The organism is Corynebacterium sp. HMSC061H03 (assembly GCF_001838215.1).
GTDB classification, from domain to species: domain Bacteria; phylum Actinomycetota; class Actinomycetes; order Mycobacteriales; family Mycobacteriaceae; genus Corynebacterium; species Corynebacterium jeikeium_D.
On the sequence record NZ_KV836086.1, the window covers coordinates 24,099 to 81,769 of the forward strand.

The following is a 57,671-nucleotide window of genomic DNA, read 5'->3' on the forward strand; positions in this document are numbered from 1 at the left end:
GCAGTGCGACGCGATCCACGCCGATCGAAACAGCGCGTTTTTCAACTGTTTATTGCCGGCCCTGGTGGGAAACTCGCCGCGGACCGACGTACCCGACTGCCGGGTGGTCGGCGTAAGCGGCTAAGTGTGCGGCGTCGGCGAAGTCCTGGCAATCGCCGATGGACAACACGATGTTAGAGGCGGTCTTGATGCCTACGCCGGGCATCGACATCAAGACCTGGGCAAGAGGGAACGATTCGAGCATCTCCTCGACTTGTCCGGCAATCGTGTCGCGCTGTGCTTGAAGCGCTTTGATGTTCGCCGCCAGCTGGGGAATGACCAATTCTGCTGCCGCAGTGCCGGGTACCGTGACAGTTCGCTCGGCAAGGGCGGCGAAAATTGCGTCAACCAGGGCAGCAGGGTCCTTCTTGGCGCGGTTGCGCATCCACTTCAGGCCCCGGCCTCGACCTGCGGCGGCCAGTTTTGTCGGACCTTCGTAGTGGATGAGCGAGTCCAGCACCAGCGTGCGGGAGAGAATCTCGCCTGCAAAGACGCGCTCGAGTACGGGGCGAATCTCTGTGAGCACGCTGGGAAGGCGGTTTTTCGTTCGGGGGGGGGCGGGGGTAATTTCAGTAAATTGAGCCTGGCGTAATCCGATAAGCATTGCCTAACCTAATACTGTTTCAGGTGGTGTTCCCGATCGGGAATCGGCAACGGAAGCGAGGCGGCGACGATGAACGGAAAACGTGGATCGACCGGAGAACCCCTCTCCGGAGGGGGAGCCGGGGACGCGGTGGCGTCGCAGACGGATGACGGGCGGTTGGTGCACGTCGCACCGGTCGCAGCTGGTGGCCGACCATCCATCCGCGACATGCTCGTCGCCGCCGCGATCGGCGTCGCGGGGTCTCTCATCATCGTGCCCCTGACCTACCTGCAGGTGTTCGCCGGCATCGCCCACGTTTATCTCGTCGCGGCGACGCTCGGGTTGTGGTTCCTGCAGTGCGTTGTTCCCCTCATCGTCGTCCGCAAGCCTGGCGCGAGCCTTATCGCGTGCCTTGCCATGGGCGTCGTGTCCGCGGCGACCACCCCGTTCGGCGTCGCCGCAATCGGGGCGCTGACTATGGAAGGATTGCTCATCGAGCTTCCGTTCATGGTCACCCTGTACCGGCGGTGGACGCGTCCCCAGTTCGTGGCGTCGGCGATGTTGTTCTCCGCGCTGATGGGAACGATGGCCCCGCGCGCAGTCGGCGTCGACTCGCCGACCACGCCCATGACCCTGATTAGCTTCGCCGTAGCCTTGGCATCGAGCCTGGTGTTTTTGGTCCTGGGCTTTGCCGTCGCAAAGGGGCTTCGCAGCCGCGGAGTCACCCGGTGACCGGCGGAGCACCCGCGTGCGCCGGTGCGACACGCGGGACGGCCCCGGCCCGGTTACGGGTTAGTGGCGCGGGCGTCCGGCACGCCGATGGGCGATGGGCACCCGACATGGTGGATCTCTCCTTCGATTTCGGCACGATTAACGCCATCACGGGACCCGTGGGATGCGGAAAGACGAGCCTGGCCCACCTCATCGCTGGACTGATCCCCTCGCACATCCCCATCGACCATGCCGGATTCGTGCACATCGTCGATGCCGACGGCACCGAACGCCCCGTGGACGGGGACCGGGTCACCTTCGTCGGGCAAGACCCGTCGACGCAGGTGCTCACGCTCCGAGTCGTCGATGACGTGTCGATGGCCCTCGAGTTTTCCCTCGTGGAAGCCGGCATCGTCGCCAAGCAATCAGCCGAGGCCCTATCGGAGCTCGGGCTGTCAGAGCTCGCGGAGAAGGATCCGTGGGCTTTGTCGGGTGGGCAACGCCAGCGGATGGCCATCGCCGGTGCTGTGGCCAGGGCGCCGGAGGTCATGATCTTCGACGAGCCCGCGGCCCACGTTGACGAGGACGGTCGTCGGTCGCTGTTCGCCGCCATCCGTGATTTGCGGGCCCCGGGGCGCGTTATCCTGCTCATCGAGCACGACCTCCGCCCGTTCGACGGGTGGGTCGACACGGTGACAATCCTCGATGCGGACGGGAGCGTCGCCGCGCACGGAGCACCGGAGGGCATCGCGGTGAAGGGCATTGCGACGTCGGCCGCGCCCGCCGGAGCGCCGGACGCCAGTACGCCGGGCACGGGGGCACCGGACCGTCCCGATTTGGAATCGGAGGCGGATGCCGTTCCACTGCTGGCCTTGACCGGAACCCACGTGGCCCGAGGCGGGGAGAGGATTCTGGACGGGGCCGATCTGACACTGGAACGGGGCGAGATTCATGCCCTAGTCGGCGCCAACGGAGCCGGTAAGTCCACCTTGCTGGCGGTGCTGTCAGGCCAGATGAAGGCGGGAGCGAGCTTCCGGATCGACGGCGCGTCTGCCCGGCGCGTCCCCGACGCCTTCGCGTCGTGGGCGTTCCAGAACCCCGAGCACCAGTTCACCCGCGCGACCGTCGCCGCGGAAATCGACTCCGCGCTGGCCGGCACGGACCCGCACGGACCACTCGGCGCCGATGAGCTGCGGAAACTGCGGGAAGCCCTGTGCCCCAGGGCACTTGACCCCGTCTCGCCGTTCGTCCTGTCGGGCGGACAGAAAAGACGGTTGGGCATCTTCCTGGCGGTGGCGGCCAATCGCCGTTTGCTGCTTCTCGACGAGCCGTTGGCGCACCTGGATTCGCCGAGCTCGCGCATCGTACTGGATGCGCTAGCGGAATACGCCGGGGCCGGCGGAACCGTTGTGTTCACGTGCCACGACCGCCGTGTCGCGCGAACGTGGGCAGATAGGGCGAGCATCGTCGCCGAAGGGAAGGTCGCCTGGTCCGGTCCCGCAGCCGACCTGCCGGCTTCCCCGGAGTCATCCCGGCGGGATCGCCCACTGCCCGCGGCCGGCGCACGGACGTCCTTGGACGAAAGCCCCGGGACCAGTGAATCCGCCGCTCGAAGGCGCGCGGGGTTGAACGCCATCACGATTGTCGCGGCGGTGATGTTCGTCCTCGTCGCCGCGCTGCTCTCCGGCGGAGACGCCGTTCTCGCCCTGACGGTGGTCGCGTTCCTCGCACTCGCTGCGATCGCGGAACGCGACGTTCGGGCGACGGCGGGGAAGGTCCTTCTTGTCCTGTTAATCGGGGTGTTCTTCGGCCTGCTCGGGTGGCGCTCCGAGTTCTACGGAGGTGGGGATGCGTCGGAAGCCGTCCGCCACGGCATCCATCACGGACTGCTGTTGATGGCCGTGTTCGCGGGGACGGTCCTGGTCTCCGCGTGCATGCGCGTCGAGGAGCTTTTCGACGCCATGGTGCAACGCCTCCGGGTGCCCTACACATGGTGCACCATAGCGATTTCCGGGGTGAGCATCGCAGCGTTCCTGCGCAGTGAAATCCCCCAGCTGACATGGGCGATTAGATTGCGCTCGATGCGACCGGAGCAGTCTTTCCGCTCCGGTTTCATTCGCGCGACGACGCCCGCGCGCATCGCTTTCCCGTTGTTCGTCAGCGCCGTGCGCTGCGCCGAAAAGCTGTCCCTGACCCTGGCGATGCGCAACTTCGGCCTCTATCCGCGGCGTACCTTCCGCACCGATCACCCCTGGCGAGTGCGTGACGGGTTCGCGGCCGCAGCGTCCGCCGCGGTCTTCGTCGCCGCCCTGGTGTCTGCAGTGACTTGACGGGCGCCTGGAACCGGCGGGTGAGCATTTCCGGGCTTGTGCGGAGACGCGCCCCACCCAGTTGCTTCACCCTTTCAACCCTTCAGACACATCCTCCGGGTCACGCCATGCGGGCCCGGTCCGCCCGGCACCGGCATGGCGCCGACAACCGAAAGAGGTACCAATGAACACGATCCGGACCATCAGCGACGTGCTTCGGGACAAGGCCGATGAGACGAAAAAGGGGATCACCTTCGTCGAGAATCGGCGGGACGTCTTCGTCCCGTATGGCCGGGTCCATGCGGAGGCGGTGGCGGCTGCGACTCGGTTGGCCGAAGCCGGCATCGGCCCCGGCGATCGCGTGATCTTCCAGGTTTCGGAGAACCGCGGGCTCATCCGGGCGTTCTGGGGCTGCGTCTACGCCGGCGCGGTTCCGGCGCTTGCGCCGCCGGTGTCGGGCCCGGTTGACGTCGACAGGGTGCGGACGCTCTCGGACATGATGCCCGGGGCCCCGATCCTGGTCGACGAACGCAGTTACACGCTGCTCACCGGCGCAAACGGTGCCGTGGTCGTGGGCGAGGATCGGCTGCTCGACGTGTCCATCGTCAATGACGCTGCCGCGGAACCGGATGCGGCGATGCCGGGTGATGCTGAATCGGACTTCTCTCAGGCGGGTGACGTGGATTCCGGGGATGGCGCCGGGGCGGTCCCCGCGTTCCCGGTGCGAGGTGGGACGGCAGGCGAAGCCCTCATCCAGTTTTCGTCCGGCTCCACGGGATCGCCAAAGGGCGTCATCGTAACCAACGAGTCCGTGCTGAACGGTCTGCGCGCGACGATCCCACGCCACGCGCACCGGTACGAGAACAAGATGCTCACGTGGCTGCCTTTGACCCACAACCTTTCGCTGATCGGCTTCCACGTCTACGCCCTTTTTCGTGGGTACGACCAGGTGTTGCTGCCGGTTTCCGAGGTGGTCGCCGATCCCCCGAGGTGGTTCGAGGCCGTGACCAGGCACCGGCCGACGGTGACAGTGTGCCCGAACTTCGCGTTCAAGCATTTCCTGCGCCATCTCGAGCGCCGGCCCCTCGGGGATGACCACGGTTACGACTTCTCCAACGTCCAGAAGCTGATGAGCGGTTCTGAGCCCATCGACGCTCCATTGGCCCGGAAGTTCCTCGCGGCGATGTCCGCCATGGGTCTCCGGGAGGATGCCCTGACCTCCGCCTACGGAATGTCCGAAGCTTGCCTGCTGGTCACGACCCGGGACATCTACTCGGGTCTGTCCACGGTGCGACTTGACCGGACGGGCATCGCCACGGGGCAGCGTTTCGAGGACATCGAGAGCGAGTCCGGAGCTGAGTTCGTCGCCTTGGGCAAGGCCGTCCCGGGGATTTCCTTGACCATCCGCGATGACGGGGGCGGGGTCCTCGGCGACGGCACCGTCGGTGAAATCCACATCGCCGGCGCTCCGATGACCCGCGCCGCGATCACAGCAGAGGGGATCGTGGAGCACGAGCTCACCGATGATGGGGCGTTCGCAACGGGGGACATGGGCATTCTCCGCGACGGCGAGTTGTTCGTCCTCGGCCGGAAGAAGGACATCATCTTCGTCAACGGCCGGAATTACTATTCGGCTGATTTGGAAGCCGTGCTGGAGAATGTGCTTGACCGCGATGTTGCCGTTCTCGGCCGGAGCAACCCAGCCACGGGCGAAGAGGAGATCGCCGTGTTCTTGGCCAGGCGGACCCCGACCGATCGTAAGGCCGACGATGCGACCGGTGCCGGGCAATCGGACGGGGATGAACCTCCGATCGATGAACAGGCGGTGGCCCGGTCCGCGACGACCGAGCTGATGCGCGTCGCCGGGGTGCCCGTCTCCAGGGTTCTGTGGGTCGACGAGCTGCCCGTCGCGTCGAACGGCAAGAAGCTCCGCCGCAAGCTCGAGGCTCTGCTCTGAGGCGATGACGATGACCAATGAAACGATCGCGCCGGCCGTCGCATCTACCGCCGTGGGAAGAGCCCGCACCGGGGCCCGAGTCGCCCCCGAACGGCTGTCGGAGTCCATCGCCGACGCCATCGGCGTGCACCTGGATTCGGCGGACGTGAAACTCCGCGACCACATCCCGAACTCCCTGACTTTCCTCCAGATGCTGCTGGCGCTGGAGGACGAGTACGGGGTCACCATCGATTACGCGGCGATGGACCCCGGGGTCACGGTCGCTGATTTGGCGGCCGTCATCGACGCCGCCCGGGGTGGCGCTGATGCCGGATCTGCCGCAGGCGCCGCTGCCGGGGCCGATCCCGCTGTAGCGACGGGTGAGTCGGATGACGGCTGTGCCGGCAAAAATGGGGCTGGTTCCGCGGATGCGGTCCCGCTCAATCCAATCCAGACCGCCTACCTGCTCGGCGCGGACGAGGACATCGAGCTTGGCGGCCAAGCGACGTACATCTACGCGGAATCCCGGCACGACTATTCGTTGCCGCAGGTGGAGGAGGCCGTGCGGGCGGTCTTCGGGCGTCACGACGTGCTGTTCCATCGGCTCGACGTCGATGCCGGGGTCTTGAGCCCGACCGGCGCGTGCCTCGCCACCGTCGAGGTAGTCGGGTCCGGCGACGATATCGACGCGGCGGTGGGGGAGATCCGTCGGGACATGCGAACCGCGGCGCGATCGTCGAACGAGGACGGTCCCATGGTCGCCGCGAGGCTGCTCGCAGATGCGGGCGGGTGCAGGATGTTCATCTACTTCAACATGATCGTCATGGATGCGGGTTCGGTGTACCTATTCTTCGACGAGCTCGAATCCCTGCTGGCCGGGGAGCCGCCGGCTCCGGCTTCCAGATATGGGGATGCCCTGGCGGCAATCTCTGCGCGCCGGCGCGACGAGAAACGGGCCGAGGACCTCGCCTACTGGGAGAAGAAGGCCGCAGATCTGCCGCGGCGTCCGGAGTTCCCGGCGGCCGTGGGGGGTGGCGACGATTGGTCGACCCGGCGCTTGGGCACGGTGCTTGACGCGGAGGTCACCGCCAAGCTCAGCGAACGTGCCCACCGCATTGGAGTTACCCTGTCGTCGCTGGTGATGGCCGTCAACGCCGCCGTCGTCTGCAGGTGGCTGCCCGAATCCGCGTTGACGGTCAACGTGACTGTCAGCGAACGCAGCGGCCTCGCCGCGGGCACGAGGGTGATGGGAGATTTCACTTCATCGATGCTTGTCGGCGTCGACGCCGGGAGAGCCGCGACCATCGACGGGTTGGCGGAGGCGATCGACCTGGACATCCGCGAAGGGCTGTCCCACCGCTGCGTTTCCGGTGTGGAGGTGCTACAGCGATTCCTCCGGGACGCGGCCAATCAGTCCCAGGCCACCGCTCCGGTGGTGTTCACCAGCTACCTCGGCGGCGAGCGGGGAAGCGGGCGCAGCCCGGTCATCGAATGCATCTACACGCAAACCGCGCAGGTGTGCCTCGACATCCAGGTGATGCCGGCATCGGGCGGGATGGCGTTGTCGTGGGACGTGGTCGACGATTACTTCCCTGCGGTAGATGCGATGTTCGGAGCCGTTGCGGAGGCCCTGGACGTGGTGGCGGACGGGGGAGAGGCTCTGCCCATCCGTCATGCGGAGACGGAGGGGGCCGTCGCCCGCTACAACGACGCTGCGGGCCCGATCCACGATGACACCCTGGTTTCGCTTGTCGAAGCCGCATGCGCGGCGACTCCGGATGCGCCGGCCGTGCGCCTCGCCGCCCGGGGCATCTCGTACACCTACGCCGAGGTCTGGGCCAGGGCCGGACGCATCGCCCGCCAACTCTCGGATTCCGGCGTCGGGGCGGGGGATGCGGTGATCGTGCGCTACACCAAGCATCCCGACGACATCGTCAACATGGTCGGCGCATTGCGTGCGGGAGCCGCATTCGTGCCTGTCGACGCGGGCATGCCGGCCCAGCGACAAGAATACGTAGTGGAAGCCTCAGGTGCGGCGGGCCCGATTCTGGACACCGGCGTGATCGATGAACTGGACCAAAGCGGAGTAGAGGGCGTCGGCAAGCCCGCAGCCGCGGAAGTCTGCGACCGCGCGGGCAGCGCGGGTGCGCACTCTTCGCCCGGCACTGCCCCTGACGACCTTGCCTACGTCATCTTCACCTCGGGGACCACGGGCCGGCCAAAGGGTGTGCGGATCAGTCATCGCAACTGTATCAACACCATCCTCGACGTGAACCGGCGGTATGGGGTCACCTCCGCTGATTGCATTATCGGATTGTCGTCGCTGGGATTCGACCTGTCGGTCTACGACGTGTTCGGTGCGTTCGCGGCAGGAGCGACGGTGACGATGGTCGGAGACGAACGCAACGCCGATGAAATCCTCGACGTCTTGCGGGAAGAGCGGGTCACGCTGTGGAACTCCGCGCCCGCCCTGTTGGAGCTCGCCCTGGTCCGGGCGACGGACGACGACGTGTTCCCGGATGTGCGCACCGTATTGCTCAGCGGCGATCGCATCGCAGCGGGGCTTCCGGCGCGCGCCATGGACATGTTCCCGAACGCGTCGATCAATAGCCTGGGCGGTGCGACCGAAGGAAGCATTTGGTCCATCCAGTACCCGCTGCAACGCGACAGCCTGGAAAACCGCATTCCCTACGGGTACCCGCTGGCGAACCAGGGCATCCACGTGCTCGCTCCCGACGGGGTGCATTGCCCCGTCGGGGTGCCGGGGGAAATCCACATCAGCGGCCTCGGCGTCGCGCAGGGGTATGCGGCCGATCCGGAGCGGACCGCTGCCGCCTTCGGGTATGTCCCAGGCATCGGTCGCTGCTACCGGACCGGAGACGTGGGCATGTTCAACGCGGAGGGTTTTGTGGAATTTCTCGGCCGCCGCGATCGTCAGGTGAAAATCGCGGGCTTCCGCGTCGAACTCGGAGAAATCGAATCGGTCCTCGAGCGGTCCGGCCTGGTGACCGCGTCGATGGCGGCGGTCGTCGAATCGGGCGATCGGGGACTACTGGCGTGCCTCTACGTTCCGGTGGACGATATGACCGGCTCGCGGGATGCCGTCCGGGCCGAGCTTGCCCGATGCTTGCCAGCGTACATGGTACCGACGGTCCTGCTGCCGGTGGCGCACCTGCCCGTTACCGTCAACGGGAAACTGGACCAGGAGGAAATTCGTAGGCACGTCGGCGCCGCGGGCGGCGGGGCAACGGCCGATGGCGAGGTCGCCGGGGCGGGGGCCGGAGCCGTGGGCTCGGCTGGTTCCGTCGCCGACCCCGGGGCGATCGAGTTGGTGTCCGGAGTCTTCGACGAGATTCTCGGGGAAGCCCCGTCGACGGGTGCCGCGGATTCGGCGTGCGGCGCGGGAGAGTCCTTCTTCCGCCGCGGCGGCGATTCCCTGCAATTCCAGGTTATGATTCGCGCAATCCGGCAGAAGACGGGAGTCCGGCTCCGTTTCCGCGACGTCATCGTCGACCCGACCATCGCGCACATCGCCGGCCTTGTATCGGAGGCCATGCGGGAATCCGGGGCCGAGTCTGAAGCCGTCGCCGAGGCAGTGCCTTCCCCCGATTGTGCCGTCGGTGCCGGTTCAGCCGCAGGAGGCGCCCGAGAATGCTCCGCGAGTGCCCACGGAAAGGATCCGGTGGAACAATTCGGGGATGACCCCCACGCGCCGTTCCCCTTGACTGACATGCAGAAGGCCTACTACGTTGGCCGGAACTCTGGGTTCGAGCTGGGCGGCGTCACCGAGCACTACTACATCGAATCCGTCACCGAACCCGGCACCGACATCGATCGCCTGGAAGACGCCCTCGACAAGCTAATCCGCAGGCATCCGATGCTGCGCGTCGTGTTCACCGCACAAGCCACGCAGCGGATCCTGCCGGAGGTTCCGCGCTACCGTATTGATGTCGCCGACTACCGGACCGCCGATGAGGCGACCGTGGTCGAGGCGGTGCGGCGCAAGCGCGATGAGCTGAGCCACCAGGTATTCGATCTGGGCAGCTGGCCCTTGTTCCATCTGTCGGCGTTCGCGCTCCCGGACGGGCGGCACCGCCTGTTCTTCAGCGTGGACATGATCATCGGAGACGGGGCGAGCCAGCGGATTTTCATCGACGACCTGGACAAGCTGTACCGAGGAACGGAGCTTCCGCCCGTCACTGGCGACTACCGCACGTACGTCTTGGAGATGAAGCGTCGGGAAGCTTCGGCGGTCGGGCGGGGCGAAGAGACGTTGACTCGGACGGTGGTCGAGGAATTCCCGCCCGGCAACACCCTTCCATCAAGCGGTGCGGCCGCGGACGTGGATGTGCCGCGGATGCGTCGCCTGTCGTACACGTTCACCGCTGAGGAAACCGCACTGTTGCGGGAAAGGGCCAGCGCCGCCGACGGCAGCGTGTCCGCACTGCTTCTCGCCTGCTATGCGACGAGCCTGTCGCTGTGGTCGAGGGGGGATTCGGTCGGTATCAACATCACCACGTACAACCGTGATTCCGAAATCGCCGACGTCGCCGGCGTCTTCGGTGATTTCACCGGCGTCATTCTGATGCCTGTAAAAGCGGCCGCCGACCATGATCTCCGTTGGTGGACGGCGGAACTGCGCAACCGGCTGCTCGGGCACATGGCGGCCGGGTACTCCGGGGTGTCGTTGCTCGGCACCATCGCGCGCCACCGGGGTCTGCCCGTCGGACAGGCCATAGCGCCGTTCGTGTACACCTCGTTGCTGTTCGGCGAGGGGGCCGCGGCAGGCGATGGCTCGGGCAAGGATGCCCACGTCCTGGGAGACGTCGATTACGCCATCTCCCAGACTCCGCAGGTGCTGTTGGACAACCAGGTGATGGAGGTCGACGGGCGTATCAACGTCGCCTGGGATTTCGTCGAGCAGATCCTGAAACCGGAACTGGTGGAGGACATCTTCGACCATTACATCAGGTCGGTGTCGGGTTTCGCCGGGGGCTGCTCCGAAGCGGCGCCGCTGAGCGTCGGCCAGGTTCGGCACCTGCGCCTGGCGGTCGGGGGCACTTCTTCCGGCGGTGGGGTGATTGACGACGGCGTCGCGGGCGTGTTATCGGCAGAGCGCGACAGGGCGGGCGCGATCTCGAGGATCGCATCCGGGGACCTGATGGGCCGAGTTCGCGGATACCTGACGGTCATCACTGGGATAGTCCGGGCCGACCTCGGCGGCGCCGAAGCCGGCGCGGACGACGACCTGTTCCTCCTCGGCTACGACTCCCTGGGATTCGTGAAACTGATGCAGCGGATCCAGGACATCACCGGGGCGTCGGTGCCGCTCGCGGAAGCGCTGGCCAAGCCGACGCCACGTGGCGTGGCAGAGCTCGTCGGCCAGTCGACGACCACGCCGACCGACCGGCGGGACGCGGATGATCCCGGCGCGTCGGCCGCGGACCGTTCGCTGGTCCTATTGCGCAGCGGTGATGAGGCGCGCCCGATCTTCCTCGTCCACGGCGGATTCGGCACCGTCGACATCTACCGAGACCTGGCACTCGCGATCCCCGGTGGCGGGCAGGTGTGGGGCGTCGGCTTCGCGGAGTTCGAGAGACCATTCCCCCACGCTATCGGCATCGGCGATATCGCGGCCCACTATTCGGGCCGGGTCCGCGAGGTGCTCGTCGACGGTGCCGCCCCTGCGATCGTTGGATGGAGCCTCGGCGGCACCATCGCGGCCGAGATGGCGCTCCGTTTGGCCGATCTCGATCCTGCGCTGGTGTTTCTCGACAGCCTGGCTCCGGGGATCGCGGTCGACGTCGGGGATTTCGACGCGGAATCCGAAAAGGGGCTGCTGTCCCGGGTGATGCCCTCGATCGCCGATCTCCCGCACGGAACGCCGGTTGCCCGCCTCTGGGCGGAGTTCGGCGGGGTCGACGAGACCGATGAGGAACGAGGGGCCCGCCTGCGTGCCCTGGCCGCAGCGGTCGCACCGACGCTCCTGGAGGACCTTGGGCTTTCCGGCGACCGGGTGACAGCGACGGAGTTCAACTCGCTGCGCTCGCTCATCGATGCCCGCACCCGGTACCGGCCCGAGGGGCGGGTGAGGGAGGCGCTGTTCGTTTTCCCCGATGACGGCGAGGCTCACAACCACGACCAGTGGCGGGACCACCTCGTCGATGACCTCTGCGTCGCCGGCGTCGCGGGAAACCACTATTCGTTCGTCCTCGGAGAGGATGCCGCGCTGACTGGGGCTCTCATCGGGGAGTACATCGAACACCGGCGCCGGGCGCCGGAAACGGACGACAGGGCAGTGGACCCGTCGTCCGATGGAATCGACCGGTCGCGGGACCGGGGAAACGAGATGGAAAGTGACTGATCGACGAAACGGCGGGGAAGCACGGGACCGCGACGCGGGCGAACCTGTGAAAGTGCTGGTGGCCGGAGGTACCGGCGTCACCGGACGGCTCGTCCGGGGGATGCTCGGCGCCGTCGACGGGATCGAGCTGGCCTACACTTCCCGAAAGAAACCGGACGATGGCCCGGGGCGGCACTTCCCGCTGAGGATCGCCGCCGGCCACAACGAGATCTGCAGGGTATTCCGCAAACACGATTGGGTGGTCAACTGCACCGGCCCGTTCGAGGTGCACGCAGACTCACTCGCCCGTGCGTGCATTGACTCAGGCACCGGATACATCGACGTCAACGATTCGATCGACGCCCGCCGCGCAATCATGGCCCTCGACGGGGATGCCCGGCGGGAGGGGGTTCCCGTGCTCACCGGGTTCGGCCTGTGCCCGGGCTTGTCGACGGCACTGTTGATTCTCGGGGCCCGCGCTGCGGGGGTCGAAGAGGTCCGCGATGTGCGGGTCGATCTGAGAATCGGCGCCGACCAGGAATCCGGGGCCGCGTCGGTCGAGTCGATGTTCCGGACCATTCGCGGCGGATACCGCGCGATGCTCGGCGGCGCCATTGTCGAAGTGCGGCGCAACCCGGTGTCGTCGCAAAGCGGAATCGGCTACGAATGCCCGGACGTCGACGTCGTACGCGAGGTGTGCCCCTCGATCCGTGGATATTCCTACCACGTCGCCTTCGATGCCCTCCCCGATGCGTTGGTGGAGAAGATCTGCACGTCGAGACTGTACGCGATGCCCGTTGTCTCCGGTCTGCTCGCCCGTCTCGGGGCGGCCGTGACATCGCGGAAGGCGCGGGCGAAGGGCACTCCGCAACCCGCCGAGCTGGTCGTCGCACTGTCGTCCGTCGGCGCGGGCGATGCGGGGCCGTCGGCCGAGACGACCGTCGTCCGGGCGACCGGCCCGGGTTCCTACAAAATGACCGCGGCGATTGCTGCCGCCACCGTTGTGGCGGTGGCGGGGAAGCCGGTCACGCCGGGGTGCCGGGATCTCGTCGGCCACCCCCGGCTCCTCGAACCGGTCCTCGCCTTCGCCCGCGATGCGGGCATCCATATCGAGGTGCCGCATGACAACCCGACCACGGGGCCGCTGCCGACAGCGGCCCACTGCGATTCCAAAGAAAAGGGGAAACGATGACGGATCAAGCTGAACGAGGTGCGGCGATCGTCGTCCGCAACCTCACGAAGAGCTACCCGATTGCGGGCAAAGCGGGCACCGCGCCCGAAGGCGGGGCAGGTGCCCCGCCGGACGGCGGGCGCAAGGGAAAGCGCGGTGCCCGGATGCGCAAGCATGTGCTCGACGGCGTGAGTTTCACCGTGCCCGCCGGGGCGATTGTGTCGTTCCTCGGCCACAACGGCGCAGGCAAGACCACTCTCATCCGAATCCTGTCGACGCTCATCACCGCAGACTCCGGCGAGGTGAGCATCTTCTCGCGCGATGTGAAAGAGGATCCGGTGGGCGTGCGCGCCGACATTGCCACCACCGGCCAATTCGCGGCGATTGACGAGAACCTCACCGGCCGGGAGAATCTGGAGTTCTTCGGGCGGCTGCGCGGACTCGACCGCGCCGACGCGGCCGCCCGCGCGACGGAACTACTCGCGCAATTCTCGCTCGCAGACAGTGCCTCGACGTTGGTGTCGGCCTATTCGGGTGGCATGCGGCGGCGCCTCGACATCGCCGCGTCGCTGTGCGTCGTGCCCAGGCTGCTGTTCCTCGACGAACCCACGACGGGGTTGGACCCGGTCAGCCGCGAAGAGCTGTGGGGCTTCATCCGGCAGCTGCGGGACGACGGAATGACCCTGGTGCTGACCACCCAGTACCTGGAAGAGGCGGAGGCGCTGGCAGACCACGTCCATCTGCTCAAGGACCGCCGCATCGTCGCCAGCGGAACGCCGGAGGAATTGCGCCGCGACTTCGGGTCGCACGTGCTCCGCGTGTCCTTCGCCACCGCCGCCGGGGCGGAGGCATTCGCCCGCTGCCTCGGGGGAACGTGCCTGGACCGCGCCCGCGTCGCGGGGAAGTCGGTGTCCCTCGACGTCGACCCCGGGCCACGGATCCTCGAGGCGGTGGCGCGGGCGATGGAGGCCTCGGAAGCGTTGCCGGATTCGCTGAGCGTGTCGCCGCCCACCCTCAACGAGGTGTTCATATCGATGAACGCAGGGGGTGCGGCGCGATGAGTGCGACGTCGGTCGCGGCGTTTCTCCGTCGGGATCTGCTGCTGTTGCGACGCAACACCGCGTCGCTGATCTCCATGTTCGTAGTTCCGCCCCTCTTCCTGCTGTGCCTGTACGCGGTGTTTGGGTACTCGGCGGGGCAATCCGGCTTCGGGTACCTGCGTTTCGTGCTCGGCGGCTGCCTGTTCCAGGCGGCGATGTTCACCGCCGCGGCGTCGGCGATGGCGGTGGGACAGGACGTCGAATCCGGGCTTGTTGACCGCGTGCGCGTGTTGCCCGGGGCCACAGGCGGCTATGTCGCCGGCAGGCTCGCCACCGATTTGCTGCGGATGTCCGCGTCGATCGCGGCGCTGCTGGTCGTCGCGTGGGCCTGTGGACTCGACATGGCTGTCGGTGACGTCGCGTGGACTGTCCTGTGGTCGCTGCTCGCCGCGGCGGTCCTGTCCCTGGTCACGGACGGGGTGATCCTGATGGTGCCCGCCCCGGTGTCGACGGCCTCATCGATCCAGGCGCTGGAAATGCTGCTGCTTATGTTCTCCACCGCGTTCATTCCGGCGACCGCTTTGGACGGCTCCCTGCGCGACGTCGTACGTCACATGCCGTTTTCGCCGATGATCGAGGTGATCAGGGCGGCGTCCCCGGACGCCTTCCCGGATAGCGCCGGGGAAGAGGCAGCCCTGTGGCTCGGCGTCGCGGTGGTCGCCGGAATCGTCCTGTTCATCCGCCGGTTCACCTCGAGGAGCGAATCATGATCGACGCCGTCTCCGTGCATCTGCGGCGCATCGTCCACATTTGGCTGCGGCGCTCCGACTTCTGGTTCATGACGTTCATTGCTCCGCTCGTGTACCTGTTCATCGTCAACCGCATGTTCGGTGGCCTGGTCAGGCAGCTCACCGGAGAGTTCGAACTCCGGAACGCGGTCATCCTGGTCGTGACGGCGTGGGCGTTCATCCTGGCCATCACGGGATCGTCCACCGTGTTCGTTGAACGCAGCAATGGCTTCCACGAGCGGTTAATCACCATGCCGTCACCGTACGCGGCCGTGCCGGCCGCACGGATTATTGCCGAGTTCATCCGGATCATGGCGATGACGGTCGTCGTCGCGGCGGTGGCCGCCTTGCTGTCCGACGGCCTCCCGGAGGTGTCCTGGTGGTGGAGGATCGCGGTGACCGGCGCGATGGTTGCCGCGGCGGCCGCATGCACCGGCACGTACATCGCGTTCTCCATCACCAGCCCCCAGGGTTCCGTGGCTCTCATCCCGTTAATCATCGTTGCGATGTTCGTCAACACGGTGCTCATGCCCGCCGACCACTTCCGTCCTCTCCTGCGCGGAATCGCCGGGCACACCCCCGTATCCGCGGCCGGCGAGGCCGTCAACGGCACCGGGGCTGCGGGTCTGGTGGTCTGCGCGGCCTGGTTCTTAGGCATCGCCGTGCTCGCGGCGTGGGGCATCGCCGTGAAAATCAGGCCGGGGGAGTCTGCATGACGGGCACGTCCACGGGGGCGGCGCCGCCGATGACGGCCCGCGAACCCGAGCACCTAACCCGAAACCGCCGCGTGGACGCGGCCCACACACCCGGAGACAGAACCAGATGAAGTCGATTGCCCAGATCGTCCAGAACAACCGCAGACTCCTCGCGGCCTACGAGGACAAGGTCCAGCCGAGGTTCCTCAGCCGCTATGCGCGTGAACCGATGGACGCCGCCGCCGTGTATCGGAAGCTCCGTGCGCTGGATCCCGGGCCGGATGCGCCAGCCCGGGTTCTCGACCTCGGTTGCGGAACCGGGTGGCTCGCTCGCATGCTTGCCGCCGAGCCTCGCTATCGCAGGGCGAACATCGTCGGCTACGACCTGTCGCCCAATGCGATCCGCATCGCCCGCGAACGCGCCGCCGTCGAAGGGCTCGGGGCCCGGACGGAATTCCACGTCGCCGACGTCCTCGCGCCGCTCGCGGGAGAGACCGGCGGGGCCGATGAAATCTGGGTGTGCGGCGCGCTCCACCAAATGAAGGATGCGGGTGCCGCGCTCGGCAGGGTCGCCGGGCTGCTCGCCGACGACGGCATCGCTTACGTGCAGACGTTAGCCGAGGATCCCGACGTGTACGAGCGGGTCGACATGGCCATCATGGCGAAGATGGGCCACCGGGTGTTCCGGGACAGCGAGCTCGAGGACCTCGCCGAAGCCAACGGGCTGAAGCTGGGCGGAGCCTCACGCGCCGGCATGGTGTACTTCTGCACTCTCACGAAGAAAAGCACGATCGGGGAGGCGGGCAAGTGAGCGCCGTGGACGGGACCGTAAGCCCGTGGTCGCTGCTCGCCCCGATCCGGACCCGGATGCGTGCGGTGGTCGCGTTATCCGTCCTGTCGTCGGTGGCTACCGTCGCTTCGCTGGTCGGCATCATCGACATCGCGATGACGTACCCGGAGGCCCCGGAGCATCGGACGTGGTTGGCCGTGGCTGTCATCGTCGTCGCCGCAACGGTGCGCATGGCCGCGGACGGCGCCGCCGGCATGCTCTCGCACCGGGCGGATAACGACCTGCAGCTCCACCTCCGGCGCCAGCTGGTCGCCCAAATCCGGAAGTTGCCGCTGGGCTGGCTGGACGCCCGGCGCTCGTCGGGAATCATCGGGTCGGTTGAGAAGGACGTCGCGGCTGTCCACCAGCTCATGGGCCACACCGTCGGTGAGACCGTGGTGGCGGTGCTGGTTCCCCTGCTTTCCCTCATCGCGCTCGTCGCGGTGGATTGGCGGATCGCGGCGGTGGCGGTCGTCCCGGTGCTGGTCACCTTCGCCCTGATGGGTGTGATGATTTCGCGCGGAGCCGGTCTTCAGCGCGACTACGAGCGAGCCTCCGAAGGAGTGACGGCCGCGGTCATCGAGTTGGTGCGAGGTATCTCAGTGATGAAGTCCTTCGGACGCGCCAACCAGGGCGCGGGTCGCTACGATGCCGCGGCGCTGTCGTTCGTCCGTGCGTGGTCTGCCTGGTCCCGGCAGTCGAACATCTATCTCGGGGTCATCGACGTGGTGACGTCCCCGATCACAGTCCTCGCAGTGGTGTGCGGGGCCGGCCTCGCTCTGAGGGACGCCGCGGGCGGCCTACCGGAGGGGCTCGTCGCCGGGCTGGTTCTCGGCCTTGGACTCTCCGCGGCGATCGTGCGGGTGGCCATGAACTCCGAACCCATCATCGCGGGGATCGCTGCCCTGAAGTCCATCGCGGATGTGCTGGGCACGCCGCCGATCGTCGAGCCCGCCGATCCGGTGCCCGCGCGCGGAGGCGCGCTCGAGGCCCGGAACCTGGTCTTCTCCTACGGCGATGGGCCGCGGGTCCTCGACGGGATGTCCGCGACGTTTGAACCGGGGACCCTCACTGCGCTGGTGGGGTCCTCCGGTTCCGGAAAGTCCACCGTCGCCCGGCTGTTGGCGCGTTTCTACGACCCCGTTGAAGGCTCGGTGCTGCTGGGCGGCGCCGATCTTCGCGACATCGCCGTGCGTGACGTGCACCGCTCGGTGTCGGTGGTGTTCCAAGATCCGCAGTTGCTCACGCTGCCGTTGCGGGAGAACATCCGGCTGGCCAGGAGAGACGCCACCGACGGCGAAATCATGGCGGCCGCGAAGCTCGCGAACCTCGATGCGGTCATCGCGGCGCTGCCGAAGGGCCTGGATTCGGTGGTCAACGTCGACGTGACCTTTTCCGGTGGTGAGGCGCAGCGCGTGGCCATCGCGAGGTCGATCGTCACGGACGCGCCGGTGCTCATCTTCGACGAGGCAACCGCTTACGCGGATCCGGCTTCCGAGGCCCTCATCCAGTCCGCAATCGAGCGTTTGGCCCGTTCACGGACGGTGATTGTGATCGCGCACAGGTTGAGCACGATCCGCAACGCCGACCGCATCCTCGTTCTCGACGGGGGAGCGGTCGCGGAGGCGGGTACCCACGACGAGTTGCTTGCGCGCGGTGGCCGCTACCGGGATTTGTGGCGCGCGTTCGCGCTCGACGACGAACCATCCGCCCCGCGGGGCACTGAATTAGACGATGAAAAGGCGGGGAACCGATGATTCGGGACTTGTGGTCGATGACGGATCGGCGCTCGAGAATGACGCTGGCGTGGCTCATTGCGTTGGCCGCGCTTGCCGCGCTGGCTCACGGAGCGGCGTTCGTCGCGCTGCTGCCGCTGCTGTCGGCTCTGGCCGAGGGAGATGATGCGACGGCGTGGCGTTTCACCGGCGTCATCGCCGGCCTCGCGGCCGCCCATGCGGTGCTGTCTCTCGCCGCGGGGACGGTCGGCAGGGCGAATTCCGCAGCGGTGCTGTCGTCCCTGCTGCGTTCCCTGGGCGAACGCGTGCTGACGTTGCCACTCGGGTACGTCACCAAGTCCACGGCCGGCCGCTTTTCGGAGATGGCATCGTCGGGTATCGCGTTCGCGGCGTCCGTGCCGCACGTGATCCTGCGGCCTGTCATCGCCGCGGCGGTTGCGCCGACCGTCATCGCCTTCGGAATTCTGGCGGTGGATTGGCGCGTCGGTTTGGTTCTCGTCGCGTCGGCGCCGGTGATCTTCTTCGCCTACCGGGCCATTGGTCGGGTCGGCGGGGAGTCGGACGAAGCGCATGCTGACGCCGTCGCTGCCGTCTCCGGCAGGCTGATCGAGTTCACCCGCTGCCAGCAGGCGATTCGCGCCGCGGGCGACGGTTCGGCGGCGGACGCGATGGTGGATGAGGCAATCCGGGCCCAACACGATGCGTTCGCGAAGGCGACGTCGACGCAGGGGGCGGCCATCGGACGGCTGGGTTCGGTCGTCCATGCGGTGTTCACGGCGGCGGTGATAGTCGCCGTGGCAGTCGCCGCGACGGGCGGGATGGCGCCGGCGCATTTGGCGCCGATGCTCATCGTGGTCGTCCAGTTCACCGGACCGATCACCACGGCGGGAGCGTTGTCCGGCGGTTTCGGTGCGGGCCGCAACACGTTGGCTGCGTTGCGTGACCTGCGGGCAATCCCCGCCCTTCCCGAACCTGCCGCACCGGAGCTGCCCGACGGGCATGACGTGGAGTTCCGCGACGTGAGCTTCGGGTACGGGGATAAGAAGGTTCTCGACGGCGTCAGCTTCCGTGCACCTCAGGGAGCGCTGGTTGCCGTAGTGGGACCGTCGGGGGCGGGCAAGACGACGGTCATGCGGCTGCTGTCGCGTTTTCATGATCCGGACTCGGGGGAGGTCCTCATCGGCGGGGTGCCCTTGCCTCGGATCGGCACCGACGGCGTGAACTCGCTGGTGACCCCGGTGTTCCAGGAGACCTTCCTTTTCGACGCGTCCGTGCGGGACAACGTGGTCTTCGCCGATCCCGGATTCGGTTCCGAGCCCGGTGACGGGGACCGCTTGCGCGAGGCCGCCCGGCGTTCCGGGGTGGACCGCATCGTGGAGCTGCTGCCTTCCGGGTGGGATACCCCGGTGGGGGAGGAGGGGACGCTGCTGTCGGGAGGCGAGCGGCAGCGCCTCGCCATCGCCCGGGCGCTTCTGAAGGATTCCCCGGTGGTGCTTCTCGACGAGCCGACGTCCTCGCTGGATGCGGCCACGGAGCGGGCGATCGTCGGCACGATGGAGGCGTTGCGCGGCGATCGCACCGTGATTGTCGTCGCCCATCGCCTGCACACCGTTCGCGATGCCGACCTCATCGTCGTGCTTTCGGAGGACGGGACGGTCGCAGAACGGGGCACGCACGATGAATTGCTGGCGAAGGGCGGCCGCTACGCCGAGTCGTGGGCGTGCCGGACGGGGAGCTCCTCGGGCGCCTGATCCTCATCACCTGGTCGATGCCCTCACGGGCGCCCTGCCGCAGCTTCCCGAATCCTACCGCCAGGCGCTCGGTGTACAGAGCGAAAACGCCGACGAAAACGCCGAGCAGCACGAACACCGACGAGCTGTAAAGACTGAAGCTCCCGGGAACGAGAAAATAGCCCCCTTCCCGCTGCTGCTACCGCCCGTGAATCTGGTTCTGCGCAATCTCCAGCCCGTGGCTGGCGATTAGCTCCACCGCCTCCGCAGCAGTGGGCAGAGTGAAAGCGAGCTCCTCGCGTTCCTTAGCATTGAAGTTACGCAGCACGTAGTCCGCCGGATCTTGGCGGCCCGGAGGACGGCCAATGCCAATACGTACCCGCATGTAGTCCTTCGTGCCCAACGACTTCGTGGTCGAGCGCAGGCCATTGTGGCCATTCTCGCCCCCGCCGCGCTTGAGGCGCACCACGCCCGGGTCCAGGTCCAGCTCATCGTGGACTACCACGACGTCGGTAGGTGCGACGTTGAAGAACTTTGTCAGCGCCGCGACCGGTCCACCCGACAGGTTCATGTACGTCCGGGGCTTAGCCAGAATCACCTGCCGCTCGCCACCGTCGGAAGTCTTGAACCGAGTCTGGACTATCTCAGCATTCGACTTCTTGTGCACGCTAAACGACGACGGCATCGGAGAAGTGCGGCTGGCTAGTTCATCTAGCACCAGATGCCCGACGTTATGGCGGGTGAGTTCATATTTGGGCCCAGGGTTGCCGAGCCCCACGACAAGCAAAGGTGTGGTGGAGGCGTTCATGAGTTCAATCTTGGCACACAGCGCGCGGACTTCTGACTTCGGGGAGTTTCAGAAAAAAGAAAGGGACGGACAAAAGTCCGTCCCTTTCTTACGCAGCTGTGTTAGCTAAGCATGCGAGAGGTTAACTACTCAGCAGCCTCTTCCTCAGCTGGCTCATCCGGGGTCTCAGCCTCGCCCATGCCCTCGATATCGGCATCGACGTCACCAGCCGGCTCTTCCTCCGGCTCGACAATGTTGAAGATGAGCAGGTCAGCGTCGTCGGTGAGGACCAGGCCCTCCGGCAGGGTAACGTCGCCGGCGTGAACCATGGTGCCGACCTCTGCACCCTCGACGGAGACCTCGATCTCTTCCGGAATAGCCAGAACCGGTGCGTTGACCAGAATGGTCTCGGCATCCTGCATGAGCAGGGCGCCCGGAGCGAGCTCGCCAGTCGGAACGACCGGAACCTCAACCTCAACCTTCTCGTCACGGTGAATGGCGAGCAGGTCAGCGTGGTCGATGTCGAGGGTCAGCGGGTTCTGGTCAACAGCCTTGACCATGGACAGCTGGGACTCGCCCTCGATGTTGACGTCCAGAACAGCGTTGACACCGTGGTTACGGATGACAGCGTGGAAATCCAGAGTGTCAACGAGGATGTGCTTCGGGGCATCCAGGTCAGCGCCGTAGATGACAACCGGGATGTCGCCAGCAACGCGGGCACGGCGAGCGGCACCCTTGCCGAACTCGGTGCGGTTACGGGCATCAATCTTGATGATGTTGGGCTTTGCCATGAAAATGGACTCCTAAACGATTCGATATTGAGTCGTCGAGTCGAGCACGTGCCGCATCCATGCCACCGTGGGCGCAAAAGTTGGGCTGCGAGCGTCGCGTCGATAACGGCAACCACCTACTGTGGCCGCCCTCGCCGAGACTTACCGGAGAAATTGTAGTGGACTAACAGGTCAAACAGCAAACCCCGCCACCACCAGCAAAACTAGGTTGCTGGTCGCGGCGGGGTGCCCGTCGGCAAGCGGAAAGAACTTATGCCTGACCCTCGAAGAGGGTGGTGACGGAACCGTTTTCGAAGATCTCGTGGATCGTCTTAGCCAGCAGTGGTGCGATTGGCAGGACGGTCAGGTTGTCCCAGCCCTCGGTGGACTGCGGCAAGGTATCGGTGGTGATGACCTCGCGGGCACCGCACTTCGACAGGCGCTCGCGAGCTGGGTCGGAGAAGACGCCGTGCGTGGTAGCGATGATGACATCCTCAGCGCCAGCCTCACGCAGCACCTTGACAGCGCCGGCGATGGTGCCGCCGGTGTCAATCATGTCGTCGATGAGCAGACAGGTCTTACCGGAGACCTCGCCGACCACGCGGTTGGCGACAACCTGGTTTGCGACATCGACGGAACGGGTCTTGTGAATGAAGGCCAGCGGGGCGTCGCCCAGGGTGTTGGCCCACTTCTCGGAAACCTTCACACGGCCGGCGTCAGGGGAGACCACGACCAGGTTGTCCAGGGAGTAGTTCTTCTTGATGTACTCCGACAGAATCGGCATGGCGTGCATGTGATCGACCGGGCCGTCGAAGAAGCCCTGAATCTGGTCGGTGTGGAGGTCCACGGAGACGATGCGGTCAGCGCCGGCGGTCTTGAGCAGGTCAGCGACCAGGCGAGCGGAAATCGGCTCACGGCCACGGTGCTTCTTGTCCTGGCGGGCGTATGGGAAGAACGGCAGGATAGCGGTGATGCGCTTGGCCGAACCGCGCTTGAGCGCGTCAATCATAATCAGCTGCTCGATGAGCCACTTGTTCAGCGGTGCCGGGTGCGCCTGCAGTACGAAGGCATCGGAACCGCGGACGGATTCCTCGTAGCGCACGAAGATTTCACCGTTGGCAAAATCACGAGCGGTCATCGGAGTCAGCTCTGTGCCGAGCTCCTTGGCAACTGCCTCGCCCAATTCCGGGTGTGCCCTTCCGGAGAAGAGCATGAGGTTCTTTTGGTTATCGATCCACTGGCCGGTCATCTGCCGTCTAGCCTTCCTGGTCTTCCTTGTTGTTGTCAGCGTTGTCAGCTACCTGCGCCGCCTGCGCTGCCTCAGCAGCAGCGGTACCTGGACGCTTCCGCTCGACCCATCCCTCGATGTTGCGCTGACGGCCACCACTGACCGCCAATGCTCCCGGAGGAACGTCGTCCTTAATAACAGTACCTGCACCTGAGTACGCACCATCACCCACGGTCACCGGAGCGATGAACATGGTGTCGGAGCCGGTGCGAACATGCGAGCCGATAACAGTGCGGTGCTTGTTGACGCCGTCGTAGTTCACGAACACGCTGGAGGCACCAATGTTGGAGTGCTCGCCAATCTCCGCATCGCCGACGTAGGTCAGGTGCGGAACCTTCGAACCGTTTCCGATCTGCGCGTTCTTCGCCTCTACGAAGCCGCCGAGCTTCGCGCCGACACCGAGTTTGGTGTTCGGGCGAATGTAGGTGAACGGTCCGACCGCCGCATCCTCGCCGATCTCCGAATCGGAACCGTGTGTACGTACGACGCTGGCGCGCTTGCCGACGACCATGTTGGTCAGTGTCGTGTCCGGTCCCACGGTGGCCCCGTCGCCAATCACGGTCTTGCCGTGCAGCTGCGTGCCCGGCAGAATCGTGACGTCGCGGCCGATTTCCACCTCAACGTCAATCCACGTGGTGTCCGGATCGACGATAGTGGCGCCCCCGCGCATAGCTGCCTCGCAGGTGCGACGGTTGAGCTCACGGCCAAGGGTAGCCAGCTGGACGCGGTCATTGACACCGGCGACGACGGTGGCATCGGCGAGGCGGTGACCGCGCACTGAGCGGTCGGCCTCACGGGCGATGCCAATGACATCGGTGAGGTAGAGTTCGCCCTGGGCATTGTTGGTGTCCAGCTGCTTGAGAGCGTTTGCCAGGGTCTCGGCATCGAATGCGTAGACACCGGAGTTGACCTCGGTGATCTCGCGTTCCTCGTCGGAGGCATCCTTTTCCTCCACGATGCGCAGAACTTCGCCGTCGGCGTTGCGAACGATGCGGCCGTAGCCGTGCGGGTTGTCAGCAGTGGAGGTCAGCACAGTCACGGCAGCGCGTGGCTTGCGGTTGTGCTCTTCGAGCAGTGCCTGGAGCGCTTCGGAATCCAGCAGCGGAACATCGGAAGTGGTTACCAGGATGGTGCCATCGAAGTTCTGCAGCTCGGGGTGCTCCAGCGCGCACTGAACAGCGTGGCCGGTACCGTTTTGCTCGTCCTGGTGGGCAATGACGACACCGTTGGAGTGCTCGGTATCCGAAGCCCAAGTCCCGATGGCGTCGATTACCTTTTCGCGCTGGTGGCCAACGACAACAGCAATCTCATCCGGATTAATGCCCTTGGCGGCATAGAGCGCGTGCTCCAACATGGTACGACCGCCGATAGCGTGCAGCATTTTCGGCGTATCGGATTTCATTCGGGTGCCTTGACCCGCGGCGAGAATGACCACAGCGGTGGCCGAACCGTTTGACATGAAACTTGCTACTCCTCGGTCAGGGTGCATCACGGTCACGGCGGGGCGAAAAGTCACTTCTTAATTAAGGGGCCGGCCCCCCGCTTGCTCTCCCACCAGGACTCGAACCTAGAATGCCGGTACCAAAAACCGGAGTGTTGCCATTACACCATGGGAGAATGGGGCAAACGCGAAAAATTGCATGGCTGATTCGACGCTGATTCGACTCAGCCAACTCGCTTGCGCCTGCGATATACGATAGCAAGACTTTAGCCACTAATCTAAAAGCATGGCCTCTAATTCTCCGAGACGACGTATGACCGGTCCACAGCGCAAAGCTCAGCTGACAGAAGTCAGCCGTGGAATCTTTGCCGCCAAGGGGCTTGATGCCGCCTCAATGGAGGAGATCGCTGCCGCAGCCGGGGTGTCAAAGCCGGTTGTCTACGAGCATTTTGGTACCAAAGAGCGGCTCTACCAGGCAGTCGTCGACCAGGAGATGAAGACCCTGGAGGCCACGATTAGGGAAGCGTTGTCCCTGGGGCGCTCGCGTTACCGCATCGAACAGGCGGTGTTGGCACTGCTGACTTATGTCGAGGAAAACCCGGAGGGATTCTCCATTATTTCTCGCGACCCCGGTGTGGCGGGTGGCTATGAGACGCTGCTGAATAATGCCACTGAGTCGGTTACGCCTATCCTCGCCGAGGCTTTCAAACGCGCTGGCTTCGACCCGGCCATGTCGGTGCTCTACGGAAACTGCATGGTCGGTATGGTTTCGCAGACCGCTCGCTGGTGGATGGAGAAGCGCAGTCCGGATAAGGAGACGGTGGCGGCGCACATCGTGAACCTGTGTTGGAACGGGCTGGCCGGCATGGAGGGTTCTCCGACTCTGCATGGTTCCGCTGATGTGCCAGCGGCCGCTGAGGGCGCGAAGTTTGGAGCAGGTGCTGCAGCGGACCCGATGCAGGTGGCGGAGAACGGCTAACCAGCACGCAGGGTGGATCCGGGGTGCATGGTTATATTGGGGCTATGCCAACTTCTGCGTCCTCCTCGGCGAAAGCCACACCCAGCATTCTGCCGAACCCGCTGTCGGGGCTGGAAAGCCTCGTTGTCACGGATCCTCAATTTGTCGGCGTGCTCGGGCGCATCGGCGAAGACGAGCTGGCGCTCACGGGTGCGGACGCGGTGCGTTCGCACCTTATTTACGCCATGTCTACGAAGGTGCCGGTGCTGGTCGTCACGGCTACCGGCCGCGAGGCGGAGGACCTGACCGCCGAGGTCAAGTCGATGATCGGCGACCGTGTAGCTATGTTCCCCTCGTGGGAGACGCTCCCGCATGAGAAGCTTTCGCCAGCGGTGGATACCGTGGCGCAGCGTCGTAAGGCGCTTTACGACGTTCGCCGGGGCAAAGTCGACGTTCTGATTGCGGCGGTGCGCTCGTTGGTGCAGCCGATTGTGGACGACCTCGAGGCTGAAACCAGCGCCCCCATTCACGTCCAACTGGACCGGGACTGCGAGAACCTGGTTGAGCGGCTGGTGCATCACGGCTATTCGCATGTGGACATGGTCGGCAGGCGTGGCCAGTTTGCCGTGCGTGGCGGCATCGTCGATGTTTTCCCTGCGACCGAAGAGCTGCCGGTACGTATCGAGCTCTGGGGTGACGAGGTCACCGACCTGCGCGCCTTTTCCGTCGCTGACCAGCGCACGATCTCTGAGGTAGAGGTCGACCAGCTGGATATCTTCCCGTGTCGTGCACTGCTTATCGACGACGATGTGAAGGCCGCCGCGGAGAAACTCGCCACCACGCGCTCTGGCCAGGTCCAAGAAATGCTCACCCGCATCGGCGATGGCCAGTGGGTGGAGGGCATGGAATCGCTGATTCCACTGATTAGTCAGCATCCTATGAAGATGCTCACCGAGGTCATGCCGGAGAAAACTCATGTGCTCATGTGCGGGCCGGAGCGCATTCGCTCTCGCGCACAGGACCTTATCAGTGCAGGCGAGGAGTTTATGGCCGCAGCGTGGGAAACTGCTGCGATGGGTGGCTCGGCGCCAATCGCCACGGATGGGCTGGAGCCCAGCGCGTACCGCAGCTTGGCCTCTATCCCGATGCCCACTTCGTGGCATATTTCCCCGCCCGGCATGCTGGAGGCGGGAGTCACCGAAGATGATGTGCTGCCACTGACCTTCGAGCCTGGGCCCGCGCCACGCGGCGACTTAAAGGAAATTGGTCACCTGATGAAGCAGCTGCGCGATGCCACGGTCGCGGGGGAGCGAGTGGCGTACGTGGCGGCGACGCCCGCGGGGGCGCGTCGGCAAGCGGAAAAGTTTAGGGAAGCCGGAATTGCGACGCGCATGGCGGCAGGCCCGGAGTATCCCGAGTCCGGAAGAATTACCGTCTACCAGGGTGTTTTGCACGGTGGTCTGGTATTCCCGCGTATTCCCGGTGGCGCGCTGACTCTGATTACCGAGCAGGACATCACAGGTAACCGCATCGCGGAAGGCGCGCTTGGTGGGCGCCGCAAGCCGGCGAAGCGCCGTGGTCGGGTGGATCCGCTGGCGCTGAAGGCCGGTGACTATGTCGTGCACGACACGCATGGCATTGGTCGGTTTGTGAAGCTCACTGAGCGCACCATCGGCACGGGCGAGGATCAGGCTCGCCGCGAGTACGTGGTGCTCGAGTACGCACCGAGCAAGCGCGGAGGGCCCTCTGATCAGCTCTACGTGCCGATGGAGAGCCTGGATTTGCTGTCGCGCTATGTCGGCGGCGAAAAGCCCGCGCTGTCGAAGATGGGCGGCTCGGACTGGAAGTCCACCAAGCGCAAGGCCCGTGGTGCTGTCCGCGAGATTGCGGAAGAGCTGGTCAAGCTCTACGCCGAGCGCCAAGCCGCGCCGGGCCACGCGTTCGCGCCGGATACGCCATGGCAGCAGGAGATGGAGGATAACTTCCCCTTCACCGAGACTGAGGACCAGCTGCAGGCCATCGACGAAATCAAGTCTGACATGGAAAAGCCGGTGCCGATGGATCGCGTGCTCATCGGCGATGTCGGCTACGGCAAGACCGAGGTGGCACTGCGTGCTGCCTTCAAGGCTGTTCAAGATGGCCGTCAGGTAGCAGTGTTGGTGCCAACTACGCTTCTGGCGCAGCAGCATTTGACCACTTTCACTCAGCGTATGGAGGGCTTCCCGGTCACCATCCGTGGGCTGTCCCGCTTCACCTCGCCGAAGGACTCCAAGGAGGTCCTCGAAGGGTTGAAGAACGGGACGGTCGACATTGTTATCGGCACGCATCGTCTCCTGCAGACCGGCGTGCAGTGGAAAGAACTCGGCCTGGTCATCGTTGACGAGGAGCAGCGTTTCGGCGTCGAACACAAGGAACACATCAAGGCGCTACGGCACCACGTCGACGTACTCACCATGTCCGCAACGCCAATTCCGCGCACGCTCGAAATGTCGATTGCTGGCATCCGCGAGATGAGCCAGATTCTCACCCCGCCGCAGGACCGTCACCCGGTGCTGACATACGTCGGCGCGCAGTCCGACAAGCAGGTCGCCGCTGCTATCAGGCGAGAGCTGCTTCGCGACGGCCAGGTGTTCTACCTGCATAATAAGGTGGAAACCATTGACAAAGTCGCCCAGACTATCCGCAATTTGGTGCCCGAGGCCCGCGTGGTAGTGGCCCACGGTCAGATGGGGGAGGAGCAGCTGGAGCGCACGGTCGATGGCTTCTGGCAGCGCGAGTACGACGTGCTGGTGTGTACCACCATCGTGGAGACCGGCCTGGATATTGCCAACGCCAATACGTTGATTGTGGAAAACGCGCACCATATGGGCCTTTCCCAGCTGCACCAGCTGCGTGGTCGTGTGGGCCGTTCCCGTGAGCGCGCCTATGCCTACTTCCTCTACCCGGAAAATCAGACGCTGACGGAGACTTCCTACGACCGTCTGTCCACGATCGCGCAGAACAATGACTTGGGTGCCGGTATGGCTGTGGCCATGAAGGACCTGGAAATGCGCGGTGCCGGAAATATCCTCGGTGCGGAGCAGTCCGGTCACATTGCCGGTGTCGGCTTCGATATGTACGTCCGACTGGTTGGCGAGGCCGTGGCCGCGCTGAAGGCAGTGGCCGATGGTGAAACTCCGGATGCTTCCGATAACGAACCGAAGGAAGTGCGGATCGATTTGCCGGTCGATGCGAATATTCCGGCCGAATATGTGTCGTCGGAACGCCTACGTCTAGAGGCGTACCGCAAATTTGCTGCCGCCAGTGCGCTGGACGATATCGACGTAGTGCTCGAAGAGCTTGTTGACCGTTACGGAACCCCACCCATTGAGGTGGAGAGACTGGCGGTTATTTCACGACTTCGAATTATTTGCCGGGAATTCGGCGTGCATGAAGTTCAAGCCATGGGTGCGCACATTAGAATAACCCCTATGGAGCTTGCTGACTCCAAGCAGGTGCGTCTCAAGCGCCTGTATCCACAGGCGACCTATCGTGCGGCAACGCGCACGGTTTCCGTCGGAATGCCGAAGGAAGGGCGAGGGTTGCGGGCAAAACCTGTCCGCGATATTGCATTGGTGCAGTGGGTAGCAGACTTCTTGACATCGATGGCGGGAATTCCACGTATGGATATCTCGCACATGGGAAAGGACTAGAAACCGTATGACTATCATCAAGCTCGATAGCCGCTTTCCAACAGCGATTCCGCTGGAAGCCGCTAGCCTGCTGACCGGTGAAGTCAGCTACACCGAAGAAGTCCCGATCCGTGTGCGCTGGGCAATCGCCGACGCCGGTGGGCACTCGGTGTCCCAGGCGGAGATTCTGGTCACCACCGATATGGAAAACGACGAGGTACTCGATCGCCTCGATGCGGGCGAGAAGGTCTACTCGGTCGAGCTGGATGATGCGCAGGACCCAGCAGCTCCGGCAGCTCAGGTTGCGGCGGCTCCCCAGCAGGACTCGGTGAAAGAACCTGAGTCAGAACCGGTTGCAGAGCCAGGGGCAGAGCCTGTTGCAGAACCGCTGACTCCGCAGGAACAGCTTGCCGCAGCTCGTCTGCCCCACGTCGTCGAGGCCGTGGACATCATGGCGGCAGCACGGCGCACGGGGCAGTGGGAAGCTCGCCAGACGCACAAGAGCCTGCTGCCGTATCTCATTGAAGAGACCTACGAGCTTGTCGACGCAGTCAACGAGGGCGGTGACATTCGTAGCGAGCTGTCAGATCTGCTGCTGCAGATCCTCTTCCACGCTGAAATCGCGGAGGACTTCGACTTCGACGATGTGGCGACCGACTTTATTTTGAAGATGCGCGCTCGTCAGCCGTACCTCTTCGACGGCACTGTGGCCGAGGGAGAGATGGTGTCGGAGGAAGAACAGGAGCGACTGTGGGCTTACGGCCGCGGACGTCCGCGCTCGAACCCGGCCACACAGCTGCCAGCTCTGACTTTGGCTGAGGAAGCCATCCGCCGCGCACGTGCGCTGGGACTGTCCGATGCCGACATTCCAGTGGAGATTCTGGTCCCGACCCCGGGACTGGAGACTGAGTCCGGTGCTGAAGAGCGGACCCGACAGGCTTCACGCGCATTCCTGGCTGAGCTGGCCCAGATGGAGAATCAGCAGGCCGGTAGTGCTGAGCAGTGGGCAGCGGGCAGCGAAGATAACGAAGGGGCTGAGGACCTCGGCCCGTCGGAAAGCGACAGCTAGTTTCCAACAAAAGTGATTTCTGTCCTCGAGTTTGAGTGATTTTTACGGTTCACCCCGTAGAGTAATTCCCCATGCCTTCTAATTCTCCCTTTGATGAATACGCGCACCCCGCACCCCGCGGGGCGAAGTCGCGTGGCCGCAGTAGGGGGAAAAAGAAGTCCTCGCGAGGCTGTGGCTGCCTCGGTCTAACCTCCCTGGCGGTGCTGATTATCATTGGCACGGTTGGGGCGTTGGCGATGTTCACTGGACCCGTTATCCCGTCGTTGACCAAGAAGCCGATTCCGGACAATGTGCCGCCTGCCGCGGCTGAGCCACCGCCGATGATTGATGTCAACGCGCCCGGGCGCACCTCTGAACAGCTCCGACAGTGGGCGCAGCAGATTTCCCCGAAGACGGGGATTTCTGAGGACGCCCTCCGCGCCTACGGCAACGCATATGTGATTGCGGCCGAACAGTTCCCGAACTGCCACCTGGAGTGGAACACGCTTGCAGGACTGGGCAAGGTGGAGACTAATCATGGCACGTACTCGGGCAATTGGCTCAAGCCGGCGCATATCGGTGCCGATGGGGTAGTGCGTCCGACGATTATCGGCCCGCCGCTGGACGGCACGAATGGCTTCGCCGAGGTTCTCGATACTGACAATGGCGAACTCGACGGTGACACAGAGTATGACCGCGCTGTGGGGCCGATGCAGTTTATTCCCGAGACATGGCATCGCTTTGCGATGGATGCTTCGGGTGATGGTGTCGCCGACCCCAACAACATCGACGACGCGACTGCGACAACCGCACGGATGCTCTGCAGTGGGGAACGCGACCTCGCCACCCCGGAAGGGTGGGCATCTGCAATTCGCTCATATAACCAATCTGAGCAGTATCTTCGCGATGTTCGGGACGCTGCGGCGAACTATGCGCTGAATCAGCCCGCATAGGGTGAAAAGGATTTAAGGCGAAGGTTGGCAAACCGTGCCACAATTGGAGTCATGTGCCGGAACGGTTCCGGCGGAAAGGTGACCTATGGCTGCAATCATCGAGTTGAACGCACGCGAAATTCTGGACTCCCGTGGTAACCCGACCGTTGAGGTTGAGGTGCTGTTGGAAGACGGCGCTGTGGGCCGCGCTGCGGTTCCGTCCGGTGCCTCTACCGGTGTACACGAGGCTCACGAGCTCCGCGATGGTGAGGATCGTTACCTGGGCAAGGGTGTCCAGAAGGCTGTCCGCGCGGTGCTCGAGGAGATTGAGGACGCAATTATTGGCCTCGAGGCTGAGGATCAGCGTCTGGTTGACAAGACCATGATTGAGCTGGACGGCACCGACAACAAGTCTCGCCTGGGTGCCAACGCCATTCTCGGTGTGTCCATGGCCGTTGCCAAGGCCGCTGCTGAGTCCGCTGGCCTGGACCTGTTCCGCTATGTCGGTGGCCCGAACGGCCACGTTCTACCGGTCCCGATGATGAATATCCTCAACGGTGGTGCACATGCGGACTCCGGCGTTGACGTCCAGGAGTTCATGATTGCTCCGATTGGCGCCCCGACCTTCAAGGAGGCACTGCGTGTCGGCGCTGAGGTCTACCACGCACTGAAGAAGGTCATCAAGGACAAGGGTCTGTCCACTGGTCTCGGCGATGAGGGCGGCTTCGCTCCGTCGGTTGACTCCACCAAGGCTGCTCTTGACCTGATTGTTGAGGCAATTGAGGCCGCTGGCTACAAGCTGGGCGACGACGTCGCTCTGGCTCTCGACGTGGCTTCTTCCGAGTTCTTCAAGGACGGCAAGTACCACTTCGAGGGCGGCGAGCACACCGCTGAGGAGATGGCCGATGTCTACGCTGACCTGGTTGAGAACTACGCCATCGTCTCCATCGAGGATCCACTGCAGGAAGATGACTGGGAGGGCTACACCAAGCTGACCGCTCAGCTTGGTGACAAGGTCCAGATTGTCGGCGATGACTTCTTCGTTACCAACCCGAAGCGTCTGGCTGAGGGCATTGAGAAGAAGGCCGCTAACGCTCTGCTGGTCAAGGTCAACCAGATCGGTTCCCTGTCTGAGACCTTCGAGGCCGTCGCAATGGCCCACAACGCCGGTTACAAGACCATGATGTCGCACCGCTCCGGTGAGACTGAGGACACCACCATCGCTGACCTGGCCGTCGGTCTCAACTGTGGCCAGATCAAGACCGGTGCTCCGGCTCGCTCCGAGCGCGTTGCTAAGTACAACCAGCTGCTGCGCATCGAAGAGTACCTCGGCGACGCTGCAGTCTACGCTGGCCGCAGCGCTTTCCCGCGTCTTAAGTAAGCAGTTGATACGCTGCGAAAGCTGCGTATAGCATTGCCCGCCCGCACCACGCACGTGGTTGTGGGCGGGTTTTTGTTATTTCATCGGCTGGCGGTCGGGTAGAGTGTGGGGCATGAGTGCATCGGACCGATCTCGCCGCGGAACACAGTCGCGCCCTGCAGGGGCGGGGCAGCGTTCGGCAGCGGCAATCGCATCGGGAATGCGCTCGCTGAGCACGGCACAGAAGATCGGGATTGGTCTGCTGGTACTTTTCTTAGTATCTGTTCTCGCAATCCCGCTGCGGACTTTTGCACAACAGCAGGCGGATGTAGCCGCAACGCAGGACAATATTGTTCGCATGGAACAGCGAATTGAGCAGCTAGAGGATGAAAAGGAGCTTTACTCCAACCCTGCCTATATCAAGGAGCAGGCACGTCTGCGCCTGGGGCTGGTAGAGCCGGGGGAGACCCCATTCCGTATCCTCGATCCGGCAGTGGGCGAACAGCCTGTGACACAGCCGGAGGAAATTCCGCAGCACCAGGCCAAGAAGTGGTACGAGACCCTGTGGGATTCCATTTCCATCCCGCCCGAGCCTGAAGAGACTCGCCCTAATCCGGGGCGCGATCAGGCAACGAGGCCCGAGAGCTTGCCGACGGTACCGGAGTCCTAAATCTCCGTAGGGCTCTCGGTGGGGTTGAATGCGCGGCGGAGTGTGCCGTCGTAAAGCGAAACAACGCGCTTGTAAGGCGACTGTGAGATTATGTGTCAGTAAAACGGAAGCAAAAGGAGTGTGACCGATGTCTGTGGATACCGCAGATTTGGAAGTGATAGCGGAGCAGCTCGGACGTGAACCACGGGGTGTAGTGGACATCTCTTACCGCAGCCCCGACGGCACTCCTGGTGTGGTCAAGACGAAGCCTCGTTTGGACGATGGCACTCCGTTTCCCACGCTCTTTTACCTGACTGATCCGCGACTCACCGCGGAGGCCTCCCGGTTGGAGACGACCGGCGTGATGAAGGAAATGACCGCGCGTCTGGAAAGTGACGAAGAGCTTGCCGCCGATTACCAGCGTGCACACGAGGCGTTTCTGGCGGAGCGCAATGAGATGGAAGACCTGGGCACGGACTTCTCCGGTGGTGGCATGCCGACGCGCGTGAAGTGCCTACACGTTCTTATTGCCTACGCGTTGGCAAAGGGGCCGGATCACTTCCGACTGGGTACGGAGTCGGTGGCGCTGGCGGCGGAGAATGAGAAGCTGCGCGGCACCGCGATTCCCGCGGACTGGCCGACGATTTCCGAGCTCGGTATTGCGTATCCGGGGGTGGAGGGATAAATGACGACTCTCGCTGCCGTCGACTGCGGCACTAACTCGCTTCGACTGCTTATCAGCCGGGTCGAGGTCGTCGATGGAGTTCTCGAAATCACAGAACTGCACCGACTGATGGAAATCGTCCGCCTTGGCCAGGGCGTGGATGCCACTGGCATGCTGGCCCCGGAGGCACTGGAGCGCGTGCGGGAGGCTCTGACGAAGTATGCAGAGCTTATGCAAGTCGAAAAAGTGCAAGCAGTCCGAATGGTGGCGACATCGGCGACGCGCGACGCAAGCAACCGCGACGATTTCTTCGCCATGACCCGCGAGATTCTCGCTCCGTGGGGTGCAGAGGCCGAGGTTATTTCCGGCGACGAGGAAGCCGCGCTGTCCTTCCGCGGGGCAGTCGATGACTTGGAGCCCGAGCTGGGTCCGTATTGCGTCATCGACGTCGGCGGCGGCTCCACCGAGGTTATTGTCGGTGACCACGATGGTACGGTAGCCGGCTCTGATTCCGTGGCTATGGGCAGTGTGCGCTTGACCGAACGGTTCCTGCAGGCCTCGCCGCCGACGGCGGAGCAGGTCCAGGAGGCGCGTTCGTATGTTGCGGAACTGGCCGACGAGATTGTTGCGAAGGTGCCTGTCGACAAGGCTCGCACCATCGTCGGCTGCGCCGGGACCTTCACCACCCTGTCGGCGCTGGCACAGGGCCTAGAAATCTACGACCCGGAGGCAATCCACCTGTCGCAGCTGCGCTTTGCGGCGTTGCGTGCGTTGACAGCATCCGTCGTCGAGACCGATGCGGAATCCCTTGCTGCGAATCCGGTCATGCACCCGAAGCGCGCGGATGTCTTCGCCGGTGGTTCCATCATTGTTGACGGTCTGATAGACATGTTTGAGGCGTTGCCGCTTTCCGAGGCAGCCAAGGAAGAGCAGCGCTTTTTCTACATCAGCGAGAAGGATATCCTCGACGGAATTGTGGCGAGTTTGGTAGACACCCATATCGCCCATTAATCTTTCTTAGGGGCCCCTATAGCCCAATTGGCAGAGGCAGAGGACTTAAAATCCTTTCAGTGTGGGTTCGAGTCCCACTGGGGGCACCAAAAGACCAGGTAGAAGCGTTTTTCTACCTGGCCTTTTGCTATTTGTGCGCGCTGCACACGTATTACGGCAGGACGTTGAACTTCTTGCCGAGAACAAGTGCCGTGTTGAACACCTTCGAGTACAGCTCACGCGGCATCTGTGGCATCGACACCGGGGAAAGACGCTGCACGGTCACCGTCTGCGCATCGGTGTACTTCAGCAAGCCGCCCGCTGCTTGACGACGGCCCACACCCGAATCCTTGAAACCACCCATCGGGGCATCGACAGACGCGAAGGCCGCAGCAAAACCATCGTTGACATTGACGGTGCCGGCCTCAAGCTGTGGAGCCAGCTCCTTTGCGCGACGCGGGGAGGTCCACAGCGAAGCGTTGAGGCCATAACGGGAGTCGTTGGACTTGGCGATAGCCTCATGGACATCCGAGACACGCTGGAGGACTACCACTGGGCCGAATACCTCTTCGGTCAGCAGGGCGACGCCCTCCGGGACGTCGGTAAGCACGGTTGGCTCGTAGAACAGCGGTCCCAGATCCGGGCGAGGACGACCACCGGCCAGTACAGTGGCGCCGGCCTCGATGGCCTCGTCGACCATGGACTTGACGATGTCGAACTGCCCCTGCGACTGCAGGCAGCCCATTTCGGTTTCCCACTCGTAGCCAGCGCCGATGGACATTGCCTTCACGCGGTCGGTGAATGCCGGGACGAATTCGTCCCAGACGGAGTCCACGACATAGATTCGCTCAATGGACACGCACAGGTGACCGGAGTTGGTGAAGCAGCCGATGCGCGCGCCCTCGACCGCGCGGTTGATGTTGGCATCCTCAGCGACAATCAGCGGGTTCTTGCCGCCGAGCTCCGCGGAGAAACTAATCAGGCGCTCGCCGCACTGCTGTGCCAGTGAGCGGCCGGTCTCGGAGGAGCCGGTGAACATCAGGAAGTCGCACTGGCCGACAATGCCCTGGCCGACCACGCGACCCGGACCTGGAATGACCTGGAAGAGATCTTCCGGAAGACCAGCGCGGTAGAGCAAATCGACAGCGAAGAGAGCGGTAAACGGAGTGGTGCTGTCCGGCTTGAGCACGATGGCGTTACCGGCCATCAGCGCAGCTAGCGCGTCGGAAACCGCGAGAGTCAGCGGGTAATTCCACGGCGCAATAACACCGACGACACCCTTGGGGTGGTGATAAACGGTGGTTTTGGACAGCACCGGTACTGCGCCGTGTGCTCGCTTCGGCTCCAGCAGCTTCGGCCCCTGGTTGCCGTAGTAACGAGCTGTGATGGCGGTGTGTACGAGCTCCTCGTGGGCACTGGCTCGGTTCTTGCCGGTCTCGGCCTGCAGTAAATCCAGCACCTGGTCGCAGTGGGTAAACAGCAGGTCGTGGAAGTGGTGCAGCACTTCGCCGCGCTTTTCCGGTGCCATGCGGGCCCACTTCTTCTGCGCCGCACGGGCACGCTTGAAGGCCTCGTCGACATCGGCCTGGGTACCGACAGGAATCTGCGCCAGCTCCTGGCCGGTAAATGGCGCCGAGATAGTGGCGGTCTTCGACTTATCAGCTACCGTGACGCGCTGAAGAAGGCGGGCAACGAGCTCGTCGTTAAGCGGATTGCGGATGGTAGTTCGGTTTGTCGTGGCAGTAGATGCTGTCATGGCACAGATACTACTGTTGCGCGACGCTCCGAGATAGTAAATTTGGCAAAACTACTAAAATTTAGAAAACTCTAGTAAGTAGTCCAACCCATCCGACGGTTGCGGTCCGGGTCGCGCGGGCCATCGTTGCCGAACTCGAACGGTTCGTGGCCGTCGACATCGCCGTAGCGCATCTCCGGGTCATCATCCAGATCGTCGTCGACGTCGATGTCCGGCTTTTCCTCGGCCAACCGCTTGCCGAGAGTGTCATGCGGAGAAGCGCCCCGCCAGCGGTCTGGAGGATCCATTACATAATTCTCGCCGTCACCGGTGAGGAAGTCGCCATCGAGCCCCTCTGAGCCATCGAGCGTGGTCTCGTCGAAATCACCAGTGGTATCCGGATCGTAGTCAAGGCCATCAGACATCTTGACCAACCTCCTGTTTCGTAATCACTCAAGTGGTGCCCACGCCTGGCGACTGTGAGTGTTTCCGCGATTACAAAATCACCGCCAGCAGGCGAGGAATTACCTTGATACTAACTGTTTTTCAGGGTTGGGAACAATACCTTTACGTCGCCCGTTGTAGACAGTGTAGGCAAACGTACGCGCGTGTGCCTGAGTTCAAAACTTGTAAGAAAAACTGAGAAAAAGAAAGAAGGACGACGTGCGCGAAAGCAGCAATCCTGCATTCAGTTCACTTACTAAGACCGTCGCCCGCGGACAGGCGGGCGCACATCACTACGGCCAAGGTCAGATGGGTGCTGACTACGGGGATAACCCTTACCAGTCGCAGGTTGCCGCCGACTACCGTCCGATGACGGTCGACGATGTCGTTTCCAAGACCGGCATCACACTGGCAACCATCATCGTTTTGGCTGCAGTCAACTTCTTCATTGCCGTCAGTGTCTCCACCAGCCTGGCCATGATTCTGACTATTGTCGGCGCCATCGGTGGTCTGATTACTGTTTTGGTTTCCACCTTCGGTAAGAAGTACGGCTCCGCGCCGGTTACCCTCACCTACGCGGCCTTCGAGGGCCTCTTCGTCGGCGGCATCAGCTTCATGTTCACCGCCCCTATTCAGGGCGTTGCCGCCGGTGCGCTGATTATGCAGGCCGTGCTGGCCACCCTGGGGGTCTTCATCGGTATGCTCTTCGTCTACAAGTCGGGCGCTATCCGCGTGACCCCGAAGTTCACTCGTTTTATGAGTGCGGCTCTGATTGGTGTCCTGGTCCTCATGCTGGGCAACCTGGTGCTGTCCCTGTTCGGTCTGGGCTTCCCGCTGCGTGACGGTGGCATGCTTTCGATCATCTTCTCGCTGGTCTGCATCGGCCTGGCAGCCTTTAGCTTCCTGATTGACTTCGATCAGGCTGACCGCCTGGTTCGCGCAGGCGCTCCGGCTCAGTACGCCTGGGGTGTCGCCCTCGGCCTGGCCGTGACCTTGGTCTGGCTCTACACCGAGATTCTGCGTCTGCTGTCCTATTTCAGGGACTAAACGCTAGAAAACTAACTAACGCACAAGCGCCGCTTAGCCCGTTTTACGGGTTGGCCGGCGCTTTGCTCTTATCTGATGAGTTGCTTTCTCGATTCGCATTAAACACGGACGCGCGGTGGGCCAATCGACCGGCAGTCGACATATTGACCGATCGGGCTGTGCAGTGTGACGTCGTAAAGCGCGATATTGAAGCGGGAGAGGGTACAAAAAAAGGACCGATAGGCCATATGGGCTTCTATCGGTCCAAGAATCGGGCGCTGTGGCCCGAGATCGCCGCCTGGGTTGAGGCGGTCTAGCGCCGGGGGGGGGAGTAACCTCGGCGTTTAGGCGTCCATATCCGGGTCGTACGGCTCAGCCTTAACTACGGTGACAGACACTTCGTCGCCGCTCGGGGAAGCGTAAGTGCGGGTCTCGCCCTCCTTAGCGCCGACCAGAGCCTTACCCAGCGGGGAATCGGTGGAGTAGGTCTCCAGGTTCGGGTTGGAGGAGTCAGCGCCACGGGTACCGATGAGGAAGGTCTCGGTGTCGTCCTCGTCGCCGTCGTAGTAGACGTGGACCACGGTGCCGACCAGAGCCACACCGGACTCCTGCGGAATCTCGCCGACAGTGGCGCGCTGGAGCAGGTCTTCGAGGTAGCGGATGCGTGCCTCTTCCTGTCCCTGCTGCTCGCGGGCGGCATCGTAGCCGGCGTTTTCCTTCAAGTCGCCCTCTTCGCGGCGCTCGTTAATCTCGGCGGCGATGACCGGGCGGTTTTCATATAGCGCCTCAAGCTCGGCCTTGAGCTTGTCGTAGGACTCCTGGGTGAGCCATGGGCTATTGTTCTTTGCCTCAGTCATGGTTCCTCCTGTGTTTTTGGCTATTTAATACAAAAGCGGCCCCGCGTGGGGCCGTCGGCTGCGTCACAGGATAGCACTGTCACGCCACATGGCAATAACAGGCGCGTCGGAGTGTTGTCGCGCACGCTTTACGACGTGCCCCCGCAGCGCATGATCCTCAGTCGCGAAGGGAGATTACTTCGCAGGTGCGAGGAACTCCGGAATGTCGGTGGAGCAGCCATAGACATCGCCTGCGACGGCCAGCTCGCGGGTGGCAATGGGGACGTCCATCCGCACGGTAGCGGGGCCGCCGCCCGGGATGAATACGTCGCGACGGCCGACCTCTGCCACGTCATAGTTCAGCGCATAGATAATGCAGTAGCTATCCAGCTCCGGCTTTTCGCGGGTGACATCCAGTGTGAAGATGAACTGCTCATCTTCCTTACCTGGAGTGCGGCTCCAGCCCGCTTGCGTTGCAGAGACATCCGGGGCGGAGACGCGGTTCATCTGAACGAAGATGTATGCGCCGGCGATGACGAGCATGCCAACAATAGCGATGACAACCAATTTTGCGGGGAGAGTGCGACTGTTGTCCCCATAGCGCTCGCGCTGCTCGTTAGGCGCTGCGGTATTTCGGGTGTTTCGCTCCGAACTTTCAGCCATGCTTTTTAGCCTATCGGAGTTCTCGGTCGACGTGGTAAAATGTTGACAGTTAAACAATCTTTCTGGTGTGGCGCGGTGTCCTGCTGCTATGTCGTTACACCGAGTAGCGATGCTGCGTGGTCATATGATGGTGCAGCGCTATAGTGGGGCGGTATTGAAACGGTGCTGGAGTAGCATCGTTGCGGTCGAAGGGCTCCGGCCTTGGCCAGAAAACATGGACTGAGATAGTAGCGGGAGTGACTTCAATTGACACTTCGTCTGATGGCAATTCACGCTCATCCTGATGACGAATCGAGCAAGGGCGCCGCAACGATGGCCCGATATGCGGCGGAAGGGCATCGCGTCAAAGTGGTGACCTGCACCGGCGGTGAGGCCGGTAGCATTCTCAACCCTGCGATGGACCGGCCGGAGGTGCGGGAGAATATCGCCGCGGTGCGCGTTCACGAAATGGTTGCAGCCGCTGAGACTCTCGGCGTTGAACATGAGTGGCTCGGCTTTACCGACTCCGGTCTGCCTGCGGGCAACCCGGTGCCGGTGCTGTCGCACGGAGTGTTTGCTCGCCAATCGGTCGAGGATGCGACCAAGCCTCTCATCCGAGCTATCCGTGAGTTCCGTCCGCACGTCATCATTACGTACGACGAAAACGGTGGCTACCCGCACCCGGACCACATCATGACCCATATCGTGTCCATGCGCGCTTGGCTGGAGTCTGGAACGGATAAGTACCCCGAGCTCGGTGAACCATGGGAAATTTCCAAACTCTACTACACCCACGGTTTCATCAAGGCGCGTCTCATCGCGCTAGACAACTACTACCGCGACAACGGCTTGGAAAGCCCGCTGGCCGAGTCCTTCCGCCGTTGGACTAAGACCCCCGGCGACATCATGACCCGCGTGACCACGCAGGTTGAGTGCGGCGATTACTTCCAGCAGCGGGATCAGGCGCTGCTGGCGCACGCTACGCAGATCGATCCGAACGGGCCATTCTTCGCCGTGCCGGTAGACATTCAGCAGCGCGTTTGGCCGACCGAAGAGTTTGAGCTTGCCCGCACTCGAGTGCAGACCGAGCTGCCAGAGACCGATCTCTTCGCCGGTATCGACCCCGACGCGGAATAGTCCGGAATTAACGCTAAGCTGGAACTCATGATTGAAAGCTTCGATGCCTTGGCGGCTCGCACGACAATTTTCCTGGCGCAGAACCCCACTGGTCCGCGGGGTGCTGACTTCGGAAAGGCCTCTCCTGTTGGCCTGCTCATCATTGTCGTTTTGCTCATCGTCATCCTGGCTCTCGGCTGGGATCTCTCGCGACGCGCGAAGCGCATGGCCGCTCGCCGGAAGTTCGCCGAGGCGCACGGCATGGATCCCTTCGATTCCGAGGCTGTGGATAAGGCGATGGCTGCAGCGGAGCAGCGTCGTGAAGCGGAGTAGTTAACGCCAAGGCGTGTGCGCGCCGCTTGGCGACGGGCGATGCGTGCGTGCCCCTTATTGCGTCCCACAGGATGGGATTCGGAGTTCGAATTGCGGGATTGTAGGCGGTGCGCTACAGTCGAGCACATGCGTATGTGGCGATTTTATTTTTCGAAGGCTCCGGAGGCAGTGACGACCTAGTCACAGCCGGCGGCTAATCGTCACGTCGCCACCAACCGGAGCCAAAGGCAGCAGCCCCAAACTAATTAGGGGCGCTGCCTTTTGTCGTATCTACAGCCAATTACATGCGTAACTAATCCCCCAGAGAAAAGAGACCCCCGATGACCCCTCCCACATCCCTCGAAGCCCCCGCCTCTACCGCGAACCGCCGTGTCGTAGCCTTCCACGACCTGCCCTCCCCAGAAGAGGTCATGGCCAAACAGCCATTGACCCCGAACCTGGTTAACGAAGTGGAGCAGTCGCGACTCGACATCGCCCGCGTCATCGCCCGCGAGGACGATCGCCTGCTGGTCGTTGTCGGCCCGTGCTCCATTCACGACCCCGAGGCCGCCATCGACTACGCCCGCCGCCTGAAGGCCACCGCCGATGAGCTCGACGAGGACCTGCTGGTCGTCATGCGCGTCTACTTCGAAAAGCCGCGCACCACCGTCGGCTGGAAGGGACTCATCAACGACCCCGACCTGGATAGCTCCTTCAAAATCAACAAGGGCCTGCACATGGCCCGCGAAGTGCTCATCGAGGTCCTGCGCACCGGCCTGCCCGTCGGCGCTGAATTCCTCGAGCCCAACAGCCCGCAGTACATCGCCGACGCCGTCTCCTGGGGTGCGATTGGTGCGCGCACCACGGAGTCGCAGGTCCACCGCCAGCTCGCTTCCGGACTTTCCATGCCCATCGGCTTCAAAAACGGTACCGACGGCAACGTCCAGGTCGCCGTGGACTCGCTGGTCTCTGCAGCAAACCCGCACTTCTTCTTCGGCATGAACGACCAGGGCCGCGCCGCCGTCGTCGAAACCGCCGGCAACCACAACTGCCACATCATCCTCCGCGGTGGCACCTCCGGCCCGAACTGGGACGAAGAATCGCTTAACGACGCCGAAGCGCGCCTGAACAAGGCCGAGCAAACCGTCAGCATCATGGTGGATGCCTCCCACGCCAATTCCGGAAAATCCGAGGTGCGCCAGGCCGAGGTCGTTGAGGAGCTCGGCAAGCTCATCGGGGGCGGCGACGAGCGCATCACCGGCATCATGATGGAGTCCTTCCTCGAAGCCGGCGCGCAAAAAATTACCGATGGTCGTAAGGGCCTCGTATACGGCAAGTCCGTCACCGATGCGTGCATGGATTGGGAAACCACCGACCGGCTGCTGCGTACGCTTGCGGCAGAAGTCCGGAAGCGTCGGCAGGCACGCGACTAAGCACAAAGCGGCCGTGCCCATTGGGTAGGGTTACATATGTGAAAGAAAACCAGCCGTCCTCACTCCGGCGGATCGCCTATCCGCTCTACGAGCGCAAACTAGCCCAAGAGCTAGAAGGAAAACCTCGCCCCAAGCACGTTGCCATCATGGCCGATGGCAACCGCCGCTGGGCGAGGGAGGCTGGATTCACCGACGTCAGCCACGGCCACCGCGTCGGCTCCCGCAAAATCGCAGAATTCGTCGGCTGGTGCGCCGAGCAGGAAATCGAGCTGGTCACCATCTACCTGCTCTCCACCGAAAACCTCGGGCGAGACCCCGAAGAGCTGGAATTACTGTTCGACATCATCGCTGACGTCGTCGACGAATTGGCGCAATCGCCTAACGACGTGCGCCTGCGCATGGTCGGCCACCTCGAGCTCCTTCCGGAAAGAATGACCGCCCGGCTGCGTCACGACGAAGAAGTCACCGCGAACAACACCGGCATCCAGGTCAACATCGCCGTTGGCTACGGCGGCCGGCAGGAAATCGTCGACGCAGTACGCAGAATCATCCGGGAATCAGTCGCCGAGGGAATCGATGCTTCCGAGCTTGAGGAGCGCATCACCACCGATGCCATTTCTCGCCGCCTCTACACATCCGGACAACCGGACCCCGATCTAGTCATCCGCACTTCCGGAGAACAGCGGCTCAGCGGCTTCCTCCTCTGGCAAACCGCCTACTCCGAGATTTGGTTCACCGATACCTACTGGCCCGAATTCCGCCGCATCGACTTCCTCCGCGCACTTCGAGACTTTTCGCAGCGCTCGCGCCGCTTCGGCAAATAACCTCCCTACATCCGGAAAAATTTCCGGATGTTAGAGTTTGCGCATCCGGACCCTCGAAACCTTGTGGTCCCGAGACTTCGTAAGAACTAATGACGCACGCACTCGAGTGGGCAAAATATTTTCCGTAAGGTTCGGCAAGTTCACCTGCTGCCAAATGCGTCGGGCTACCTCGGCCGCAGCTTCGTCGTCAAGCGTGGCATAATCCGCGAAGTGCGCGCCCGGAGCGCGAAACGCTGTCTGGCGGAGACGGAGGAAACGGCTGATGTACCAACGCTCGATGTCCGCGCGCGGGGCATCGACGTAGACACTGAAATCGAAAAGATCGGAAATCATCAGCGTCGGGCCCGTCTGCAAAACGTTGAGCCCCTCGAGAATGAGAATGTCCGGACGGTCAACATCGACGAACTCATCCGGCACCCGGTCATAGAGCGTGTGCGAATACACCGGGGCCTTCACATGCCGCGCCCCCGACTTCACCGCCGTGACAAACCGCATCAACGCACGCTGATCATACGACTCCGGATACCCCTTGCGCTGCATAATCCCACGGCGATTCAATTCCTCAGAAGGATAGAGGAAGCCATCAGTAGTAACCAAGTCCACCCGCGGATTAGTCTCCCAGCGCTCGAGCAGGACCTGCAGCAAACGCGCCGTCGTTGACTTGCCGACCGCCACCGAACCCGCGACGCCGATAATAAACGGCACCGACGCCCCCTTCGAAGGATTTTCCCCAAGAAAGTTCGACGTTACGGCGTTCAGCTCCCGATGCGCCGCCACACGCATGTGAATCAGACGAGAAAGCGGAAGATAGACCTCGGCGACTTCGTCCAGGTCGATGTTTTCACCGATACCGGAAAGTCGTTCAGCTTCCTCTTCCGTCAGCACCAGAGGCATATTCTTGCGCATTTCGCGCCACTGCTCGCGTTTGAACTCGACGTACGGGCTGGGGGATGTTGCGCGCGTCATACTTCCAATTGTGCCAAGGGGGTGCCGAAAACCGGAAAACGAGTCAATAAAGGGGGCATACCTGAATGGTGCTGCTTTCGTGGTTTGCCCCATAAAGGGCTAGCATGGCCTGTGGCATTGAAGTTTCATTGAAAGGTCGAAAACCTACTCATGACCGGGTCTAACAATAACGATGTCCGCTACCAATCGCTGCGTGAACTCGATCCCGACCTCGCAGAGGCAATGGCAGGGGAGCTCTCTCGTCAGCGTGACATGCTCGAAATGATTGCTAGTGAGAACTTTGTTCCACGTGCAGTGCTGCAAGCTCAGGGCTCGGTTCTGACCAACAAGTACGCCGAAGGCTACCCGGGCCGTCGTTACTACGGCGGCTGCGAATACGTCGACGTCGTCGAGGACATGGCACGCAACCGCGCCAAGGAGCTCTTCGGCGCTGAGTTCGCCAACGTTCAGCCACACGCAGGTGCGCAGGCAAACGCTGCCGTTCTGCATGCGCTGATCAACGCCGGTGACAAGATTATGGGCCTCGACCTGGCACACGGCGGTCACCTGACCCACGGCATGAAGCTTAACTTCTCCGGCAAGCTCTACCACGTCGCCGCATACGGTGTGGACAAGGACACCATGCGGATCGATATGGACAAGGTGCGTGAGCAGGCGCTCGCAGAAAAGCCGGATGTTCTCATCGCAGGTTGGTCGGCGTACCCGCGCCACCTCGACTTCGAAGCTTTCCGTTCCATCGCCGATGAGGTCGGTGCGAAGCTGTGGACGGACATGGCGCACTTCGCAGGCCTGGTTGCCGCCGGTCTGCACCCGTCGCCGGTTCCGCATTCTGACGTTGTGTCGACCACCGTTCACAAAACCCTCGGTGGTCCACGTTCGGGCATGATTTTGGCTAAGCAGGAGTACGCCAAGAAGCTGAACTCCGCTGTTTTCCCGGGGCAGCAGGGTGGTCCGCTGATGCACGCCATCGCCGGCAAGGCCGTGGCGCTGAAGATTGCTGGTACCGAGGAGTTCAAGGAGCGCCAGGAGCGCACTCTCGCTGGTGCCCGCATTCTGGCTGAGCGTCTCACCGCTTCCGACTGCGCCGAGGCTGGCGTCGATGTTCTCACTGGCGGCACCGATGTCCACCTGGTTCTGGCGGATCTGCGCAATTCTGAGATGAACGGCCAGGAGGCCGAGGATCTGCTCCACGCTGTTGGCATCACCGTTAACCGCAATGCTGTTCCGTTTGACCCGCGTCCTCCGATGGTTACATCCGGACTTCGTATCGGTACTCCGGCGCTGGCCACCCGTGGTCTCGACGAGAAGGCGTTCACCGAGGTCGCCGATGTCATCGGTACTGCTCTCGCCGCCGGCAAGAATGCGGATGTTGACTCCCTGCGTGCTCGTGTTTCGAAGATTGCTCAGGAATTCCCGCTTTACGACGGTATCGAGGACTGGAACCTCATCTAAATCTGCGTTTTTGCAGCGCAAGTACCCGTTCTAGCAGTGCGCTAGGACGGGTTTTCCCGTACATCCGGGTTTTAGTCCGGAGGTGGTGGCTCCGGCCCGAGCTGTTTCGTCGTGCCTGCCCGGTATCCGGCGTAGGACCTCCCGGACATTGATGTCACAAATGAGTTGCTAAACAGCGGCGGCCGAGTTTTATCCGGCGGGCGCCATCGAATATGTCCGGATGTGGGGATGCGTTCGAGGTGGCCGTTGCGTCCTTCCCGGTCGTCGTCGTTAAGCCCGTTGTGTTCGCGGCAGACCATGGTGAGGTTGTCTAGCGTGGTTGTGCCGCCGTGTTTGTGGGCGACTAGGTGGTGCGCTTGTCCGCTATAGGCGGGGCGTTCACAGCCGGGCCACGCGCAGATGGGATTGTCGATGAGCATCGCGATGCGCTGCTCTTCAGTCGCCAGGCGGGGGTTGCCGATGGGAAATAAGTCCGTAATCGCGCTGTGTTCGTCGTAAAGCACGGCCCACCCGGTGTCGGCGAGTAGGGCGTTGAGGAAAACGTCGGGGGCGAGCGCGGAGCCGTTGGTGGTGGCGGCGAAGCGCGGGCTGTAGTCGATGAGGTCTTGTGCGGTGATGATGATGGCGGGTTGGTAGCGCATTTCATCGAGCTTGTCGACGGGCATTGCGGCATCGGCATGCTCGAGGCGCTCGGCAAGCGCTTGGCCGACGCAGCGGTCGTGGGAAAACTCCGGATGGGACTTCCGGATTTCTGCGGCACGGATGGTAAGCGGCGACAGGAGATTGTCGAGCATATCCGAGGGGCCGGAGATGTGGAAGTGTTTCATTCCCCGGATGTCTACCTTCCGGGAAAATCGGGCGCGCAGATGCTGGGGTGGCTCGTCTTCGGTGTTGAGCTCGGTGAGAGTTTCCCGCATGTAGAGATCGAGTTCTTCGAAGCCGAGGCGTTCGGCGGCAGCGACGAATGTGAGCCGCAGGTTGTCGTGGAGTTCGGCGTTGTTGGCTTGGCGGCTGCGCTTGTCGATAAGCACGCAGGTGTCCAGGCTGAGGCCGAGCTGGCGCGCAAGGGCGGTGGCGTCTTCGCGGGCTTTGGTGTTTTCCTCGGTGTCAGCGGGTTGGAGATAGTGGGCGGCGACGCGTAGCAAAAGCCGGAGGCGCGCCGGGTCAAGGCCGAGGGTTGCCGCCAGGTGGGAGGTGGCGTCGTGGCCGTCGGGACGCGCGGCGTGGAGTTCCGCTAGCGTGTCCATTCCGCGCGAGGCCAGTGCGGCGAGCGTCCCAAGAACTGTCATGCCTTTGAAGGTAAAAGTCCGGATGTAGGGGGACAACGCCTATGGGGGCAGGCTGTGGATAAGTCAGCCGGTTTAGCAGTTATCCACATCCGGACTTTTCACCGCGCAAACGCACCGCAGCTGCACCGCCGTACCGCCGCACCACGCGCTGCCGTCTGTTACGCCCCGAAGTCACGCAGGGCGCTGCCGGTGAGGCGGAAGGTGTCCCATTCGTCCATGGGGAAGGCGCCGAGGGAGCGGTAGAAATCGATGGAGGGTTGATTCCACTTCAGGACGCACCACTCGACACGTGAGTAGCCTCGCTCCACGGCAATTCGCGCGAGGTTCTGCAGCAGTGCTTTGCCCTTGCCGGTGCCGCGTGCCTCGGGGCGGACGTAGAGGTCTTCGAGGTAGATGCCGTGGGTGCCTTCCCAGGTGGAGTAGTTGAGGAACCACAGTGCAATGCCGTCGAGGCGCGGGCTGCCTTCAACACCGCCATCACCGCCACCGGCGCCGTCGTCCAAATTTCCGGATGTGGAGTCGACGACGTGGCAGAAAATCGCAGGGTTGTCCCCGAAGAGCTGTTCGCGCAGGCGCTCGGGGGTCAGTCGGACGGCATCGGGTTCTTTTTCGTAGGCCGCCAGGTCTTTGATGAGGTCGACGATCTCGTGGACGTCGTCAGGCGTGGCGGGGCGTGGAAGTGTCATGTGTCCCTTGTTACTCGCGGCGAGTGATTTGGTGCAAAAGTGCGTCCGAGGCGGGGGAGATTGCGATAACCTGCGAGGTTATGAGCAACGTTACTCAAGACTTTTCCGACGGCATTCTAGCCATCACCATCGACCGCCCGGATGCCTATAACTCCCTGGATAAGAATCTCCGCTTGGAGCTGAAAGCCGCTTTTGAGCGTGCGCAGGAGCCGGATGTGCGCGCTGTTATCCTGCTCGGCGGGCCGAAGGCGTTTTGTACGGGCCAGGATTTGAAGGAGCACATTTCTGACCTGCAGTCCGGCGCCGGCATGGGCAAGGTTGTCGAGGAGTACAACCCGATGGTCGCGGAGCTGACCGCGATTAACGTTCCGGTTATTGCAGCTATCGAAGGTGCTGCGGCGGGTGCCGGCTGGTCGTTGGCGCTGCACTGTGATTTCCGTATCGCGGGCCCGAAGGCGTCGTTCAAGGCGGCGTTCCCGTCGATTGGCCTGGCCACGGACTGTGGCATGTCGGCGCTGCTGCCGCGCATGGTCAGTGACGCGAAGGCGCGTGAGCTGTTGTTCTTCGATAAGAAGGTGCTTGCCGACGAAGCCCTGAGCCTCGGCCTGGTCACTGAAGTGGTGGATAATCCAGCGACTCGGGCACGTGAGTTGGCTGCCCAGTTTGCGGCGGGGCCGACGGCCGCGCTGAAGGAGATTAAGGCTCTGCTGCGCCGGGATACCTTGTCTGCCGCTGCGGCGGAGGCGGACGCGCAGGCTCGTTTGGCGGTCTCGGCCGACCATAAGGAAGCGGTGGCCGCGTTCTTGGAGAAGCGACCACCGCATTTCGTAGGTGAGTAAGGCAGATACCTGGAGTGGCAGGGGAGAGATAGTAGTGAAGAACTACTGCTCTTCCTGTGCTCCTAGTACTTCACTGGTGAGCTCTGGGTGATCTCCCAGCTCACCGGAAACCTCGTCAGGGTGCTTGGATAGGCTGACCAGCGAGACCGCCAGACCGCCCCAGATGACGATGATGAACAGTGCCATCATGACAATTGCGATACCGGACATTTGGCTTAAACCTCCTCGGTTTCCGGAGTGTGCTTGCGTGGCAGGTGTGAGGACCGCTTGAAATCTGGCGTCACACCGAAGTCCGAGCCCGGAGGGCCATCGAGACGGTGTTGGCCGCGCCAAGGCAGGATGGCCATAATCAGAGCGCCGATGAGAATCACGCCGATGACACCCCAGCCAAAGATGTCGATTTGGGTGTCGGAGTAGCCTTCGTAGTTTTCCTGGAAAAGTCCAATGAGCTCCTGGAACAGGATGACGGCGAGAATGACCGGCGTGATGTTTCCGACGAAGATCTGCCACATGGTGCCGACCTTGAACGAGGACACGGCGTTGAGGTGCATGGCGAACTCGTTGGTGCGGCGCAGGATCCAGTCGATTGCGATGATGGTCAGCAGTGCAACCAGGACGATACCGACGTTGTTGGTGAACTTATCTACGATGTCGAGGGTTACCAGACCTGAGGTGGTCGGGAAGGCCAGCAGCGAGATGACGGCCATGGCGCCACCGACGGTGAGGGTGGCCTGGACGCGGCCGAGGTTCAGCTTGTCCTTGACTGCGGAGACGACGACCTCGAGCAGCGACATCAGGGAGGTCACACCGGCGATTGCCAGGGAGAGGAAGAACAGCAGCCCGAAGACCGAACCGATGACCTTGGGCATCTCAGAGATGACCGTCGGGAATGCGATGAAGGCAAGACCAATACCGGAGGTTGCGACCTCGTCAACGGCCTGACCCGACTGCGCTGCCATGAAGCCCAGGGTGGCGAAGACACCGATACCGGCGAGAACCTCGAAGGAGGAGTTTGCGAACGCGGTGACCAGGCCGGAACCGGTGAGGTTCGTGCGTGGCTTCAGGTAGGAGGCGTAGGTCAGCATAATGCCGAAGGCCACGGACAGGGAGAAGAAGATCTGGCCGTAGGCGGCAATCCATACGCTGGAGTCAGTCAGTGCGGACCAGTCTGGGGTGAAGAATGCATCCAGGCCCTTTGCAGCGCCGTCGAGCGTCAGGGAGTAGATGGCCACTGCGACGAAGAGGATGGTCAACAGTGGGATGAAGATAATCGAGACCTTGCCGATGCCCTTGTCCACACCAGCGGCCAGAATGCCGATGACGAGTACCCAGACAATGAGCAGGACGATGGAAATCGAGGGGACGAAGTCCAGAGAGAAGACGCTCTCGGTGTCTACTTGGAGGAAGTCCTTCATGAAGTGGGTCTCGGCATCTGGGCCCCAGCTCTTGCGGATGGACTTCCAGGCGTAGATGAAGGACCACGCGATAATAACGGCGTAGTAGACGGTAATGAAGAAGGCGATACCGACCTGGATCCAGCCGATTGGCTCAGCCCAGGGCTTGATCCGACGCATCGACTTCGGTGCGGACCCGCGGAAGCGGTGTCCGATGGCGAAGTCGAGGAAGAGCAGTGGGATACCTGCGGTCAGAAGTGCGACCAGGTAGGGGATAAGGAAAGCGCCACCGCCGGAGTCATATGCGACATAGGGGAAACGCCAGATGTTTCCAAGCCCGACTGCCGAGCCGATAGCGGCGAAAATGAAGGCTGCTCGGGTGGAAAACACCTCCCTTCGCTGAGGGGTAGCGGTCGAGTTGGTTGTGCTCATGCCTCTGGAACTCCAATCCTTCATCTCCGGTCACGCGCTCGCGCGGCCTAGGAGGGAATTTGGTGAAGTGCATCACCATTACCTAACAGAATCTTAGTATATGAGATGGGTATCTCATTGTATAGTTTCGGTTTTGTAGGGGGTAATGTTTTTAGTGGGGGTGTGGCACGGGGGAAGGGAGCTCTAATCAAGCCTCGTAAATAATCGCCAGCCACCCACTTTGAGGTATGCAAAAACCCCGCCAGGAAGACCTGACGGGGTTTGGGGGCGAATCGGCTAGGCCGACGTGCGCTGTTTACTCTGCGCCGCCCTTGGCGATGCGACGGAAGATGATTTCCTTCATGATCTCGTTGGTGCCACCGTAAATGGTCTGGACCTTGGAGTCGAGGTAGTGAGTGGAGATTGGGTACTCGAGCATGAAGCCGTAGCCACCGAACATCTGCAGGCAGCGGGTAACGATGTCCTGCTGCTCCTCGGTGGTCCAGTACTTGGCCATGGAAGCGCCGGTCTCGTCCAGCTGGCCTGCGTTGTGAGCCATAACGGCCTGGTCAACGAAAGCCTGCAGGGCGGTGACGCGGGTGGCGATGTCGGCCAGGTAGTGGCCGTGGACCTGGTGCTGGATGATCGGGCGGCCGAATGCCTCGCGCTCCTGAGCGTATTTGTAAGCGAGGGTCCAGGCGCGGCGGGAAGTTGCAACAGAGCCGCAAGCCAGGGTCAGTCGCTCGTGAGCGAGGTTGGTGCGGAGGTAGCCGAAGGCGGCACCCTCTTCGCCGAGCAGGTTCTCGGCCGGAACGCGGACGTTGTCGAAGTTGAGCTCAGCGGTGTCCTGAGCCTTCAAGCCGACCTTCTGCAGCGGGCCAGCCTTGGTGAAGCCCTCGAGGTCGGCGTCGACGATGAACATGGAGACACCAGCGCGGCCCTTGGATGGGTCGGTGATAGCTGCGACGAGAGCGAAGTCCGCCATCATGCCGTTGGAGATGAAGATCTTGGTGCCGTTGAGGACGTAGTGGTCGCCGTCCTTCTTGGCGAAAGTGCGCATACCTGCCAGGTCGGAACCTGCGCCCGGTTCGGTCATGGCGAGGCAGCCGATGGTGTCGCCGGCGTTCATGGAAGCCAGGTACTTCTGCTTCTGCTCTTCGTTGCCGAACTTAGCCAGGTACGGAGCGACCAGGTCGTTGAGAACGCCGAAGGAAACGACGATGGAGCCACAGTCAGCGTTGGAAAGCTCCTCGTTCAGGACCTGGTTGTAGCGGAAGTCCATCTCTCCGCCACCGCCGTATGCCTCCGGAGTGGACATACCAATCAGACCGAGCTCGCCGGCCTTCTTGAAGACCTCGCGGTCCGGCTGACCTTCCTTGTGCCAGCGCTCTACGTTCGGGGTGATTTCCTTCTCGACGAAGCCGCGAACCATGTCGCGGAACATGTTGTGCTCTTCTTCGAAGTGAGTACGGGGCAGAAAGTCCTTCATGACATGCTCCTAGAAATATTGTCGTGGAATTTTTGTCTTAAGGCCTTTTCGTACGTCGCAGATAAACGCTGCAGATAAACGCGATGGCCTCGGTTCATCGTCATAGTGACTATGACTGTTGTACCCCATTATGCATGAGTGTGATGAGAGACACTTGTTTTTTTAAAAGTTTTTTCCCGATTGGTGATGTGGAATCGCTTGACGACGGATATTGCGCCCAGCCTTCCCGGAAAACTACCCCCGTTGCGGTTGGGGGTGCTATTGAATCCAGACTATCCCCGACAGTCGGCAATGTTAGGTAATGCTAACCTACAAAGCCAGGTGAATGGCTATTTTTGTCATATCTGACAGGCGGGACCCTGGGGCTTTGGGGTCGATAGGGTAGGCGTTTTGGATGGTCATCATGGGGGTGATTAACGAAACATTCTCGTTTTCTTATTCCCATTAGTGCTGGTGGTAGTTAGTATGAGCATCAGGTGGAGACCGGTTCCCTTGATTATCCGAGCTTCTTCCACTGCAGTCATAGCAACCTCCAATTGCACTCGAAAAAATGACGCGACCTGTGCGCCGTCCCCGTGGAATGGACAGCGAGCAGGTCGCGTTATTTTTATTGCTGCGATTAGGCGCTAGTCGGCAATCCCATCAATGTGCGCCAGCAGGGCCGAGTTGTAGTACTCCGGGGTTTCCTGGTTGAGCAGGTGCTTGGCCGGTGAAATGACGACCATGGTCGAGCCCGCGATGCCGTCGTGAAGCGAAGTGACGACGTCGAGAGACGTAGAGGTGTCCTGCTTGCCGGCGATGACCAGCGTCGGAGCGGTGATCTCGGCGAGGCGCTCGCGGGTGTCGAAGCGAGAGAGTGCTCCGCAGGCGCCGATGTAGCCGTCATCGGGGCAATCTGCGATCATGTCGCGGAAGCGGGCGGGGAGCTCAGGGGTAGTGTCGAAGCACTCGTCGGTAAACCAGTTGCGGACGACAGTGTCGGCGAGTGCGATCGTGCCCTTGTCGCGCACGAGCTGGGCCTTTTCCTGCCAGGCCTCGGGTGTGCCGAATTTCGGCGCCGTCGACGACAGTGTCAGGCTGACCACGCGATCGGCGTGTTCTAGTGCGATGGTTTGGGCGATAGCGCCGCCGAGAGATAGTCCCACAAAATGTGCGCGGTCAATATCCTCCTCATCGAGGACCTCGATGATGTCGGCGGCCAAGTGGCTCATGTCCCACTCGCCCTCGGGGATAGGGGATTCGCCATGGCCACGGACATCTGGCGTGATGACCTGGTACTTTTCGCTCAAAGCGGCTACCTGTGGCTCCCACATCCCCTGTGTGGTGCCCAGCGAGCCAATCAGGACAACCGTACCGTTGCCCTTGTGGTTGATTGCATGTGCGGTGTAGTCGATGGCCACGAGGATCCTCCTTGAAGACGTCGGCTGTGTCTGCTGTGTCTGCTGTGTCTGCTGTGTCTGCTATTTCTCGGCGTTGCGAGCAGCTTCGGCGGCAGCCCGACCAGGGCCGTCGTCCTTCTTGGACTCTGCCTCAGCGGCTTCCGCGCGCTGCTTCGCCATGGACTCACGAGCGGCCTCCAGCCACCCCGGCATCTGCTCGAGCAAATCCTTAATCTCCGCCGTTGTCAGCGGCTTGTCCATGTCATTCTTCTTCAACGCCGTGATAGTAATGCCCAGCTTGCGGGCAACTTCCGGGCGCGGGTGCGGTCCGTTGCGGCGTAGCTCAGCGAGCCACTCCGGCGGATTGGACTGCAGTTCCGCAAACTGCGCGTGCGAAATCTCACCAGTGCGAAATTCCTCGGGTGTGGCCGGGAGGAAAATGCCAAGTTTCTTGGCTGCGGTTAGGGGTTTCATGGGTTCAACGCTAGCACCCATTCGAGTAACCTTGCGGAGTATGTCGACTCCTGAACCCGCCGTCCTGCGCATCGTGTTCGCCACCGGCACCAGTCCCGAGAAGTGGTTTCGCCGCTTTAGAGATCGGATTCCGGCAACACTGCACACCCACGCCGCCGACGATCCGATGTCCGACCTGGTCGGCGGTGCCGCTGACATGGCGCTTGTTCGGTTAGAGTCCGAAGGCTCGCTGCCCGAGTCGCTCCATCGCATCCGGCTTTACGACGAAGCCTGGGGCGTGGCCTACGAAAAAGAACACGTATTCTCCCTCACAGAGTCCGTGCCGGAGGAGCTGTTGGCGGACGAAACTGTGCTGCTGAACTCCGTGGATGCGGACGAGCTGCGACAGATGCTGCCTGTCGCAGCCACTGGTGCAGGTGTCGTAGTGGGACCTCGCACGATTTTGAAGGCGCTATCGAAGAAGGCGGTGGCCTCATCGAACTTGGTGGCTGAGGAAGGTGCCACAGATCCGCTGACTCGGACAGCTATTTGGTTGGTGTGGCCGAAAGCAGAGGACGACGAGCTCCGGCAGGAGTTCGTCGGCATTGTCCAGGGGCGCAGGGAGGGGTCGACACGCACGCAGTTGGGGCGCAAGAAGGCTGACGAGCAGCCGAAGAAGTTGTCGGCCCGAGAAAAGACGCTTGCTAAGCAAGCCCGCCGGCAGCGCGCTGGGGCCGTCGTAAAGCATGCGCGTAGTGGTCGTGGCGACCGTCGAAGCAGTGGCGGAAACGGGCGACCACGCAGGAGAAAGTAATCTTTTTACAATATTTTTGCCGTTTCGTTCGACGTGCGCGGAAAAATTAGCCACACTTGTAGTTATGGCTGAAAAGAAGCGCGATTTCACGATTCGAATGATGCGTGAAGAGGACTATCCACAGATCCAAGAGATCTACGAGATTGGCCTGGATACGGGGCATGCGTCGTGGGAGCACTCCGCTCCCGAGTGGGACGAATTCATCGCACTCAAGCGAGTGGATTTGTGTTACGTGGCCGTCGACGCGGAGAACCCGGACAAGATTCTGGCATGGGCATCGGCAGCGCCGGTATCCAAGCGCCCGATTTTCAATGGCGTCATCGAAGACTCCATCTACGTTCACCCTGACGGGCAGGGCATGGGGCTGGCGGCGACGTTGCTGCAGAAGCTTATCGACGATGCCACGGAGCTCGACTGCTGGTCGATTCACTCGTGGGTCTTCCCGGAGAATGTTGGATCGTTAAAGCTACATCGAAAGCTCGGCTTCCGCGAAGTGGGGATCTACCACCACATGGCAAAGATGACCTACGGCCCGATGGCGGGGCAGTGGCGCGATGTCATTATTTTGGAAAAGCTCCTGGAAAAGCCAGAGGAACGTGCGCTGAAGCGTGTCCAGGAAGAAGCAGAAGCCGCCGGTGAGCCGAACCGTCCGATTCTGGACAAGCTCGACCGCGCCGACGGCCAGGTGGGGGCATAGCTGCCGGGAGCTACGGCTCCCCTTGCATTAATTACTCGACGGTTTCCTTCAACGGATCCTCGCGAACAAAGAACACAATGATTGCTGCCAGGATAATCACTGGCATTAGCACCAAGAAGATTGGCGTCAAACCATCGTTGTAGCTGGAGATCAGCGCTTCATGGATTGGCGCCGGCATGCTATCTAGCGCATGTGGCGTCAACGAACCGATCGACTTAGAGGAAAAGCCCTCCGGGCCCATCTGTTTTGCGAACTCCGCCGCAGCCTCTGGTGATGCGGCCTTAATCTGTTCGACGGCCGCTGGAATGCGTTCGCCTGCCAGGTCCTTCATGCGGTGGATGAAAATTGAGCCCACGATAGAAGAACCCACCGCGCCGCCAATCTGGCGGAAGAAGTTATTCGCAGCGGTAGCAGTACCGACCATGGCAACCGGGAAGGAGTTCTGGACGATTAGCACCAGGACCTGCATGCCGGTACCCAGGCCGAAGCCCATGATGAACAGGTAAACACCAACCTGCCACAGCGGGGTGGTGGTCTCCAGGGTGGACAGCAGATAAAGCGAGACCGCCATAATCATCAGGCCGACGAATGGGTAGAAGCGGTACTTACCAGTCCGCGAAACTATCTGGCCTACGCCAATCGAGGTCAGCAGCATGCCAACCATCATCGGTGTCATCATCAAGCCTGCCGCGGTCGGCGACATTGAGTGCACCATCTGCAGGTAAGTCGGAATGTAGGCCATAGTGCCAAACATTGCGATACCCAGAATCAAACCCGACACGGTTGTGAGCACGAAGTTGCGGTTGTTAAACAGGTGCGTCGGAATCAGTGGGTTGGCAACTCGGGTCTCGGTGAAGAAGAACAGCACCCAGGAAATGGCCGAGGCAACGATGAGTGAAATGATGATGCCAGAGGGCCACTCGTACTGTGTGCCGCCCCAGGTGGTGGTGAGAATTAGCGTCGAGGCAGCGGCAGTCAAGAACATCGTGCCGATGTAGTCGAAATTGCCTTCGCGCTGGCGGCGTGGCAACTTCAGGAAGGCTGCGGCTGCCGATAGTGCAACCACGCCCATTGGGACGTTGATCCACAGACCCCAGCGCCAGCCCGGGCCGTCGGTGAACCAGCCTCCCAGTACTGGTCCTAGCACGGAACTCAGGCCGAACACAGCACCCATGATGCCCATGTACTTACCGCGCTGACGTGCGGGAATAACCTCAGCCAAGATGGCCTGTGAGGAAACCATCAATGTACCGCCAGCAAATCCCTGAAAAGCGCGGGCGGCGATGAGCAGGCTCATGGAGTTGGTGATTGCACCCATGACGGAACCGACCATGAACAGCGCGATGCCCATCATGAACAGGCCCTTGCGCCCAATCATGTCACCGAGCTTGCCGACAATCGGCATTGCCACAGTCTGTGCCAACAGGAATGCAGAAATAACCCACGACATGTGGTCAACTCCGCCGAGCTCGCCGACGATCGTCGGAAGGGCGGTGGCGAAAATCATCTGCCCCAGCGAGCTCATCAGCATAGTGAGAATGAGCGCGAAGAAGATGATTCCCAAGTGGGACTTGTTGTCAGAAACCGTGGTGTCGGTTTGGTCTTGAGCAGTGGTGTTGCTAGCTGTCACTATTCCTCCTCCAGAAATGTTTAACGACGTCGGCGGCGTCGTGAAGCGGTGTATCTGTTGTGAATTCGTCCCGATGAGCCGATGAGTAGAGCACGCATTCGCGGACGAAACCGACCGACAGTGCTACCTCGTGTGCGACGGGGAGCTCGGGGTGCGTGCGCGACTGTGGATTCATCTCGAAATAGCGCTCAAAGGCAGAACGGACGCGGCGCATTGAGTTGCCAAAATTCGAAATGACAACCGTCGATAGCTTTGGCTCATTGCGCAAAATCTCGCGGATACGCTCCTTGAGCAGACGGTGAAACTCTTCGGTTGCCCCCAGCTCTTTATATCGGAGTAGCTGGGATTGCTGCTTTTTCTCGATGAAATCGAGCATGTCCGCGATGGGGTCTTGGTGAAATTGGGCGAGGAATACCTCTTCATCGTCAGCATCGAATGACATGATGCCGTTGCCGAAGATGGCTTGATCCTTGGAGTCGAAGTAATTGAAGAATGTGCGTCGACTGATATTGACCCGCTGACAGATGTCTTCGATGTTGACTTGGTCGTATCCGCGATCTAACACAAGGGCGGTCGCGGCATCGGCCAAAGCGCAGTGTGTTTGAAACCTTTTGAGCTCCCGGAGGCCGCACTCGGGGTGTTGGCCCGGATCCAATCTGTGATAGGTATTCTCATCAATTTGCACGAGGTGCAAAGTTACACCGAGTGCAATGTGATGGCAAGTTGATGAGTCAACAGGTGTTTAAGTACCTATGCAGAGAGCATCTTTGGGTTGTTCAGGATGCCGTGGACTCAGGCGCAGGGGTCGGGTTGTTGATAGTCGCAACGCGCCATTCAATTACACAACCTTCGTGTTTTGTGTAGGCACGGTGGAAGGCTACCTCTCCTTCAATAGCTCGTGGCGCAGGGCGTCGTTAAGCGAAGTGAAGCGGAACCTGTGCCCCGCCTTTTGCAGCGCTGCTGCCTCTACTCTCTGATTCGCGAGAGCCAACTCCGCAGCACCGCGTTTGCCCAGCAGTACTGCAGGCCCCAGTGAAGGAATCGGAACCGCCGTCGGGCGGTGCAAGACCTCTCCCAATACCCTCGTGAACTCCGCATTATTCACTCCGAAAGCCAGTGGCACCACCGCATTGACAGGTCCGGCAAGGCCGGAATCTGCCAACGACCGGTGATAGATGTCCAACAGGTCGTCCAAAGCAATCCACGGGAACCACTGCTCGCCCGACCCCAATCTGCCTCCAAGCCCGGTGAACACCACGCCCGCTAGTAGCGGCAAGAGACCGCCGCCACCAGCAAGCACAAGACCAGTGCGGACGTTTACGACCCGCTTGCCTGC

Annotated in this window: 48 protein-coding genes, 2 tRNA genes and 1 pseudogene (1 of these 51 only partly in view); 30 read left to right on the top strand and 21 right to left on the bottom strand. The window is 62.4% G+C overall.

What is annotated here, in order from left to right; genetic code table 11:
* Positions 1–643: pseudogene (locus HMPREF2787_RS11450) on the bottom strand (transposase); the annotation flags it as partial.
* A 129-nt stretch (positions 644–772) separates the two neighbouring features.
* On the opposite strand from HMPREF2787_RS11450, the gene HMPREF2787_RS09665 reads away from it, so the two are divergent.
* The 11 genes from HMPREF2787_RS09665 (at position 773) to HMPREF2787_RS09715 (ending at position 19,931) form a co-directional block, all read left to right on the top strand.
* Positions 773–1,354 (top strand): ECF transporter S component, encoded by a 582-nt coding sequence (locus HMPREF2787_RS09665; protein ID WP_246819564.1) that lies wholly within the window; start codon positions 773–775, stop codon positions 1,352–1,354.
* Between the two features lie 107 nt (positions 1,355–1,461).
* On the top strand, positions 1,462–3,663 hold the full coding sequence (locus HMPREF2787_RS09670; RefSeq protein WP_246824295.1) for an ATP-binding cassette domain-containing protein: 2,202 nt from the start codon (positions 1,462–1,464) through the stop codon (positions 3,661–3,663).
* Between the two features lie 163 nt (positions 3,664–3,826).
* Entirely contained in the window at positions 3,827–5,599 is a 1,773-nt protein-coding gene (locus HMPREF2787_RS09675; RefSeq protein WP_016423217.1) for an AMP-binding protein, read from the top strand.
* 10 nt (positions 5,600–5,609) lie between these two features.
* Positions 5,610–11,942, top strand: coding sequence for a non-ribosomal peptide synthetase (locus tag HMPREF2787_RS09680; RefSeq protein WP_070859166.1), 6,333 nt, complete (start codon positions 5,610–5,612; stop codon positions 11,940–11,942).
* Entirely contained in the window at positions 11,935–13,113 is a 1,179-nt protein-coding gene (locus tag HMPREF2787_RS09685; protein ID WP_246824296.1) for a saccharopine dehydrogenase family protein, read from the top strand. Before HMPREF2787_RS09680 ends, HMPREF2787_RS09685 begins: the two co-directional genes overlap by 8 nt.
* On the top strand, positions 13,110–14,153 hold the full coding sequence (locus HMPREF2787_RS09690; protein ID WP_048733943.1) for an ABC transporter ATP-binding protein: 1,044 nt from the start codon (positions 13,110–13,112) through the stop codon (positions 14,151–14,153). The genes HMPREF2787_RS09685 and HMPREF2787_RS09690 overlap by 4 nt, the downstream gene beginning before the upstream one ends.
* On the top strand, positions 14,150–14,902 hold the full coding sequence (locus tag HMPREF2787_RS09695; protein WP_016423213.1) for an ABC transporter permease: 753 nt from the start codon (positions 14,150–14,152) through the stop codon (positions 14,900–14,902). Before HMPREF2787_RS09690 ends, HMPREF2787_RS09695 begins: the two co-directional genes overlap by 4 nt.
* On the top strand, positions 14,899–15,636 hold the full coding sequence (locus tag HMPREF2787_RS09700; protein WP_048733945.1) for an ABC transporter permease: 738 nt from the start codon (positions 14,899–14,901) through the stop codon (positions 15,634–15,636). The genes HMPREF2787_RS09695 and HMPREF2787_RS09700 overlap by 4 nt, the downstream gene beginning before the upstream one ends.
* 106 nt (positions 15,637–15,742) lie before the next feature.
* Positions 15,743–16,426, top strand: a complete 684-nt coding sequence (locus HMPREF2787_RS09705) for an SAM-dependent methyltransferase (protein ID WP_070859144.1) — start codon at positions 15,743–15,745, stop codon at positions 16,424–16,426.
* A complete protein-coding gene (locus HMPREF2787_RS09710) occupies positions 16,423–18,201 on the top strand; it encodes an ABC transporter ATP-binding protein (protein ID WP_070859145.1) in 1,779 nt (592 codons plus the stop codon). Before HMPREF2787_RS09705 ends, HMPREF2787_RS09710 begins: the two co-directional genes overlap by 4 nt.
* A complete protein-coding gene (locus HMPREF2787_RS09715; protein ID WP_070549402.1) occupies positions 18,198–19,931 on the top strand; it encodes an ABC transporter ATP-binding protein in 1,734 nt (577 codons plus the stop codon). Before HMPREF2787_RS09710 ends, HMPREF2787_RS09715 begins: the two co-directional genes overlap by 4 nt.
* 178 nt (positions 19,932–20,109) lie before the next feature.
* Here HMPREF2787_RS09715 and pth read toward each other — a convergent pair whose 3' ends face one another.
* The 5 genes from pth to HMPREF2787_RS09740 all read right to left on the bottom strand — a co-directional run bounded on the left by pth (position 20,110) and on the right by HMPREF2787_RS09740 (position 24,372).
* Positions 20,110–20,718 carry an aminoacyl-tRNA hydrolase gene (gene pth / locus HMPREF2787_RS09720; protein WP_049172234.1) on the bottom strand — a complete coding sequence of 203 codons (609 nt, stop codon included), beginning with the start codon at positions 20,716–20,718 and terminating at the stop codon, positions 20,110–20,112.
* A 125-nt stretch (positions 20,719–20,843) separates the two neighbouring features.
* The gene (locus HMPREF2787_RS09725; protein ID WP_049172236.1) at positions 20,844–21,488 is read right to left on the bottom strand and encodes a 50S ribosomal protein L25/general stress protein Ctc; all 645 of its coding nucleotides are present in this window, start codon (positions 21,486–21,488) and stop codon (positions 20,844–20,846) included.
* Positions 21,489–21,738: 250 nt separating this feature from the next.
* Positions 21,739–22,716 carry a ribose-phosphate diphosphokinase gene (locus HMPREF2787_RS09730; protein ID WP_016423206.1) on the bottom strand — a complete coding sequence of 326 codons (978 nt, stop codon included), beginning with the start codon at positions 22,714–22,716 and terminating at the stop codon, positions 21,739–21,741.
* Positions 22,717–22,723: 7 nt separating this feature from the next.
* A complete protein-coding gene (gene glmU / locus HMPREF2787_RS09735) occupies positions 22,724–24,214 on the bottom strand; it encodes a bifunctional UDP-N-acetylglucosamine diphosphorylase/glucosamine-1-phosphate N-acetyltransferase GlmU (protein ID WP_070859146.1) in 1,491 nt (496 codons plus the stop codon).
* 87 nt (positions 24,215–24,301) lie between these two features.
* A tRNA-Gln gene (locus HMPREF2787_RS09740) sits at positions 24,302–24,372 on the bottom strand.
* Positions 24,373–24,482: 110 nt separating this feature from the next.
* Between HMPREF2787_RS09740 and HMPREF2787_RS09745 the strand changes: the two genes are divergently transcribed.
* The 9 genes from HMPREF2787_RS09745 (at position 24,483) to HMPREF2787_RS09785 (ending at position 34,578) form a co-directional block, all read left to right on the top strand.
* Positions 24,483–25,175, top strand: a complete 693-nt coding sequence (locus HMPREF2787_RS09745) for a TetR/AcrR family transcriptional regulator (RefSeq protein ID WP_141744756.1) — start codon at positions 24,483–24,485, stop codon at positions 25,173–25,175.
* A gap of 44 nt (positions 25,176–25,219) precedes the next feature.
* Positions 25,220–28,846: a transcription-repair coupling factor gene (gene mfd / locus HMPREF2787_RS09750; protein ID WP_070859167.1), complete on the top strand. Its 3,627-nt coding sequence runs from the start codon at positions 25,220–25,222 to the stop codon at positions 28,844–28,846.
* 7 nt (positions 28,847–28,853) lie between these two features.
* The gene (locus HMPREF2787_RS09755; RefSeq protein WP_070859147.1) at positions 28,854–29,894 is read left to right on the top strand and encodes a MazG nucleotide pyrophosphohydrolase domain-containing protein; all 1,041 of its coding nucleotides are present in this window, start codon (positions 28,854–28,856) and stop codon (positions 29,892–29,894) included.
* Positions 29,895–29,965: 71 nt separating this feature from the next.
* On the top strand, positions 29,966–30,826 hold the full coding sequence (locus tag HMPREF2787_RS09760; protein WP_038626204.1) for a lytic transglycosylase domain-containing protein: 861 nt from the start codon (positions 29,966–29,968) through the stop codon (positions 30,824–30,826).
* An 85-nt stretch (positions 30,827–30,911) separates the two neighbouring features.
* Positions 30,912–32,186, top strand: a complete 1,275-nt coding sequence (gene eno / locus HMPREF2787_RS09765; protein WP_038626202.1) for a phosphopyruvate hydratase — start codon at positions 30,912–30,914, stop codon at positions 32,184–32,186.
* A 112-nt stretch (positions 32,187–32,298) separates the two neighbouring features.
* Positions 32,299–32,835 (top strand): septum formation initiator family protein, encoded by a 537-nt coding sequence (locus tag HMPREF2787_RS09770; RefSeq protein ID WP_070841130.1) that lies wholly within the window; start codon positions 32,299–32,301, stop codon positions 32,833–32,835.
* A 127-nt stretch (positions 32,836–32,962) separates the two neighbouring features.
* Positions 32,963–33,499, top strand: coding sequence for a DUF501 domain-containing protein (locus HMPREF2787_RS09775; RefSeq protein ID WP_016423198.1), 537 nt, complete (start codon positions 32,963–32,965; stop codon positions 33,497–33,499).
* The gene (locus tag HMPREF2787_RS09780) at positions 33,500–34,489 is read left to right on the top strand and encodes a Ppx/GppA phosphatase family protein (protein ID WP_070859148.1); all 990 of its coding nucleotides are present in this window, start codon (positions 33,500–33,502) and stop codon (positions 34,487–34,489) included.
* Positions 34,490–34,501: 12 nt separating this feature from the next.
* Positions 34,502–34,578, top strand: a tRNA-Leu gene (locus tag HMPREF2787_RS09785).
* A 62-nt stretch (positions 34,579–34,640) separates the two neighbouring features.
* On the opposite strand, the gene HMPREF2787_RS09790 is transcribed toward HMPREF2787_RS09785, so the two are convergent.
* Together HMPREF2787_RS09790 and HMPREF2787_RS09795 are read right to left on the bottom strand one after the other, a co-directional pair.
* Positions 34,641–36,224: a succinic semialdehyde dehydrogenase gene (locus tag HMPREF2787_RS09790; protein WP_038626196.1), complete on the bottom strand. Its 1,584-nt coding sequence runs from the start codon at positions 36,222–36,224 to the stop codon at positions 34,641–34,643.
* Positions 36,225–36,295: 71 nt separating this feature from the next.
* Complete coding sequence (locus tag HMPREF2787_RS09795) at positions 36,296–36,628, bottom strand: hypothetical protein (RefSeq protein WP_048733964.1); 333 nt, start codon at positions 36,626–36,628, stop codon at positions 36,296–36,298.
* Between the two features lie 238 nt (positions 36,629–36,866).
* Here HMPREF2787_RS09795 and HMPREF2787_RS09800 point away from each other — a divergent pair, with 238 nt between their 5' ends.
* Positions 36,867–37,694 carry a Bax inhibitor-1/YccA family protein gene (locus HMPREF2787_RS09800; protein ID WP_070834087.1) on the top strand — a complete coding sequence of 276 codons (828 nt, stop codon included), beginning with the start codon at positions 36,867–36,869 and terminating at the stop codon, positions 37,692–37,694.
* A gap of 323 nt (positions 37,695–38,017) precedes the next feature.
* On the opposite strand, the gene greA is transcribed toward HMPREF2787_RS09800, so the two are convergent.
* Both greA and HMPREF2787_RS09810 read right to left on the bottom strand, forming a co-directional pair.
* Complete coding sequence (gene greA / locus HMPREF2787_RS09805; protein ID WP_038626190.1) at positions 38,018–38,530, bottom strand: transcription elongation factor GreA; 513 nt, start codon at positions 38,528–38,530, stop codon at positions 38,018–38,020.
* 174 nt (positions 38,531–38,704) lie between these two features.
* Positions 38,705–39,172, bottom strand: a complete 468-nt coding sequence (locus HMPREF2787_RS09810) for a DUF4307 domain-containing protein (RefSeq protein ID WP_038626188.1) — start codon at positions 39,170–39,172, stop codon at positions 38,705–38,707.
* A 261-nt stretch (positions 39,173–39,433) separates the two neighbouring features.
* Between HMPREF2787_RS09810 and mca the strand changes: the two genes are divergently transcribed.
* From mca to HMPREF2787_RS09830, 4 genes are all read left to right on the top strand, one after another.
* Positions 39,434–40,288: a mycothiol conjugate amidase Mca gene (gene mca, locus HMPREF2787_RS09815; RefSeq protein ID WP_070859149.1), complete on the top strand. Its 855-nt coding sequence runs from the start codon at positions 39,434–39,436 to the stop codon at positions 40,286–40,288.
* A gap of 27 nt (positions 40,289–40,315) precedes the next feature.
* Complete coding sequence (locus tag HMPREF2787_RS09820) at positions 40,316–40,600, top strand: hypothetical protein (RefSeq protein WP_038626184.1); 285 nt, start codon at positions 40,316–40,318, stop codon at positions 40,598–40,600.
* 320 nt (positions 40,601–40,920) lie between these two features.
* Complete coding sequence (locus HMPREF2787_RS09825; protein WP_070859150.1) at positions 40,921–42,012, top strand: 3-deoxy-7-phosphoheptulonate synthase; 1,092 nt, start codon at positions 40,921–40,923, stop codon at positions 42,010–42,012.
* A 38-nt stretch (positions 42,013–42,050) separates the two neighbouring features.
* Positions 42,051–42,836, top strand: coding sequence for an isoprenyl transferase (locus HMPREF2787_RS09830; protein ID WP_016423188.1), 786 nt, complete (start codon positions 42,051–42,053; stop codon positions 42,834–42,836).
* A 30-nt stretch (positions 42,837–42,866) separates the two neighbouring features.
* Here HMPREF2787_RS09830 and coaA read toward each other — a convergent pair whose 3' ends face one another.
* Positions 42,867–43,802 (bottom strand): type I pantothenate kinase, encoded by a 936-nt coding sequence (gene coaA / locus HMPREF2787_RS09835; RefSeq protein WP_042388837.1) that lies wholly within the window; start codon positions 43,800–43,802, stop codon positions 42,867–42,869.
* Between the two features lie 150 nt (positions 43,803–43,952).
* On the opposite strand from coaA, the gene glyA reads away from it, so the two are divergent.
* Positions 43,953–45,254: a serine hydroxymethyltransferase gene (gene glyA, locus HMPREF2787_RS09840; protein WP_005510713.1), complete on the top strand. Its 1,302-nt coding sequence runs from the start codon at positions 43,953–43,955 to the stop codon at positions 45,252–45,254.
* 71 nt (positions 45,255–45,325) lie between these two features.
* Here the strand turns inward: glyA and HMPREF2787_RS11330 are convergent, their stop codons facing one another.
* Positions 45,326–46,081: an HNH endonuclease signature motif containing protein gene (locus HMPREF2787_RS11330; RefSeq protein WP_224433548.1), complete on the bottom strand. Its 756-nt coding sequence runs from the start codon at positions 46,079–46,081 to the stop codon at positions 45,326–45,328.
* On the opposite strand from HMPREF2787_RS11330, the gene HMPREF2787_RS11335 reads away from it, so the two are divergent.
* Positions 46,067–46,396 (top strand): hypothetical protein, encoded by a 330-nt coding sequence (locus HMPREF2787_RS11335; RefSeq protein WP_224433547.1) that lies wholly within the window; start codon positions 46,067–46,069, stop codon positions 46,394–46,396. The genes HMPREF2787_RS11330 and HMPREF2787_RS11335 overlap by 15 nt on opposite strands.
* A gap of 305 nt (positions 46,397–46,701) precedes the next feature.
* On the opposite strand, the gene HMPREF2787_RS09850 is transcribed toward HMPREF2787_RS11335, so the two are convergent.
* Positions 46,702–47,229, bottom strand: a complete 528-nt coding sequence (locus tag HMPREF2787_RS09850; protein WP_070859151.1) for a GNAT family N-acetyltransferase — start codon at positions 47,227–47,229, stop codon at positions 46,702–46,704.
* 80 nt (positions 47,230–47,309) lie between these two features.
* On the opposite strand from HMPREF2787_RS09850, the gene HMPREF2787_RS09855 reads away from it, so the two are divergent.
* Positions 47,310–48,068 (top strand): enoyl-CoA hydratase-related protein, encoded by a 759-nt coding sequence (locus HMPREF2787_RS09855; RefSeq protein WP_048733985.1) that lies wholly within the window; start codon positions 47,310–47,312, stop codon positions 48,066–48,068.
* Between the two features lie 42 nt (positions 48,069–48,110).
* Here HMPREF2787_RS09855 and metS read toward each other — a convergent pair whose 3' ends face one another.
* From metS to HMPREF2787_RS09880, 5 genes are all read right to left on the bottom strand, one after another.
* The gene (gene metS / locus HMPREF2787_RS09860) at positions 48,111–48,278 is read right to left on the bottom strand and encodes a methionine/alanine import NSS transporter subunit MetS (protein WP_048733989.1); all 168 of its coding nucleotides are present in this window, start codon (positions 48,276–48,278) and stop codon (positions 48,111–48,113) included.
* Between the two features lie 5 nt (positions 48,279–48,283).
* The gene (locus HMPREF2787_RS09865; RefSeq protein ID WP_070859152.1) at positions 48,284–49,894 is read right to left on the bottom strand and encodes a sodium-dependent transporter; all 1,611 of its coding nucleotides are present in this window, start codon (positions 49,892–49,894) and stop codon (positions 48,284–48,286) included.
* Between the two features lie 295 nt (positions 49,895–50,189).
* Complete coding sequence (locus tag HMPREF2787_RS09870; RefSeq protein ID WP_048759734.1) at positions 50,190–51,362, bottom strand: acyl-CoA dehydrogenase family protein; 1,173 nt, start codon at positions 51,360–51,362, stop codon at positions 50,190–50,192.
* Between the two features lie 626 nt (positions 51,363–51,988).
* A complete protein-coding gene (locus HMPREF2787_RS09875) occupies positions 51,989–52,762 on the bottom strand; it encodes an alpha/beta fold hydrolase (RefSeq protein ID WP_070859153.1) in 774 nt (257 codons plus the stop codon).
* A gap of 60 nt (positions 52,763–52,822) precedes the next feature.
* Positions 52,823–53,215 carry a DUF5997 family protein gene (locus tag HMPREF2787_RS09880; protein ID WP_070628935.1) on the bottom strand — a complete coding sequence of 131 codons (393 nt, stop codon included), beginning with the start codon at positions 53,213–53,215 and terminating at the stop codon, positions 52,823–52,825.
* Between the two features lie 40 nt (positions 53,216–53,255).
* On the opposite strand from HMPREF2787_RS09880, the gene HMPREF2787_RS09885 reads away from it, so the two are divergent.
* On the top strand, positions 53,256–54,008 hold the full coding sequence (locus HMPREF2787_RS09885; RefSeq protein ID WP_070859154.1) for a type 2 periplasmic-binding domain-containing protein: 753 nt from the start codon (positions 53,256–53,258) through the stop codon (positions 54,006–54,008).
* Positions 54,009–54,072: 64 nt separating this feature from the next.
* Entirely contained in the window at positions 54,073–54,705 is a 633-nt protein-coding gene (locus HMPREF2787_RS09890; RefSeq protein WP_016423177.1) for a GNAT family N-acetyltransferase, read from the top strand.
* Positions 54,706–54,736: 31 nt separating this feature from the next.
* Here the strand turns inward: HMPREF2787_RS09890 and HMPREF2787_RS09895 are convergent, their stop codons facing one another.
* From HMPREF2787_RS09895 to HMPREF2787_RS09905, 3 genes are all read right to left on the bottom strand, one after another.
* Positions 54,737–56,335, bottom strand: coding sequence for an MDR family MFS transporter (locus tag HMPREF2787_RS09895; RefSeq protein ID WP_070859155.1), 1,599 nt, complete (start codon positions 56,333–56,335; stop codon positions 54,737–54,739).
* Complete coding sequence (locus HMPREF2787_RS09900) at positions 56,325–57,020, bottom strand: TetR/AcrR family transcriptional regulator (protein ID WP_246824297.1); 696 nt, start codon at positions 57,018–57,020, stop codon at positions 56,325–56,327. Before HMPREF2787_RS09900 ends, HMPREF2787_RS09895 begins: the two co-directional genes overlap by 11 nt.
* A 192-nt stretch (positions 57,021–57,212) precedes the next feature.
* On the bottom strand, positions 57,213–57,671 hold the 3' portion of the coding sequence (locus HMPREF2787_RS09905; RefSeq protein WP_246824298.1) for a TIGR01777 family oxidoreductase. The gene runs 837 nt beyond the window's last position; only the last 459 of its 1,296 coding nucleotides appear in the window; the start codon falls outside the window, past its right edge — the gene reads right to left on this strand; it ends in the stop codon at positions 57,213–57,215.

What these genes read in the sequence shown, in the direction of transcription:
- HMPREF2787_RS09670 (WP_246824295.1), top strand. Translation starts at nt 1,462, where the DNA reads ATGGTGGATCTCTCCTTCGATTTCGGCACGATTAACGCCATCACGGGA.
- HMPREF2787_RS09675 (WP_016423217.1), top strand. Translation starts at nt 3,827, where the DNA reads ATGAACACGATCCGGACCATCAGCGACGTGCTTCGGGACAAGGCCGAT.
- HMPREF2787_RS09680 (WP_070859166.1), top strand. Translation starts at nt 5,610, where the DNA reads ATGACCAATGAAACGATCGCGCCGGCCGTCGCATCTACCGCCGTGGGA.
- HMPREF2787_RS09690 (WP_048733943.1), top strand. Translation starts at nt 13,110, where the DNA reads ATGACGGATCAAGCTGAACGAGGTGCGGCGATCGTCGTCCGCAACCTC.
- HMPREF2787_RS09695 (WP_016423213.1), top strand. Translation starts at nt 14,150, where the DNA reads ATGAGTGCGACGTCGGTCGCGGCGTTTCTCCGTCGGGATCTGCTGCTG.
- HMPREF2787_RS09700 (WP_048733945.1), top strand. Translation starts at nt 14,899, where the DNA reads ATGATCGACGCCGTCTCCGTGCATCTGCGGCGCATCGTCCACATTTGG.
- HMPREF2787_RS09705 (WP_070859144.1), top strand. Translation starts at nt 15,743, where the DNA reads ATGAAGTCGATTGCCCAGATCGTCCAGAACAACCGCAGACTCCTCGCG.
- HMPREF2787_RS09715 (WP_070549402.1), top strand. Translation starts at nt 18,198, where the DNA reads ATGATTCGGGACTTGTGGTCGATGACGGATCGGCGCTCGAGAATGACG.
- pth (WP_049172234.1), bottom strand. Translation starts at nt 20,718, where the DNA reads ATGAACGCCTCCACCACACCTTTGCTTGTCGTGGGGCTCGGCAACCCT.
- HMPREF2787_RS09725 (WP_049172236.1), bottom strand. Translation starts at nt 21,488, where the DNA reads ATGGCAAAGCCCAACATCATCAAGATTGATGCCCGTAACCGCACCGAG.
- HMPREF2787_RS09730 (WP_016423206.1), bottom strand. Translation starts at nt 22,716, where the DNA reads ATGACCGGCCAGTGGATCGATAACCAAAAGAACCTCATGCTCTTCTCC.
- glmU (WP_070859146.1), bottom strand. Translation starts at nt 24,214, where the DNA reads ATGTCAAACGGTTCGGCCACCGCTGTGGTCATTCTCGCCGCGGGTCAA.
- HMPREF2787_RS09745 (WP_141744756.1), top strand. Translation starts at nt 24,483, where the DNA reads ATGGCCTCTAATTCTCCGAGACGACGTATGACCGGTCCACAGCGCAAA.
- mfd (WP_070859167.1), top strand. Translation starts at nt 25,220, where the DNA reads ATGCCAACTTCTGCGTCCTCCTCGGCGAAAGCCACACCCAGCATTCTG.
- HMPREF2787_RS09755 (WP_070859147.1), top strand. Translation starts at nt 28,854, where the DNA reads ATGACTATCATCAAGCTCGATAGCCGCTTTCCAACAGCGATTCCGCTG.
- HMPREF2787_RS09760 (WP_038626204.1), top strand. Translation starts at nt 29,966, where the DNA reads ATGCCTTCTAATTCTCCCTTTGATGAATACGCGCACCCCGCACCCCGC.
- eno (WP_038626202.1), top strand. Translation starts at nt 30,912, where the DNA reads ATGGCTGCAATCATCGAGTTGAACGCACGCGAAATTCTGGACTCCCGT.
- HMPREF2787_RS09770 (WP_070841130.1), top strand. Translation starts at nt 32,299, where the DNA reads ATGAGTGCATCGGACCGATCTCGCCGCGGAACACAGTCGCGCCCTGCA.
- HMPREF2787_RS09775 (WP_016423198.1), top strand. Translation starts at nt 32,963, where the DNA reads ATGTCTGTGGATACCGCAGATTTGGAAGTGATAGCGGAGCAGCTCGGA.
- HMPREF2787_RS09780 (WP_070859148.1), top strand. Translation starts at nt 33,500, where the DNA reads ATGACGACTCTCGCTGCCGTCGACTGCGGCACTAACTCGCTTCGACTG.
- HMPREF2787_RS09790 (WP_038626196.1), bottom strand. Translation starts at nt 36,224, where the DNA reads ATGACAGCATCTACTGCCACGACAAACCGAACTACCATCCGCAATCCG.
- HMPREF2787_RS09795 (WP_048733964.1), bottom strand. Translation starts at nt 36,628, where the DNA reads ATGTCTGATGGCCTTGACTACGATCCGGATACCACTGGTGATTTCGAC.
- greA (WP_038626190.1), bottom strand. Translation starts at nt 38,530, where the DNA reads ATGACTGAGGCAAAGAACAATAGCCCATGGCTCACCCAGGAGTCCTAC.
- HMPREF2787_RS09810 (WP_038626188.1), bottom strand. Translation starts at nt 39,172, where the DNA reads ATGGCTGAAAGTTCGGAGCGAAACACCCGAAATACCGCAGCGCCTAAC.
- mca (WP_070859149.1), top strand. Translation starts at nt 39,434, where the DNA reads ATGGCAATTCACGCTCATCCTGATGACGAATCGAGCAAGGGCGCCGCA.
- HMPREF2787_RS09820 (WP_038626184.1), top strand. Translation starts at nt 40,316, where the DNA reads ATGATTGAAAGCTTCGATGCCTTGGCGGCTCGCACGACAATTTTCCTG.
- HMPREF2787_RS09825 (WP_070859150.1), top strand. Translation starts at nt 40,921, where the DNA reads ATGACCCCTCCCACATCCCTCGAAGCCCCCGCCTCTACCGCGAACCGC.
- coaA (WP_042388837.1), bottom strand. Translation starts at nt 43,802, where the DNA reads ATGACGCGCGCAACATCCCCCAGCCCGTACGTCGAGTTCAAACGCGAG.
- glyA (WP_005510713.1), top strand. Translation starts at nt 43,953, where the DNA reads ATGACCGGGTCTAACAATAACGATGTCCGCTACCAATCGCTGCGTGAA.
- HMPREF2787_RS11330 (WP_224433548.1), bottom strand. Translation starts at nt 46,081, where the DNA reads ATGAAACACTTCCACATCTCCGGCCCCTCGGATATGCTCGACAATCTC.
- HMPREF2787_RS09850 (WP_070859151.1), bottom strand. Translation starts at nt 47,229, where the DNA reads ATGACACTTCCACGCCCCGCCACGCCTGACGACGTCCACGAGATCGTC.
- HMPREF2787_RS09855 (WP_048733985.1), top strand. Translation starts at nt 47,310, where the DNA reads ATGAGCAACGTTACTCAAGACTTTTCCGACGGCATTCTAGCCATCACC.
- metS (WP_048733989.1), bottom strand. Translation starts at nt 48,278, where the DNA reads ATGTCCGGTATCGCAATTGTCATGATGGCACTGTTCATCATCGTCATC.
- HMPREF2787_RS09865 (WP_070859152.1), bottom strand. Translation starts at nt 49,894, where the DNA reads ATGAGCACAACCAACTCGACCGCTACCCCTCAGCGAAGGGAGGTGTTT.
- HMPREF2787_RS09870 (WP_048759734.1), bottom strand. Translation starts at nt 51,362, where the DNA reads ATGAAGGACTTTCTGCCCCGTACTCACTTCGAAGAAGAGCACAACATG.
- HMPREF2787_RS09880 (WP_070628935.1), bottom strand. Translation starts at nt 53,215, where the DNA reads ATGAAACCCCTAACCGCAGCCAAGAAACTTGGCATTTTCCTCCCGGCC.
- HMPREF2787_RS09885 (WP_070859154.1), top strand. Translation starts at nt 53,256, where the DNA reads ATGTCGACTCCTGAACCCGCCGTCCTGCGCATCGTGTTCGCCACCGGC.
- HMPREF2787_RS09890 (WP_016423177.1), top strand. Translation starts at nt 54,073, where the DNA reads ATGGCTGAAAAGAAGCGCGATTTCACGATTCGAATGATGCGTGAAGAG.